At 70.9% G+C, this 57,671-nt stretch carries 52 protein-coding genes and 3 pseudogenes (1 of these 55 cut by a window edge); 37 read left to right on the top strand and 18 right to left on the bottom strand.

Annotation, left to right across the window (positions count from 1 at the left end):
* Nucleotides 1-231 precede the first annotated feature (231 nt).
* The 5 genes from V1460_RS21415 (at nt 232) to V1460_RS21395 (ending at nt 4,935) form a co-directional block, all read left to right on the top strand.
* Nucleotides 232-1,140, top strand: coding sequence for a phosphopantetheine-binding protein (locus tag V1460_RS21415; RefSeq protein WP_338675257.1), 909 nt, complete (start codon nt 232-234; stop codon nt 1,138-1,140).
* 392 nt (nt 1,141-1,532) lie between these two features.
* Nucleotides 1,533-1,784, top strand: a complete 252-nt coding sequence (locus V1460_RS21410) for an acyl carrier protein (protein WP_338675256.1) — start codon at nt 1,533-1,535, stop codon at nt 1,782-1,784.
* A 162-nt stretch (nt 1,785-1,946) separates the two neighbouring features.
* A complete protein-coding gene (locus V1460_RS21405) occupies nt 1,947-3,068 on the top strand; it encodes an acyl-CoA dehydrogenase family protein (protein WP_338675255.1) in 1,122 nt (373 codons plus the stop codon).
* Nucleotides 3,061-4,242 carry an acyl-CoA dehydrogenase gene (locus V1460_RS21400; protein WP_338675254.1) on the top strand — a complete coding sequence of 394 codons (1,182 nt, stop codon included), beginning with the start codon at nt 3,061-3,063 and terminating at the stop codon, nt 4,240-4,242. The genes V1460_RS21405 and V1460_RS21400 overlap by 8 nt, the downstream gene beginning before the upstream one ends.
* 63 nt (nt 4,243-4,305) lie before the next feature.
* On the top strand, nt 4,306-4,935 hold the full coding sequence (locus V1460_RS21395) for a carbamoyltransferase N-terminal domain-containing protein (protein ID WP_338675253.1): 630 nt from the start codon (nt 4,306-4,308) through the stop codon (nt 4,933-4,935).
* Here the strand turns inward: V1460_RS21395 and V1460_RS21390 are convergent.
* Nucleotides 4,826-5,539: pseudogene (locus V1460_RS21390) on the bottom strand (transposase); the annotation flags it as partial. The gene V1460_RS21395 and the pseudogene V1460_RS21390 overlap by 110 nt on opposite strands.
* 245 nt (nt 5,540-5,784) lie before the next feature.
* On the opposite strand from V1460_RS21390, the gene V1460_RS21385 reads away from it, so the two are divergent.
* A complete protein-coding gene (locus V1460_RS21385; RefSeq protein WP_338675252.1) occupies nt 5,785-6,918 on the top strand; it encodes a hypothetical protein in 1,134 nt (377 codons plus the stop codon).
* A 42-nt stretch (nt 6,919-6,960) separates the two neighbouring features.
* On the opposite strand, the gene V1460_RS21380 is transcribed toward V1460_RS21385, so the two are convergent.
* Nucleotides 6,961-7,860, bottom strand: a complete 900-nt coding sequence (locus V1460_RS21380) for a hypothetical protein (RefSeq protein ID WP_338675251.1) — start codon at nt 7,858-7,860, stop codon at nt 6,961-6,963.
* A gap of 165 nt (nt 7,861-8,025) precedes the next feature.
* The gene (locus V1460_RS21375) at nt 8,026-8,415 is read right to left on the bottom strand and encodes a hypothetical protein (RefSeq protein ID WP_338675250.1); all 390 of its coding nucleotides are present in this window, start codon (nt 8,413-8,415) and stop codon (nt 8,026-8,028) included.
* Between the two features lie 362 nt (nt 8,416-8,777).
* Here V1460_RS21375 and V1460_RS21370 point away from each other — a divergent pair.
* The 4 genes and pseudogenes from V1460_RS21370 to V1460_RS36470 all read left to right on the top strand — a co-directional run.
* Nucleotides 8,778-9,352, top strand: a pseudogene (locus tag V1460_RS21370) (transposase family protein); the annotation flags it as partial.
* Nucleotides 9,353-9,591: 239 nt separating this feature from the next.
* Nucleotides 9,592-11,991, top strand: coding sequence for a 2OG-Fe(II) oxygenase (locus V1460_RS21365; protein ID WP_338675249.1), 2,400 nt, complete (start codon nt 9,592-9,594; stop codon nt 11,989-11,991).
* A gap of 231 nt (nt 11,992-12,222) precedes the next feature.
* Entirely contained in the window at nt 12,223-14,865 is a 2,643-nt protein-coding gene (locus V1460_RS21360) for a TOTE conflict system archaeo-eukaryotic primase domain-containing protein (RefSeq protein ID WP_338675248.1), read from the top strand.
* Nucleotides 14,866-14,911: 46 nt separating this feature from the next.
* Nucleotides 14,912-15,367: a hypothetical protein gene (locus V1460_RS36470; RefSeq protein ID WP_407077503.1), complete on the top strand. Its 456-nt coding sequence runs from the start codon at nt 14,912-14,914 to the stop codon at nt 15,365-15,367.
* Nucleotides 15,368-15,421: 54 nt separating this feature from the next.
* Here the strand turns inward: V1460_RS36470 and V1460_RS21350 are convergent, their stop codons facing one another.
* From V1460_RS21350 to V1460_RS21340, 3 genes are all read right to left on the bottom strand, one after another.
* Nucleotides 15,422-15,970, bottom strand: a complete 549-nt coding sequence (locus V1460_RS21350; protein WP_407077630.1) for a Uma2 family endonuclease — start codon at nt 15,968-15,970, stop codon at nt 15,422-15,424.
* A 677-nt stretch (nt 15,971-16,647) separates the two neighbouring features.
* Nucleotides 16,648-17,520 (bottom strand): undecaprenyl-diphosphate phosphatase, encoded by an 873-nt coding sequence (locus V1460_RS21345; protein WP_338675246.1) that lies wholly within the window; start codon nt 17,518-17,520, stop codon nt 16,648-16,650.
* A 229-nt stretch (nt 17,521-17,749) separates the two neighbouring features.
* Nucleotides 17,750-18,211 (bottom strand): helix-turn-helix domain-containing protein, encoded by a 462-nt coding sequence (locus tag V1460_RS21340; protein ID WP_338675245.1) that lies wholly within the window; start codon nt 18,209-18,211, stop codon nt 17,750-17,752.
* A gap of 137 nt (nt 18,212-18,348) precedes the next feature.
* Here V1460_RS21340 and V1460_RS21335 point away from each other — a divergent pair, with 137 nt between their 5' ends.
* On the top strand, nt 18,349-19,518 hold the full coding sequence (locus tag V1460_RS21335; protein WP_338675244.1) for a thiolase family protein: 1,170 nt from the start codon (nt 18,349-18,351) through the stop codon (nt 19,516-19,518).
* A gap of 42 nt (nt 19,519-19,560) precedes the next feature.
* Here V1460_RS21335 and V1460_RS21330 read toward each other — a convergent pair whose 3' ends face one another.
* The gene (locus tag V1460_RS21330; protein ID WP_338675243.1) at nt 19,561-20,265 is read right to left on the bottom strand and encodes a TVP38/TMEM64 family protein; all 705 of its coding nucleotides are present in this window, start codon (nt 20,263-20,265) and stop codon (nt 19,561-19,563) included.
* Between the two features lie 49 nt (nt 20,266-20,314).
* On the opposite strand from V1460_RS21330, the gene V1460_RS21325 reads away from it, so the two are divergent.
* The 5 genes from V1460_RS21325 (at nt 20,315) to V1460_RS21305 (ending at nt 24,704) form a co-directional block, all read left to right on the top strand.
* Complete coding sequence (locus V1460_RS21325) at nt 20,315-20,686, top strand: DNA alkylation repair protein (protein ID WP_407077502.1); 372 nt, start codon at nt 20,315-20,317, stop codon at nt 20,684-20,686.
* A gap of 562 nt (nt 20,687-21,248) precedes the next feature.
* Nucleotides 21,249-21,422, top strand: coding sequence for a hypothetical protein (locus V1460_RS21320; protein WP_338675242.1), 174 nt, complete (start codon nt 21,249-21,251; stop codon nt 21,420-21,422).
* Between the two features lie 122 nt (nt 21,423-21,544).
* The gene (gene tuf / locus V1460_RS21315; protein WP_338675241.1) at nt 21,545-22,747 is read left to right on the top strand and encodes an elongation factor Tu; all 1,203 of its coding nucleotides are present in this window, start codon (nt 21,545-21,547) and stop codon (nt 22,745-22,747) included.
* Between the two features lie 80 nt (nt 22,748-22,827).
* Entirely contained in the window at nt 22,828-23,808 is a 981-nt protein-coding gene (locus V1460_RS21310) for a patatin-like phospholipase family protein (RefSeq protein WP_338675240.1), read from the top strand.
* Nucleotides 23,809-23,858: 50 nt separating this feature from the next.
* Nucleotides 23,859-24,704, top strand: a complete 846-nt coding sequence (locus tag V1460_RS21305) for a fused MFS/spermidine synthase (RefSeq protein ID WP_338675239.1) — start codon at nt 23,859-23,861, stop codon at nt 24,702-24,704.
* Here the strand turns inward: V1460_RS21305 and V1460_RS21300 are convergent.
* Entirely contained in the window at nt 24,666-26,060 is a 1,395-nt protein-coding gene (locus V1460_RS21300) for an MFS transporter (protein ID WP_338675238.1), read from the bottom strand. The two genes, V1460_RS21305 and V1460_RS21300, sit on opposite strands and share 39 nt — an antisense overlap.
* 296 nt (nt 26,061-26,356) lie before the next feature.
* Here V1460_RS21300 and V1460_RS21295 point away from each other — a divergent pair, with 296 nt between their 5' ends.
* The 4 genes from V1460_RS21295 (at nt 26,357) to V1460_RS21280 (ending at nt 28,952) form a co-directional block, all read left to right on the top strand.
* The gene (locus V1460_RS21295; protein WP_338678138.1) at nt 26,357-26,794 is read left to right on the top strand and encodes a DUF4442 domain-containing protein; all 438 of its coding nucleotides are present in this window, start codon (nt 26,357-26,359) and stop codon (nt 26,792-26,794) included.
* A 279-nt stretch (nt 26,795-27,073) separates the two neighbouring features.
* Nucleotides 27,074-27,775 carry a DedA family protein gene (locus V1460_RS21290; RefSeq protein ID WP_338675237.1) on the top strand — a complete coding sequence of 234 codons (702 nt, stop codon included), beginning with the start codon at nt 27,074-27,076 and terminating at the stop codon, nt 27,773-27,775.
* 46 nt (nt 27,776-27,821) lie between these two features.
* Nucleotides 27,822-28,358, top strand: a complete 537-nt coding sequence (locus tag V1460_RS21285) for a gamma carbonic anhydrase family protein (protein ID WP_338675236.1) — start codon at nt 27,822-27,824, stop codon at nt 28,356-28,358.
* 420 nt (nt 28,359-28,778) lie between these two features.
* The gene (locus V1460_RS21280; RefSeq protein WP_338675235.1) at nt 28,779-28,952 is read left to right on the top strand and encodes a CsbD family protein; all 174 of its coding nucleotides are present in this window, start codon (nt 28,779-28,781) and stop codon (nt 28,950-28,952) included.
* 117 nt (nt 28,953-29,069) lie between these two features.
* Here V1460_RS21280 and V1460_RS21275 read toward each other — a convergent pair whose 3' ends face one another.
* A complete protein-coding gene (locus V1460_RS21275) occupies nt 29,070-30,296 on the bottom strand; it encodes an aromatic acid exporter family protein (RefSeq protein ID WP_338675234.1) in 1,227 nt (408 codons plus the stop codon).
* Between the two features lie 109 nt (nt 30,297-30,405).
* Between V1460_RS21275 and V1460_RS21270 the strand changes: the two genes are divergently transcribed.
* The gene (locus tag V1460_RS21270; protein WP_338675233.1) at nt 30,406-31,203 is read left to right on the top strand and encodes an acyltransferase; all 798 of its coding nucleotides are present in this window, start codon (nt 30,406-30,408) and stop codon (nt 31,201-31,203) included.
* 17 nt (nt 31,204-31,220) lie between these two features.
* Here V1460_RS21270 and V1460_RS21265 read toward each other — a convergent pair whose 3' ends face one another.
* Nucleotides 31,221-32,087: a DMT family transporter gene (locus tag V1460_RS21265; RefSeq protein ID WP_338675232.1), complete on the bottom strand. Its 867-nt coding sequence runs from the start codon at nt 32,085-32,087 to the stop codon at nt 31,221-31,223.
* A gap of 95 nt (nt 32,088-32,182) precedes the next feature.
* Between V1460_RS21265 and V1460_RS21260 the strand changes: the two genes are divergently transcribed.
* The gene (locus tag V1460_RS21260) at nt 32,183-32,755 is read left to right on the top strand and encodes an XRE family transcriptional regulator (RefSeq protein ID WP_338675231.1); all 573 of its coding nucleotides are present in this window, start codon (nt 32,183-32,185) and stop codon (nt 32,753-32,755) included.
* A gap of 23 nt (nt 32,756-32,778) precedes the next feature.
* Here V1460_RS21260 and V1460_RS21255 read toward each other — a convergent pair whose 3' ends face one another.
* Nucleotides 32,779-33,186: a CoA-binding protein gene (locus V1460_RS21255; protein WP_338675230.1), complete on the bottom strand. Its 408-nt coding sequence runs from the start codon at nt 33,184-33,186 to the stop codon at nt 32,779-32,781.
* A 95-nt stretch (nt 33,187-33,281) separates the two neighbouring features.
* Between V1460_RS21255 and V1460_RS21250 the strand changes: the two genes are divergently transcribed.
* The 4 genes from V1460_RS21250 (at nt 33,282) to V1460_RS21235 (ending at nt 39,135) form a co-directional block, all read left to right on the top strand.
* Nucleotides 33,282-33,908 (top strand): YigZ family protein, encoded by a 627-nt coding sequence (locus V1460_RS21250; protein WP_338675229.1) that lies wholly within the window; start codon nt 33,282-33,284, stop codon nt 33,906-33,908.
* 154 nt (nt 33,909-34,062) lie between these two features.
* Nucleotides 34,063-35,229, top strand: a complete 1,167-nt coding sequence (locus tag V1460_RS21245) for an exonuclease SbcCD subunit D (protein WP_338675228.1) — start codon at nt 34,063-34,065, stop codon at nt 35,227-35,229.
* A complete protein-coding gene (locus V1460_RS21240; RefSeq protein ID WP_338675227.1) occupies nt 35,226-38,651 on the top strand; it encodes an SMC family ATPase in 3,426 nt (1,141 codons plus the stop codon). Before V1460_RS21245 ends, V1460_RS21240 begins: the two co-directional genes overlap by 4 nt.
* 223 nt (nt 38,652-38,874) lie before the next feature.
* Entirely contained in the window at nt 38,875-39,135 is a 261-nt protein-coding gene (locus V1460_RS21235; protein WP_338675226.1) for a hypothetical protein, read from the top strand.
* Between the two features lie 213 nt (nt 39,136-39,348).
* Here the strand turns inward: V1460_RS21235 and V1460_RS21230 are convergent, their stop codons facing one another.
* Complete coding sequence (locus V1460_RS21230) at nt 39,349-41,061, bottom strand: DUF885 domain-containing protein (RefSeq protein WP_338675225.1); 1,713 nt, start codon at nt 41,059-41,061, stop codon at nt 39,349-39,351.
* 85 nt (nt 41,062-41,146) lie between these two features.
* The gene (locus V1460_RS21225) at nt 41,147-41,629 is read right to left on the bottom strand and encodes an Lrp/AsnC family transcriptional regulator (RefSeq protein WP_338675224.1); all 483 of its coding nucleotides are present in this window, start codon (nt 41,627-41,629) and stop codon (nt 41,147-41,149) included.
* Nucleotides 41,630-41,688: 59 nt separating this feature from the next.
* Here V1460_RS21225 and V1460_RS21220 point away from each other — a divergent pair, with 59 nt between their 5' ends.
* The gene (locus V1460_RS21220; protein WP_338675223.1) at nt 41,689-42,918 is read left to right on the top strand and encodes a PLP-dependent transferase; all 1,230 of its coding nucleotides are present in this window, start codon (nt 41,689-41,691) and stop codon (nt 42,916-42,918) included.
* Here V1460_RS21220 and V1460_RS21215 read toward each other — a convergent pair.
* The gene (locus V1460_RS21215; protein ID WP_338675222.1) at nt 42,818-44,209 is read right to left on the bottom strand and encodes a GNAT family N-acetyltransferase; all 1,392 of its coding nucleotides are present in this window, start codon (nt 44,207-44,209) and stop codon (nt 42,818-42,820) included. The two genes, V1460_RS21220 and V1460_RS21215, sit on opposite strands and share 101 nt — an antisense overlap.
* Nucleotides 44,210-44,467: 258 nt before the next feature.
* On the opposite strand from V1460_RS21215, the gene V1460_RS21210 reads away from it, so the two are divergent.
* Together V1460_RS21210 and V1460_RS21205 are read left to right on the top strand one after the other, a co-directional pair.
* A complete protein-coding gene (locus tag V1460_RS21210) occupies nt 44,468-45,973 on the top strand; it encodes a cytosine permease (protein WP_338675221.1) in 1,506 nt (501 codons plus the stop codon).
* Nucleotides 45,970-46,527 (top strand): isochorismatase family protein, encoded by a 558-nt coding sequence (locus V1460_RS21205; RefSeq protein WP_338675220.1) that lies wholly within the window; start codon nt 45,970-45,972, stop codon nt 46,525-46,527. The genes V1460_RS21210 and V1460_RS21205 overlap by 4 nt, the downstream gene beginning before the upstream one ends.
* Nucleotides 46,528-46,881: 354 nt before the next feature.
* Here V1460_RS21205 and V1460_RS21200 read toward each other — a convergent pair whose 3' ends face one another.
* Nucleotides 46,882-47,712, bottom strand: coding sequence for an alpha/beta hydrolase (locus V1460_RS21200; protein ID WP_338675219.1), 831 nt, complete (start codon nt 47,710-47,712; stop codon nt 46,882-46,884).
* 99 nt (nt 47,713-47,811) lie between these two features.
* Here V1460_RS21200 and V1460_RS21195 point away from each other — a divergent pair, with 99 nt between their 5' ends.
* Both V1460_RS21195 and V1460_RS21190 read left to right on the top strand, forming a co-directional pair.
* On the top strand, nt 47,812-48,720 hold the full coding sequence (locus tag V1460_RS21195) for an RNA polymerase sigma-70 factor (RefSeq protein ID WP_338675218.1): 909 nt from the start codon (nt 47,812-47,814) through the stop codon (nt 48,718-48,720).
* Nucleotides 48,721-48,888: 168 nt separating this feature from the next.
* Nucleotides 48,889-49,605, top strand: coding sequence for a GntR family transcriptional regulator (locus V1460_RS21190; protein WP_338675217.1), 717 nt, complete (start codon nt 48,889-48,891; stop codon nt 49,603-49,605).
* 23 nt (nt 49,606-49,628) lie between these two features.
* On the opposite strand, the gene V1460_RS21185 is transcribed toward V1460_RS21190, so the two are convergent.
* A complete protein-coding gene (locus V1460_RS21185) occupies nt 49,629-50,795 on the bottom strand; it encodes an ROK family transcriptional regulator (protein WP_338675216.1) in 1,167 nt (388 codons plus the stop codon).
* A gap of 102 nt (nt 50,796-50,897) precedes the next feature.
* Here V1460_RS21185 and V1460_RS21180 point away from each other — a divergent pair, with 102 nt between their 5' ends.
* The gene (locus tag V1460_RS21180; protein ID WP_338675215.1) at nt 50,898-51,335 is read left to right on the top strand and encodes a hypothetical protein; all 438 of its coding nucleotides are present in this window, start codon (nt 50,898-50,900) and stop codon (nt 51,333-51,335) included.
* A 9-nt stretch (nt 51,336-51,344) separates the two neighbouring features.
* Here the strand turns inward: V1460_RS21180 and V1460_RS21175 are convergent, their stop codons facing one another.
* Nucleotides 51,345-52,733: a pyridoxal-dependent decarboxylase gene (locus V1460_RS21175; protein WP_338675214.1), complete on the bottom strand. Its 1,389-nt coding sequence runs from the start codon at nt 52,731-52,733 to the stop codon at nt 51,345-51,347.
* A 66-nt stretch (nt 52,734-52,799) separates the two neighbouring features.
* Nucleotides 52,800-53,009: pseudogene (locus tag V1460_RS21170) on the bottom strand (mismatch-specific DNA-glycosylase); the annotation flags it as partial.
* Nucleotides 53,010-53,395: 386 nt separating this feature from the next.
* Between V1460_RS21170 and V1460_RS21165 the strand changes: the two are divergent.
* The 5 genes from V1460_RS21165 to V1460_RS21145 all read left to right on the top strand — a co-directional run.
* Nucleotides 53,396-55,129, top strand: coding sequence for a thiamine pyrophosphate-binding protein (locus tag V1460_RS21165; RefSeq protein ID WP_338675213.1), 1,734 nt, complete (start codon nt 53,396-53,398; stop codon nt 55,127-55,129).
* Between the two features lie 62 nt (nt 55,130-55,191).
* Nucleotides 55,192-55,713, top strand: a complete 522-nt coding sequence (locus V1460_RS21160; protein ID WP_338675212.1) for a carboxymuconolactone decarboxylase family protein — start codon at nt 55,192-55,194, stop codon at nt 55,711-55,713.
* 665 nt (nt 55,714-56,378) lie between these two features.
* Nucleotides 56,379-56,723 (top strand): hypothetical protein, encoded by a 345-nt coding sequence (locus V1460_RS21155; RefSeq protein ID WP_338675211.1) that lies wholly within the window; start codon nt 56,379-56,381, stop codon nt 56,721-56,723.
* Between the two features lie 184 nt (nt 56,724-56,907).
* Nucleotides 56,908-57,492 (top strand): hypothetical protein, encoded by a 585-nt coding sequence (locus V1460_RS21150; protein ID WP_338675210.1) that lies wholly within the window; start codon nt 56,908-56,910, stop codon nt 57,490-57,492.
* 140 nt (nt 57,493-57,632) lie between these two features.
* A protein-coding gene (locus tag V1460_RS21145) for a hypothetical protein (RefSeq protein WP_338675209.1) crosses the window boundary here: on the top strand, nt 57,633-57,671 show its start. Its footprint extends 222 nt past the window's final position; the window shows 39 of its 261 coding nt (coding positions 1-39); the start codon lies at nt 57,633-57,635; its stop codon lies off the right edge, out of view.

The following is a 57,671-nucleotide window of genomic DNA, read 5'->3' as shown; positions in this document are numbered from 1 at the left end:
CGGTCCGGGCGGACCTCCTGGACTGTGTGCAGTCCAACCTGGCCGTGCTGGCCGACCACTTTCACGGTCAGGGCACGCACCTGCACCTCGGCTCCAAGCTGAGCAGCCGGTGGTATCCGGGCGCGGACGGGCTGCCCACCGTCGACCTCCCCGCTCGCGGAACAACTCGCCGAAGCGGAAAGGTGCCTGAACCTGCGTATCACCGGTCAGACGCGGGTCACCGGGGCCGATGTGCACGGTGCCGTCCAGCCGGGGGCACCGTGCTATGCCGTCGCGGACGCCTACGAGATGCCCTGGCTGCCCTACCACCGGCAGCGGCACATGGACCACAGCTTCCTGCTCCTCGCGCCCGAAGGGGCCGACGACGCGTGGACGGTGGTGGATGCCTACGACAACGACACCCCCTGGGGCGCCGTCAAACCCGGCGCCTGGACACTGACCGCGGACCAACTGGCCGGCCTCGGTGAGGTGGAGCTGTTCCGCATCGCGCCCGGGTCCCGGGCCGGTGAGCGCCCCCGGCTCCGTGTGGAACACGCCCGCATGGACGACTACCTCGCCGCGTTCGACCAGGGCGCCGACCGGGAAGGAGTGCTGCACCGGCTGACCGGCGACGCCTGGCTGCTCGCCCGCTCGCGCACCCTGCACGCGCTGTTCGTGGCGGACGCGGAACTCGACGAGGAGACGGTCCGTCACCTGGAGCGGTGGAATCAACTGGTCACCCACACCTACGTGGCCTACCGCAGGGTCGCGCGCGGGCGCCCGGAGCCGCCCGGCCTGGTGGACCGGCTGGCCGAACTCCTCGAAGCCGACCAGAACGTCTTCCCGGCCACCGGTGCTCCTACGGCGCCGCACGCCGCCGCGGGCCTCACCCGTGATGCCGTCACCGACAGCGTGGCCGCGCAGGTCGCCGAAGTGGTGGCCGCCGTACTCGGAGGTGACCCGGGGTCGCTGGACGCCGGCACCGACCTGCGCACCATCGAGGGGTTCAGCTCCTTCCGCATGGTCGACATCATCGAGAGCCTCGAAGCCAGGCTCGGTGTCGAATTCGACTCCGACGACCTGGTTCCGGAGAACCTGCGGAGTGACGAAGGGCTGTGCCGCGTCGTCCGGGGCGCCGCCCCGGAGCCGGCCGAGCCGTGACGGCGACGCCGGGCGGCCGACGACGCCTCACCGGCGCCGCCCGGCCGGTCTCCGGAACCTGCCCGGGACACCCGGCCGAGGCCCCCGGGGCCGACGCCCGCCCACCGCCTGATCCCGGGTTGGGTATGCCTGAACGCACGCTCTCCCTGGGCTGCGGGGGCCCGTTCCCCGGCGTACGGGGCGGACCCATGGAAACGTATTCGGGCACTGTCCCGGTACAACGCCCGGCACTGCACGGGGAGTTCAGGCACGACTCGCACCCCAGCAGCAGGACCCAGCCCCTCCGCCCGCCCCAGCTAGGCATCCCGGGATACGGAGAACTGCACCGCATCGCCCGTCCCCAGCCCCGGCGAGCCCCACCCGCCCGGCGATCCCCCAGAAAGGAGCCCGCTGTGGACAGCGCCTTCATCGACCTTCTGCGCCGGCAGCTCAGAGTCGAGACCACCACCGAGATCACCACCGACACCAGCCTGCGCGACCTTGGCATGGACTCCATGCGGTCCATCGAATTGCTGTTCAGCATCGAGGAGGCATACGACATCACCCTGCCGGACTCCGATCTGAACGAGACCACCTTCGCCACCCCCGGCAACCTGTGGAAAGCCGTCACCGCACAGCTCGCCGACGGATCGGTGGCCCCGTGAGCGCATCCACCCACGCCGGCCCCGCCGACGGCCAAGATCCCGGGCTCGCCGACGCCCGACCCCTCGCCCCCGCGGACGGCAGACGCCCCGAGCCCGTCGACGACCGCCCCCCCCGGACCCGTCGACGACCGGCCCCCCGGCCTCACCGAGGCGTTGGCCCGTGTGACCCGGGTGGCCGAGCAGCACCTGGCCGCCGCCGACCGCGATGCCGCCTTCCCCGTCGACGCCCTCGACGCGATGCGAACGGAAGGGCTCCTCGGCCTGGTCGTGCCCCGTGCTCACGGAGGTATGGGCGGATCCCTGCGCGACGTCGTCGACGCGGGGCTTGCCCTCGGCCGGTGCGACATGTCGATCGCGCTGATCTTCACCATGCACTGCCAACAGGCCGCCGCGGTTGTCGAGTCCGCCGCCGAGCCGCTGCGCTCCCGCCTGCTGCCGGTGCTCGGCGAGGGGCGCCACTACCTGGCTTCCGTCAGCACCGAGAGCGGCAAGGGAGGCCACGTCCACAGTGCGCACGCCGCCCTGCGGGAAGAGGGCGCCGACCTCGTCGTCGACCGCTTCGCCCCGGTCGTCACCGGGGGTGAGCAGGCCGACGGGTTTCTCATCACCATGAAGAATGCGCAGGCCACGCACGACCGGGACGTCGCTCTGGTGTACGCGGCACGCAAGCAGCTGCTGACCGAACTGGCCGGGGACTGGCAGCCCATGGGGATGCGGGCCACGCGCAGCGCGCCGCTGAAGCTCACCGGCACCGTACCGGCACACCAGGTGCTTGCCCCCGACGTGCCCTTCCGTACCATCGCCGACCGCATCCTCGTCCCCTACGCGCATCTGGGCTGGTCGGCGGCCTGGCTCGGCGCCGCCGCCGGTGCCCTCACCCGCGTCCTGAACCTCATCCGCAGCCCGCAGGGGCGCAAACGCTTCGACGTCGGCTCCGAACTGCTCCTCACCCGGCTCTCCCGGACCCGCCAGCGCCTCGACGCGGTCCACGCCCAGCTGATGCACACCCTGCGGATGGTGGAGACCACCCCCGACCTCACCGCGCCGTCCGCCCAACTCCTCCTCAACGGCCTCAAACTGAGCGCTTCCGAGCAGTGCCGCGCCGCCGTTGACGACCTGATCGAGGCGGTCGGCCTGCAGCACGGCTACCTCAGGGACTCGCCGACCCGGCTGGAGCAGACCCTGCGCGACCTGCGCTCGGCGGCCCTGAACTACCACAACGACCGGCTGCACCTGGCGGACGGCCGGCTCACCCTGCTCGACCGGGAGGTGTGCTTTGTCTGACCGGCCACCGCAGCCCACCACCGCAGCCGATGGCGACCGCCTGTCCGGCGGGGACGAGGAGCTGCGGGCCGCCGTCGCCCACCTGCCGCCCCAGGCCACCGGGCGAGACCTGTGGGCCGCCCTGGGTGCCGCCGGACTGATCGCCTGGATGTATCCGGACGGACAGGCCGACCGCGGCGTCGTGCCCGAGCGGCTGGCCCGGGTCCTCGCCGTGGCCGGGGAACAGTTCGGGTTCGGCAGCACCATGTCCCTCTGCGTCCAGGCCGCCACGACCCTGCCCCTGCTCGCCACCGGCGCCCGCACGGGTTCCGGCCCCTGCGTGGACGCGCTGCACGAAGCCCTTGCCGGACGGACGGTGACCGCCCTCGCGGCAACCGACACCACCGCGGGATCCGACCTGGCCTCCCTGCGCACCGAAGCCAGCATCGGTGCGGACCACGTCGTGCTCGACGGCGCAAAACGCTGGATCAACAACGCCGTCCCGGCCGACCACCTGCTGGTCCTCGCCCGGCACCGGCCCGGCCCCCACTTCACCCACTTCACCTGGTTCCTGGTCCCCGCCGGTACCCCCGGCGTGACCGTGCGGCCCGCCGACACCGCCCTCTTCGACGGTTCCGGCACCGGCGACATCGACCTGACGGACGTACGTCTCCCGCTTTCCCACATCGTCGGGCGCGTCGGACGGGGGCTGCCCGCCTTCGTCCGGCACATCGGTCCAGAACGCCTCGCCGGCGCCCTGTGGAGCGTCGAACTGTGCCGCACCGCCCTCGACAGCACCCTGCGGTGGCTCACCGGCAGACCCCACGGCACCGGCACGTTGTGGGACCTCGACAGCGTCCGGCAGCTCTTCGCGGAGAGTCTCGTGCAGGTCCAGCAGCTGCGGGCGCTGGGCGACGGGCTCCGCGACCGTGTCGTGCACGGCCACGACGCCGCCGCGGCGGCCTCGCTCAAGGCGGCGGCCGGCACCACCGTCAACCATGTCCTGCAGACCTGCGGCCAGCTCCAGGGCGCCCACGGATTCTCCAGCGGCGGCATCCAGGAACTGCGCGCCCAGGCAGCCATCTTCGGCATCAGCGGCGGAGCCACCGAAGTGGTCCGGTCCATCGTCGCCGACTCCGCGCGGAGCGAACTCGACCTGCTGCGCCTCACCACCGCGCCGAGCGACACCCGGTGACATCCGACCGGACCCCGGCCGCCGCCGTTTCCTTCGACCCCCACGACCTCTGGAGCGACCCATGTGGATTCTCGGTGTGAACGCGCCCCCACCGGCTGGCACGACACAGCCGCATGTCTCATCGACGGAACCGGCCGGGTGATCGCCTTCTCGGAGGAGGAGCGCTGCAACCGGGTGCGCCATTCCCTCTACCGCAAGCCCCTGCACGCGGCCCGCTTCTGCCTCGATCAGGCCGGCATCACCGCCGCCGACATCGACGTCGTCGCCATCGGCTGGGACACCGAGCAGCTCTACCCGCGGCGCTTCGCCGACGATGCCGAGTTCCTGGACTTCGCCGTGGGCCTCGACTTCGGCGACCGGCTGCCCGAGGTGGTGCGCGTACCGCACCACGCCGCACACGCCGCCTCCGCGTTCTACGCCTCCCCCTTTCCCAAGGCCGGGGTCCTCGTGATCGACGGACACGGCGAGAACGAGTCCACGACCATCTGGACCTTCGAGGACGGCGCCGAGCCGCGACGGGAACGCGCCTGGCCGCGCACCTCCTCGCTCGGCTACGCCTACGACGCGGCCTCCACCTGGCTCGGCTTGTCCGGCGACGGTGCAGGTGTTCGCGGCAGGGGTCGACAAGAGTGGGCCGGCAGGCCGGTGCGATGCGCAGACCGGTGGGCTCGGGCATGCGGGCGTAGCGTTTGACGGTGCTCAACGCGAGGCCGAGGCGGCGGGAGCAGTCCAGCAGGCCGACGCCCTGGCCGGGCAGGGTGTGGACCTTGTTCCAGCGTTCACGGGTGGTCTGTTCACGGATGCCGCCGGGCAGCGGCGGGTTGAGGACGGCGGCCCAGCAGCCGGCGTGGGCGCGGACCTCGAGCTGGACCTTGTCGCACAGGTTGCGCCACAGGTGCCAGCGTTCGCTGACCTGCACCGCGTTGGGCAGAGCGCGGCGGACAGCCTCGGCATAGGTGGCCGAGCCGTCCCGGCATACGACCTCGATGCCGGGATGTTTGCGCAGCCAGGCTTCCAGGGTATCGGCGTCCCGGCCGGGCAGGACCTCGATGCGCCGGCCGGTGACGGCATCGGCAATGATCGTGGGTTAGCGGTGACGGCGCCGCAGCGCGAAATCGTCCACGCCGATCCCCCGCGGGACCGGCGCCTGGGGCACCGGCAGGCGCCACAGCCACCTCAGCACGGTACCGCGGGAGACCGGCATGGCCAGCAGGTTGGCCAGACACGAGCCCTTCATCGCGGCGCAGGCGAAGAACTCTGCCTCGGACGAAACTGCCGGCACCGCAGAGGGCGCTCGGCCCTTGTAGCTCACCCCGCTGAGGCCGCGCTGTGATGGTCGGCGCCCGCGTGACGTCAGCGGGGGCGCGGGCCCGTACCCGCGATCCGACCCGCGGTCGCTGTGTGACTCCGCGCCGTGAGGAGGTCGCGCCCGGCAGAGGCCGCATCTCCCGGCCATGCCAACGGAGTTCGAGGGTCCGGGAAGAGAGCGGTGACTGCGCGGAGGCCCGGCGTCCGGAGGTCCTCGCGGCCTACGATCGGGACATGACGGTCAACCCTCCCGTACGGTCGTCGGGCCGGCGGACACCTCGCGGCCCCCTGGTGAGGTTGCTCCTCGGCCTGGCCGTACTCGCCCTCCTGGCCGGAGCCGTCTTCGCCGGAGGGGCGCTTCGCCGGTGGCAGTCGGGGCCGACGGAGGTCACCCTCCGGATATCCGGCCACTCCGATGTCGCCGTGCTGACCGTGCCCGGAGTGCCCCAGGACGGCTGTGCCTTCACCGACAAGGTCACCACGTGTACGACCACAGTCTCGGCGGGTGAAGGAGGCAGGGCCCAGGTGCGGGCGGGCACGGAGAAACCGCTGCCGCAGTCTGTCAGGTTGCTGTACTGGGGGTGCGGTGAAGAGGGTGGCGTCGCATCCTGCACCATCACCGGGTCCTCACGCGACGCACGGGTGTGTGTGAGCACCTCTGATCCCAAGGACGAGTCGGCGCGGCAGCGCTGCGCCGAGACCGTCGGGGCACCGGATCCGGAGTCGGGTGCGGCAGCCACCCGCAAGGTCACGGTGGTCCCGGTGACCCCCCGCGGGAACCCGCGTCCCGACTACACCGTCGTCGAGATGGACCGCTCCGCGAAGATCTACGGCAGCGCGTGCACGACCCCTCCCGGTGCGCTGGTCCCCGACATCGTGTCCTGCCCGCCCAACGTCGCAGGGGCGGCCATGTGCTGGATCAAGCCGGAGCACCCCCGCGAACTGCTGTGCGGAAGCCCGTGGAGCAAGACGCTCTACCACCACACGACGCTCGACGCCTGGGACATCACTCTGGAAGGGCTGGTGCGCGCCGCGGAGAGGCCCGGGGAGACCGCGCCCACGGCGGAGACCAAACCCTGGGCGCTCGAACTGGCCGACGGCACGCGCTGCCAGCGCAGGCAGGGAGGGCCCGCGCCCCCGCTGCCCGGACAGTTGAGTGACGCCTACGGCTGCGGCAAGCGGGGGATCGTCGTCGAAGGGCCGGGGACGCCACTCCTCGACACCCGGTCGCCGCTGTGGACGGTCCGGCTGTTCGATCCACTGACACCGGCCTCCCCGGGCGAACCGTCCGAGGACATCGGTGAACTTCTGGAGAGTGAGAGCGTCGCCGTGGCCTACTACGCCGGGCGACCGGACGCGTTGCGCTGACCGGCAAGGGGCCGCCGGGTCGCGGGCCCGGTCGGTCTCCGATCAGCTCGGCTGCGTGCACTTGGGCTGCTTCTCGCCGGATTCGACCAGTTTGCCAGTGGGATTCTGCACGTAGACCACGTCGTATGCGGGGACGCCGAGCCACCCCACGGTCTGGAACGGTTTGTTGTCCTTGAGCCGGATCGTCTGGGTCTCTTGCCTTCCGTCGTAGCTGAGTTCCAGCTCCAACTCCCAGGTGTACAACGACGGCTCGGCGGTGCCGCCGATCACGATGAAGTCGAGGGGCTCGCCCTGGGCCGCGTAACGGTTCTGGCCGTCGGCGAAGATCCGCGTCGTGGGAGTGTTGTGCTTGTCGACCTCCATCCCGTCCTTGCGGGAGGAGTCGAGGTCGATGTAGACCGTGTCGGCGGGCCCACCGCCCTGGGGCGGAACGCACACGAACGTCCCGGACGGTGCCGCCTTCTTGGACAGCACCTTGGCCCTGATCGCGTCGATGTGCACGGGTTGCAGGCGGTTCCCGGTCAGGGTGACGTGATAGCGGGAGACGGACGTGCACACCTCGCCGCAGTTCCGGCCGCCGCGTATGCCGCCGAGCGAGGCGTACTGCCGGGACGCTCGCTGGTCCTGGTCCGAGGGGGTATGGAGCGAGCCGGCGGACAGCCGCTCCGGGAAGACCCAGAAGGTGCCGTCCTGCGGGAGGTCCCAGACCTGCCGCACGGCTACGTGGAAAGGCTCCTCCCCGGCCTTCTGGGGATCCTGGGGCTGGTTGTTCTCCCCGGTGTTCTCCCGGGGGAGAAGGTAGTACCCCCCGGTCAGTGCCAGGACAGTGAGGAGGGCGAGCACCACAACCCAGGGCCCCCGCAGCCCGTGGTGGACGTTCTGGATCCCTGTGATGACGGTGTTGTTCTCGCCGACAGCCGTGCCGGTCCCGCTTCTGCTCACCCGGTCACCACGGCTGTCGGGCCGGCCCGGCCGACCGGGTCTGCTGCGGTCCGGTTGCTTCACTTCGTCCCCCTCCGGTCGGTCCGCCCCGCGCTGCCGCGCACGCCCGGAACATGGCTTGCACCAGATTGCCCGCACCAGGAGTATGCTCCGGCAGCCTCGCGGCTACCTCCTCGCACGGAACGGGTTCCAGGAAGGGCGTCCGCCGTGATCGATGCCGCTGACCGCCCTGCTGCCCTGTCCTGTGGCGGTACTCGGGCCGGTGTCCGTGGCCGTAGACGACCCGTCTCCCCTGCCGTTGGGGAGCTTGATCCCCGTTACCGCCTGACCTCCGTCCCGTGCGTTCGCGGAGCCCGTACGCACCACCCGGTTCCTGGAGTCTGAGGCAGGGGCGGCGAGGATCGCGTAGAGCAGAGCGGCGATACTCGCCGCCGCCTGGACGGAAGCCCCGACCAACTGCCCCGTGTCCGGGCCGTCCAACAGCCAGAACAGGGGGGTCGAGACGATCCCCGCCAACGACACCACCATGAGCGCGGTCTTCCACCCTCGTGACACGGCGCTTGCCCCTTCCCCTTCGCGTCCGCCCACACCGGTGACGTCGGCGACGTTCCGCTGTGCGTCCGGTACACCGGGTAACGCAAGGGAGGGTACGGCTGGTTCCACCGGGGTCGGCGGCTCCATGCGCCGGCACTGTCGTGCCACGTGAGCGGGCGCCCGCCACTGACGCCTTGTCCGTCACGACACGGCTGTCGGTCGCGCCGCAATGGGCTGTGTGCATCGTGAAGTTGCAGTTCACGGGGCTGGTGTGCGGGCGTCTTGTCGTGCTCGATGGGCGGTTCACCGCTCGCCGGTAGCTGCACCGGAACGATGATGGGCTGGGCGTAACCGGCGGGCCCCCGGCGGCAGTTGAGTTTGGTGTGAAGAAAAACAACCCTCACGCCGAGGGCCCTGACGGCCTTGTCTACACCGCCCGCCTGCCGCTGTCGAGCGCCACCCTGAACTATCTCGCCACCCTGATACGCGGCCACTGCAAGAAGATCGGCTCACGGTGGCGGCCCTGACTCCGGGAAAGACCGCGGGGATCGTGCTGGCGGTGCTGCGCTGTGACCAGAGGCCGGGCGATCTGGCCGGCGGAAACGGGGTGCACCGCACCACCGTCACCCGCTGGGTCCGCGAGGTCGTCGGCCTGCTGGCCGCCCGCGCCCCGCGCCTGGACCGCGCCTTGAAGAAGATCACCCGAAAGGGCGGTGGAATCGTACTGCTGGACGGCTCGCTGATACGCACCCGGCGGCGCACCGGAACAGCGAACCGGAAGAACTATTCCGGCAAGCGCAAATGCCACGGCCTGCTCGTGATCGCACTCACCGACGACAAGGGCCGTCTGGCATGGGTCTCCGCGGTGCGGCCCGGACGGACATCGGAGATCACCGCCTGCCGGCACGACAAGCTCACCGCCCATCTCCGCGCGGCCGGGCTCGGCGCGATCGCCGACTGGCGAAGGCCACCACATGAGACACCCTCCAAGATCCGGCCGAGGTCGATCTCCACAGGGAACAGAACCGCCCCCTTATCACCCCGCTGAACGCCCCACCGTCCCGGGCCTTCCCTGAACCTGCGCGGGTGCCCCGGATGTCAAGGCCGTTCTGCCATCTGAGAACAGGGACTTCCAGCAGCGCTAGGGTTTCCGGGACAGAGGGAATGGCACGCTGCCGACCGGGGGAACGAAACACCATGGGACACGGAGCACGAAAGCAACTGGCGAAGCTGCTCGATGCCTCGGAGCGATGCGGGGACTTCAGTACCCGCATCGAGATGTCCGCCCGCGCGCTGCGGATCGAGGTCGACGGCGTCGGGGTGCTGCCCCTGCCGTTGCGCGCTCCGGTCACCAAGAAGCTGATCGCGCAGGCCCGGCAGGCCCGCTTCGGCCGCGGTGAGCAGACCCTGGCCGACACCAGCGTGCGCGATACCTGGGAGATCACCCCGGACCGGATCACCCTGGGCGGCCCCGACTGGGACCGCACCCTGAGCGGCGTCCTCGACGGCGTCCGTACCGCGCTCGGTCTGCCGCCCACCACCGTCCTGCGGGCCGAACCGCACGCGCTGCTCGTCTACGGCAAGGGCCAGTTCTTCCTGCCGCACCAGGACTCCGAGAAGGACGACTCCATGGTGGGCACCCTGGTGGTCTCGCTGCCCTCGCACCACACCGGCGGCGAACTCGTCGTCTCGCACGCCGGCCGGAGCGTCGTCCACCAGGCGTCCCGGGAGAAGCTGACCTTCGCTGCCTTCTACGCGGACTGCCTGCACGAGGTCAAGCCCGTCAAGTCCGGCTACCGCGTCACCCTCACCATGAACCTCCTCGCCGAACGCACCCGCCCGGCCGGCGAGGACGGCGGCGGCCCGGCCGCCGACCTGGCCCACTGCCTGACCGAACACTTCACCGAGTCGGCCGAAGAGCGCTACGCCTACGGCCGCCAGAAAACGGCGCCCCCGAACCGCCTCGTGTACCTCCTCGACCACGAGTACACCCAGCGTGGCCTGGACTGGGACCGCCTCAAGGGTGCCGACGCCACGCGTGCCACCCGGCTCCGCCAGGCCGCCGGGCAGGCGGGCTGCGAGGCGGTCCTCGCATTGGCCGAGGTGAAGGAGACTTGGGACGCCGTACCGCCCTACGACCGCTACGACTACTACGGCGATGTCGAGCACTTCGACGGCTGCGAGGACGAGGAGTGCGAGGGTGAGTGCCTCCTCGACCCCGACGGGGAGCCCGGGGCCGAGCGCCGCCGCAGTGGCGACTTCTCCGACTACGAGCTGGGCGACCTGATCGACGACGAGATCACCCTCGACTGGTGGACCCGCCCCGACGGCGCCGGCGGTGAGCAGATCTCCCTGCCCGTCTCTTACGCCGAGGTGTGCGCCACCACCGAGAACAAGGACCTCACGCCCTACCAGTCCGAGTACGAGGGCTACATGGGCAACTACGGCAACACCCTGGACCGCTGGTACCGGCGGGCCGCAGTGGTGCTCTGGCCCCGGCAACACTCGTTCGCGGCACGCGCCGAGGCCGGCTCCGAGGGAGCCCTGCGAGAACTCCAGGGCCACCTGGACACCGGGGAGTTGGAGCTGGCGCGTACGCTCGCCCGGTCGCTCGCCCCGATCTGGAAGCATCGCGGTTCGGGCGAAGCGGCCGCTCCACTCTTCACTGCCGCCCTGCACGTCGCGGTGGGACTGGAGGAAGCGGACGCCGCCGCGATGCTCCTTGCGCCCTTCGGGGTGGAGACCCTGGGCGAGCGACACGCCCCCGATCTCGCGGCAGCGGCCGCACGGTACGGGCGGACGTGGTCGCGCGGGGCCGTCGGCAGCTGGTTCGGCCCGGTCGCCGCGTACTCCGGGGCGGATCGCGCAGCGTGGCTCGAGTCTCTGCCCGGCCTCTGTGCCGCGCTGCGGACCGCTGACGGTGACGGAGACGCGGTGGCGGCACCGCTGGTCGAGGGCGCGTGGCAAGCGGCCGAGCAGCAGCTCACCGGCTGGCTCGACGTGGGCCGCGAGGCGGAGCGCCGCGCGGGCATGGAACGGCTGGGAGCTCCCTTGGCCCGCATCCTGCAGGCGTGCGACCCGAAAACCGCCGGCACGATCGTCACCGCGCTGCGCGGCCTGCCGGACACCGCCCTGGAATGCCTGCTCCCGGCCCTGCGCACCGCGGCCTGCCGACCGACGACCGTACGAGACGGGGCACCCGCGGCCCACGCCTTCCAGACGCTCGCCGACCACTGCGAGGCCCGGCTCGCCGCGGCCGTCACCCGACCCGTACGCGCGGCGGACGACTGGTCACTCACCCCGGCCGGTACCTGCCGGTCCGGCTGCGGCCTCTGCCCCGACCTCGACGCCTTCCTCACCTCCCGCACCCGTCGGGTCATGGATTGGCCGCTCGCGAAGGACCGGCGCCGCCACATCCACAGCCGTATCGATCTGGCCGGCTTGCCCGTGTCCCACACCACCCGGCGTCAGGGACGCCCCTACACCCTGGTCCTGACCAAGACGAACGCGGTGTTCACCCGTGAGCAAGCGGCCCGCATCCGCGCCGAGACCGACCTGGCGTGGCTGCGGGAGAAATGGCCCCGGCCCCGCGGCTGAAAGGGGACAGACAAGCCCCGCGGCTCGCGCGCCTGGAACGGCAGTCCGCACCCGGGACGCGGATGCCGCGTCCCGGCCGGCCGCGCATCGCCACCTGCCGGTACCTCGCGGCCGCGCAAGCCTGGGCTGCCGGCGGACCAGCGCCGGACGGGTAGGCGATCGGCTCGATCACCCCGCGGGAATCTACGCGAAAGCGGCCGCTCGACGGACGTGAATCCGGATCATGGAGGGGTGGAGGACTGGTACGACTGTAACGACCTGGCCGAACTGCGCATCCGCGTCGATGTGGCGCTCGAGGAGAATGCCGAGCTACGCGCGGAGCTCGCAGAGGTGCGAGCCGAGAATCGGCGTCTGCGCTCCCGTCTGGGAGTTCCCGCACCCGACGCGCCACGGGCGCTGGCTCCGGTCCCCGAGCCTCCCTCGCCGGTCATCACGGAAGGCGGACACGGGCTGCCGTACGCGGACGCGGCCTCCGGGACGGAGGCGAAGATCGCCCTGTTCCGGGCGCTGTTCGCCGGCCGCGAGGACGTCTACGCCACCCGGTGGGTCAGCCCCAAGACGGGCCGGACGGGCTGGAGCCCCGCCGAGGACAACCCGTTCGCCAAGAACAAGGCCGATGCCGAGCGGGTGTTCTGGCCGCTGACGGACCGGGCCGTCTACAACCATCCCTCCCGCCCCGAGCCCGGCGCCCGGGAGACCCACCTGGGGCTGTACCCGCTGCTGGCTGATGACACCTGCCGGCTCCTGGCGGTCGACTTCGACGGCAAGGACGGCAGCGACTGGCGCGGCGATGCGGCCGCCTACGCCTCCGCCTGTCACGACGCCGGTGTCCCCGCCCTGGCGGAGGTCTCCCGCTCCGGGGCCGGCGCACACGTGTGGACCTTCTTCACCGCCCCCGTCTCCGCCGTCAGCGCACGCACACTGGGGATGGCGCTGCTGCGCCGAGCGATCGACGTCCGCGGGCAGATGACGCTGTCCAGCTACGACCGGCTCTTCCCCGCCCAAGACCTACTGCCGACGAACGCCAAGGGCAACGCCCGGTTCGGCAACCTGATCGCGCTGCCCCTCCAGGGGGCCTCCCGGCTCAAGGGCACCACGGTGTTCTGCGACCCGCACACCTGGGAGCCGTACCCCGACCAGTTCGCGCGCCTCTCCACGATCGAGCGGCTCTCCCCGGCCCAGGTCGAGGCGCTCGTCGACAAGCTCGGCGAGGTCAAGGCGGGCCCCTCGGCGACCCCGCCGATCCTGCCGGCCCAAGCCCCGGCGGCGCGCTCTGGGCAAGGCCCCCAGGCCGTCCAGGCCCGGTTGTCGGCCATTCTGGCGATCTCCACCAAGGGCCTGCCGGCTGTCCTGCTCGCCGAGCTCAAGCACACGGCGTCGTGCCAGAACCCGGAGTTCTACCGACGCCAGAACCAGCGGTACTCCACCTGGGACACCCCACGCCTGGTCTGCTCCTTCGACGCCACCGACCCGGACTGGCTAAAGCTGCCGCGCGGCCTGCGCGACGAAGCGGCCCAGCTCATCACCGCCGCCGGCGGCACGCTCACAGTCACCAGCGAACGTGCGGAGACCGCGCCGATCAACGCCCGTTTCACCGGCGAGCTGACCGATGTGCAGGCCCGCGCGGTCGACGCGGTCAAGGACCACACCAGCGGAGTGCTCGTGGCGCCGCCGGGCTCGGGCAAGACCGTGATGGCCTGCGCGCTGATCGCCCACCACAAGACGCCCACCGCGATCATCGTCAACCGCTCCGAGCTGCTGTCCCAGTGGCAGGACCGCCTGGCCACGTTTCTCGACCTCGGCGAGGGCCGCGTCGGTTCCTTGGGCGCGGGCAAGGACCGCCGCAGCCACATCGTCGACCTGATCATGCTGCAGACGCTCAGCCACCGCGACGCCCCCGATGGCTTGTTGGACGGCTACGGCCTGGTGGTCGTCGACGAGTGCCACGCCGTGGGCGCGCAGGGCGCCGAGGCCGCGATCCGCAAGGCCCGCGCCCCTCGATGGATCGGCCTGTCGGCCACCCCGTATCGGGCCGATCAGATGGATCCGCTGATCACCATGCAGTGCGGACCCATCCGGCACGAGATCGCCGACACCAGCGCCTTCGCCAAGCACCTCATCGTCCACCCCACCTCGTTCACTACCGACGAGCCGGGCAACGACGGCGCCTCCTTCCAGGCGATCTACACCGAACTCGCCGCGAACTGCGACCGCAACACCCAGATCGCCGCCGACATCGCCGACGCCGCCCGGCGCGGACGGTGCAGCCTGGCCCTGAGCAACCGAGTCGAACACCTCCACCAACTCGCCACGTCCCTCGCCGCGCACGGCATCGAACCGCTGCTCCTGCACGGCGGCATGCGGCCGGCCGAGCGAGCCCGCGTCCGCACCCACCTGGCTGATGAAACGACCACCCCGCTGGTGCCGCTGGCCATCGACAAGCTGGCCGGTGAAGGATTCGACGCCCCCAGGCTCGACACCCTGTTCCTCACCAGCCCGATCTCCTTCAAGGGACGGGTGATTCAGCAGGTCGGACGGATCATGCGCAACACCGAGACGAAGAAGTCCCACGTCGAGGCGCATGACTACCTCGACGCGGACGTGCCCTGGCTGGAACGCATGCATCACAAGCGGCGCCGCATCCTCGAACGCCGCGGCTTCACCGCCACCACCCCCAACAACCTGCCCCAGCCACCCGCCCACCCCGCGCGGCGCCGACCAGAGACCTCAAGAACCGCGACGACACCACCGGTGGCCGAAGTGCGGCGGTGGGCCAAGGACCAGGGCATGGACGTGCCACCGCGAGGCCGACTCCGCAGCGACATCTGGGACGCCTGGCACGAGGCCCATCCCCACGCCCAGCCGGTCAGCTGAGCCGGCGCGCCTGCGGACGTGGGGCGAGGACGTCCCAGGTCAGTCTGTGACGAACGACCTGAACACCCTCGCAACGGCACTCTACGTCCGGATCGACGACACGTTGCAGGCTTCGCCGGAACTTGCCCCGTGGCGCCCGGCGGTCGGGATCGCACCCACGCTCAGTGACTCCGAACTGCTCACCCTCGCCGTAATGTCGGCGCTGCTCGGCTACACCTCCGAGCGGCCCTGGATGCGCCGTGTCGCGGCGCCCTGCCGCTGCCGGGCACGACGGAGGCGGCCCGCTCGAACATCTCCATGTCAATCTGGCGCACCCTCGCTCACTCACCGCGTCTACGCCTGCGAGTCCTCCTTCAGCCCCGACATCGTCTGGACCCGCCTCGACCACGTCGACTTCACCCCCGCCGCCCGCCTCGACCCGACCGCCGACAACCTGGTCGGCGACGCCACCGGCCGGTACGAGCCCCGTGAACCGTTCACCCTTGTCCTCGGGGGGGCGTGAGGCGGCTCACTCTTCCAGCTCGCGAAGCCGTGGCCCGGCGTCCGGGAGGGGCGGTCAGGGCACGAGGCTGTCGAGGTCGATGTCGAGGGGGATGGGGACGGAGACCTTCAACCGGTTGCGGTGGATGCCGGTGGCCACGTAGGTGCTGGTCATGACGTCGAGTTCGTAGGTGTGGACGGTGGGGGCTCCGGTCTCGTCCTCGACGCGCCAGAAGTGGGGGATCTTGGCCTGTGCGTACTTGAAGGGCTTCAGGGAACGGTCGCGGTCCGCCGACTCCTCCGAGACGACCTCGATGACCAGGGCGACGTCCTCGGGCGCGTACCAAGTCCGGTCGGGGTCGTACGGGGCGGTCGTGATCAGGATGTCCGGCTCGGGGCGGCTCTTCTTGTCGAGCCGGACGGTCATCTCACGCTCGGCGTCGAACCCGACGGGGGCGGCCTGGCGCAGGGCGAAGGTCAGGTTCTCCACCAGCCGGGCGTGCCAGGACCGCTGCGGCGACATCATGAAGATCAGGGCTCCGTCGATGAGTTCGGTGTGCCGCGGTGCCTGGGCGAGACCGTCGAGGTCATCGGCTTCCCAGCCGCTGATCCTGGGCGGGATCATCCAGTCGGGGAGTTCGGCGGTCACGGCTTCCTCCAGGCGCCTCGAAGAGGTTCAGGGGCCCTCATCCCGGATCGCGGACACGGGCGCAACGCTGGCGTCAGCATAGTCGAGCGACCGGACCTCTCACTCGGCCCGTGTGGGCCCGACGAGCCGGAGGCCGGTGATCACCTCGGTGTGGATCCGGACGACGTGGTCCATGGACGAACTGCTTCGGCGGAGTGGTGCACGTCAGCTTGAGCGCTGGGTCGAGGTCGGCCGACACCGGGCTTGCGATGTCGTCGAGGTCGCAGCGGAAGCCCCCCGCCCTTGTTCCTCACAGGTCAGGGGGCCCCGCAATTGGTGCCCTGGCGTACGGCGGTGCCGCGGCTGGTTTCCCGGGCCGCCCGCGCCCCCGACTGGCTCGCTCGGGCACCTGGTCGACAGCTCGGAGTTCACCCGGATCGCCCTAGCCGGACATGAACCTCAGCTGACCCGCTCCACCCTCTGTACGTAAGGGCCCGCGCTTCCCGTGCGGGCCCTTACGCGTCATCCCCTGCTTTGCGGATGCACACGCCCTAGTGGGGCGTATCCCGCCTCCCTGGTGGGAGATGAGTGGGAGACAAGTGGGAGATGATCATGGCGTGGTGCTGCAATCAGGCGCTGGAAGTGCTAGATAGCGCTACTTGTGCGGCCTTGGTTCAGCCGCCGGATTCGCCTGCGTGGGGGCTCAGCACACCCATGCTGACCAGCACGAACAGCAGGATGCCGAGGGCGATCCGGTAGATCACGAACGGCATGAAGGACTTCGTGGTGATGAAGCGCATGAACCATGCGATCACGGCGTATCCCACCACGAAGGCGACGATCGTCGCGAAGATCGTCGGCCCCCAGGAGACATGTCCCTCGCCCGCGTCCTTCAGCTCGAAGATCCCGGAAGCCAGCACGGCAGGGATGGCGAGCAGGAACGAGTAGCGCGCCGCGGCCTCACGGGTGTATCCCATCAGCAGACCGCCGCTGATGGTCGCTCCGGAGCGGGAGACGCCGGGGATCAGAGCCATCGCTTGGCAGAGGCCGTAGATCAGGCCGTCCTTGACGGACAGTTCCTGGAGCGACTTGCGGTGCCGCGGGGCACGGTGCTTGCCGCCCTCCTCGTCCCGGGCGGCGAGGCGGTCGGCGATACCGAGCACGATGCCCATGACGATCAGTGTGGTGGCGATCAGGCGGAGGTCGCGGAACGGGCCCTCGATCTGGTCCTTGAGGGTGATGCCGAGGACCCCGATCGGGATCGAGCCGACGATGACGAGCCAACCCATCTGCGCGTCGTGGTCACCGCGCATGGACTTGTCCGTCAGGGAGCGGAACCATGCGGACACGATCCTCGCGATGTCCTTGCGGAAGTAGATCAGTACGGCCGTCTCGGTGCCGATCTGGGTGATCGCGGTGAAGGCCGCACCAGGGTCATGCCATCCGGCGAACGCCGCCGTCAGCCGAAGGTGCGCGCTGGAGGAGATGGGCAGGAACTCCGTCAGCCCCTGGACGAGCCCGAGGATGAATGATTCGAACCACGACATGAAAGCTAAGCCGTCCAAGTGCTGTCAGGGGCGGAAGGTACGGGGTGGTGCGGGCCGCGATCATGCGTCCTCGCGTGGCAGCGTAGCGCCCGGCGGATTCGGCCGAACGGGCGGGCTCCCGGCGGGCGCTGAGCGGCGCCGTGGGAAACCGGGTGCGGGAACCGGTCGACGCGGCCTGGTCGACGCCTGCTGGGCGCGCCCGGCGAGGCGCATCCGTCGTTCGTATCCGTCAGGCGTTGCGCTCGTCCGGGCCGGACACCGTCCAGCCTGGTGCCTCGACCCGTGCCGTCAGACTGTCCGGTGTCGCCGCAGCACCGCAGCCGGCGCACACCACGACCGGCCCGAGTTCCTCGCCGCACTCGTGTACGAGCACGGTCGGCGGGTGCTCCGAGAGATGCCGGTCGCCCCAGTCCATGAGGGCCAGGAGGACGGGCTGGAGCTCAAGACCGGCGTCCGTCGGTACGTACTCATGGCGCAGCGGCCGCTCGCTGTACGGGACCTTCTCCAGGACTCCCGCCTCCACGAGGCGGCGCAGCCGCGCGGTCAGGACGTCGCGTGGCGCCCCCGTGTTCCGGGCGATCCGGTCGAAGCGGCGGACGCCGAGGAGGACCTCGCGCAGCACGAGCAGCGCGTATTTCTCGCCGACGACGGCGAGCGTGGCGGCGATGGAGCAGGGGCGCGGGGTCGTCATGGGGACAGCTTAGGAAAGAATGGGTTGGAAATTCCAACCCTGCTGGTTACTGTTGGGTGCGCTGAGGGTTTGGATTCCAAACTAAATGGCCCGAGCCCATCCGTATCGCCGTGCCCAGAGCGAGGAGGCGCGCTTCCATGCGTGATGCCGTGATCGTTGAAGCAGTCAGGACCCCGGTCGGCAAAGGGAAGCCGGGTGGAGCGCTCGCCGGGATCCACCCGGTGGAACTGCTCTCCCACACCTTCCGCGCGCTCGTGGAGCGCAGCGGAATCGACCCCGAACTGATCGACGACGTGATCGGCGGCACCGTCGACCAGGTGGGCGAGCAGGCCATGAACACCACGCGGTACGCCTGGCTCGGTGCCGGTCTTCCCGAGTCGGTCCCCGCCACCACGGTGGACCGTCAGTGCGGATCGTCGCAGCAGGCTGTCCACTTCGCCGCGCAGGGTGTGATGGCCGGTGCGTACGACGCCGTCGTCGCCTGCGGGGTCGAGTCCATGAGCCGTGTGCCGATGTGGTCCAACGTGCCACCCGGAGCCGACCCCTTCGGTCCCGCGGTCGCGGAGCGCTACCCCGGAGGGCTGGTGCCGCAGGGGATCAGCGCGGAATTGATTGCGGCCAAGTGGGGGATCGGGCGCGAGGCGATGGACACGTACGCCACGACGTCGCATCAGCGCGCCGCCAGGGCCTGGGCGGACGGGCTCTTCGACGCCGAAGTGGTCCCGATCGGAGGGCTCGCCACGGACGAGAGCGTGCGGGCCGGTACGACGCCCGAAGTGCTCGCCGGGCTGCGGCCCTCGTTCGAGGACCCCGCCTTCGCAGAGCGCTTCCCGGGGATCGAGTGGTCGGTCACGGCCGGCAACAGCAGCCCGGTCAACGACGGGGCGTCCGCCGTGCTCATCACCTCGGCGGATCTGGCCGAACGCCGCGGCCTGCGCCCGCTCGCGCGGCTGCACAGCTTCGCCGTCACCGGTTCCGATCCGCTGCTGATGCTCACCGGAGTGCTCCCGGCCACCGAAAAGGTCCTGAAGCGGGTCGGACTGCGCCTCGACGACATCGACCTCTTCGAGGTGAACGAGGCGTTCTCGAGTGTCGTGCTCGCCTGGCTCCAGGAGACGGGCGCCGACCCCGCGAAGCTCAACGTCCACGGCGGAGCCCTCGCGATCGGTCACCCACTCGGCGCAAGCGGCACCCGCCTGATGACGACCCTCGTCCATGCGATGCGCGCCAGAGGAGCCCGTTACGGCCTCCAGACCATGTGCGAGGCAGGCGGACTCGCCAACGCGACCATTGTCGAAGCTCTGTAGACGGGGGCCGTGCCGGGGTGCCTCGCATGGCGCCCCGGCACGTCAGGACGTGCCCAGCCGGTGGCGCTTGCGCCAGGCCACGGCCGCCCCGATCAGCGCCGACACCACGATGAAGCCCGTCGCCGCGAGGAAGATCGGTGAGTCGGGGGAGGTGGCCGTGCTGCCGGCGATCACATACGCGGCGGTGTTCGGCAGGGTCCCGAGCGCCGTGGCGAGCAGGAAGGGGGCGTATCCCATACGGGAGACCGCGGCGCAGTAGTTGACGGCGGCGAACGGAAAGCCGGGAAACAGCCGCAGTGCCAGTACGGTGCGGAAGCCGTGGCGGCTGAGCTGTCCGTCCGCGGCCTCCAGCCATCGCCCGCGCACCAGCGGGCGCAGGGCCCCCTGCCCGAGCACCCGCCCCAGAGCGAACGAGGCACCTGCCCCGATGACCGTGCCCGCTATCGCCGCCGCGAGCCCCCCGGGGGCGCCGAAGAGCACGCCCGCGGCCAGATTAAGCAGTGGACGCGGCACCAGGGCCGCCGTGCACAGCCCGTAGCAGACAGCGAAGAGGAGCACCGCCGCGCCACCGCTGAGCTGCGGTGGCCAGCCCGTGGCCAGCAGCCGGTGCGGCTTGTAGGCCAATACGGCACATACCGCGGACAGCAACAGCAGCGCCAGCAGCACCAGCCGTGCCCAGGGTGACAGAAGTGCCCGGCCACAGCGCAGAGCGAGGCCGTCGTGCGGTCCGGATACGGGGTCGAGCATCCGGGGAGACTATCCGACGAATCCGCCCGATCGCCGTAATCTGTGCCGCATGACGCTCCCGCCCGTACCCGACAGCCCCCTCGCGGACACCGTGCTGGAACGGCTCATGACGGTCTACGCGGCTGCCGCCGACCCCGCGCTCGTGCCCGTGATGGACGAGTGGATCGAGGACGACAACCTCTGGATCGTCCGTACGGCACTGCTGCACCAGCTGCGCTACAAGGACGCCACGGACCGAGAGCGCCTCTTCCGCTACTGCCTCCGCCAGTCGGATCACCCCGACTTCTTCATCCGCAAGGCGATCGGCTGGAGCCTGCGCGAGTACGCGAAGACCGACCCGGACGCGGTACGCGCCTTCGTGGCAGGTGCCCGGGACCGGCTCGCTCCGCTCTCCGTGCGAGAAGCGCTCAAGAACATCTGACCCCGAGCCGTTCCCGTCGACCATCCCGTCGACGGGGCGGTGCTGTGCGCGGCCGCCGCACCGCGGACGCGCACAGGTCCGTGGGACCGGGCAGGGCACGGCGGGTGCTGTGCCGGGCATGCCGTCGGATTCCTCACCGTCGAACTCGGTGAAGAGGGCCGACTGAACGGTGCCGGATGCGTCGAGGCCGGAGTCGAGCGAGTCCGCACGGGTGCGGCTCGGCTCCGCGATCACCTGCGGCTCCCGCAGCGGCAGCTTCGACGTGGCGGCGGCGTCGCCGACCTGGAAGGCGCCCCGTACGTGGCCCGCTGCACGTCGCTCGACCTCGACTTCAACCTCGTCGATGGGGTGGCCCTGCCCGCGTCGAGGGTGCTGACCCGTCCGTCGGGGGAGGTGAACGCGCCGTGCTCGGTGGGTTCGAGTACGTCCCGGTGGAAGTGCGGCGCTGCGTCGTCGTCGGCTGCCGCGACCACCGGGCGAGGCATCCCGGAGGTTTCAGGAGCGAACACGCCCCGCTCGAAAACCAGTCGACGTGGCCCCTGCGGCCACCGACCATGGACACATGTTCCGGCACGCCTTCACCACAGCGCCGTCCGCAGTCGCGGGCGCGCCGAAGGCTGCCGCCTTCCTGGCCGCGGTCGCGGTCGACGCCGCCACGACCGCCGCGGCGGTCGCCGCCGTCGCGGAATTCGCAGCGGCAGTCGCCGCAGCGCCGCTCGACGGCGCACGAAGCTGACTCTCCCCGGATCGTCCGGCGGGCCCCGCAGGGGGAGGGTCGGTCGGGCCAAGGGGTCCCCCTCCGCTGGGAGTTCACGCGGAGCACCACGCGAAGAGTTCCGGGAAGGAACCGCGACAGCCATGCCCAAGACGGCATTCGTGCGCACCAAGCCGCACCTCAACATCGGCACCATGGGCCATGTCGACCACGGCAAGACCACCCTCACCGCCGCCATCACCAAAGTGCTCAGCGAGCGCGGTGCCGACGGTTCGAGCACCACCGGTAGCACCGGAACCACCACGTACATCCCCTTCGACCGCATCGACCGCGCACCTGAGGAGGCCGCTCGCGGCATCACCATCAACATCGCGCACGTCGAGTACGAGACCGACACGCGTCACTACGCCCATGTCGACATGCCCGGCCACGCCGACTACGTCAAGAACATGGTCACCGGTGCCGCGCAACTCGACGGGGCCATCCTGGTGGTCTCGGCGCTCGACGGGATCATGCCCCAGACGGCCGAGCACGTCCTGCTGGCCCGTCAGGTCGGGGTCGACCACATCGTGGTCGCCCTCAACAAGGCGGACGCCGGGGACCCCGAGCTGGCGGAGCTGGTCGAGCTCGAAGTGCGGGAGTTGCTCACCTCGCACGGTTACGGTGGTGACACGGTGCCCGTCGTCCGGGTGTCCGGGTTGCGGGCGCTGGAGGGGGACCCGCGATGGATGGCGTCCATCGAGGCGCTGCTGGACGCCGTCGACACCTATGTGCCCATGCCGGTCCGCTACACCGACGCGCCGTTCCTGCTCCCGGTGGAGAACGTCCTCACCATCACCGGGCGCGGCACGGTCGTCACGGGCGCGATCGAGCGCGGCACCGTACGGGTCGGCGACCAGGTGCAGGTCCTCGGCGCGGAGGTGACCACCGTGGTCACCGGCCTGGAGACCTTCGGCAAGCCGATGGAGTCGGCGGAGGCGGGCGACAACGTCGCGCTGCTGCTGCGCGGAGTGGCGCGCGGCGCCGTGCGTCGCGGGCACGTCGTGGCGGAGCCCGGCAGCATCGTCCCCCGCCGCCGTTTCACCGCGCGGGTGTATGTGCTGTCCGCTCGCGAGGGCGGGCGCAGGACCTCGCTCGGCACCGGATACCGGCCGCAGTTCTACATCCGTACGGCCGATGTCGTCGGGGACGTCGACCTCGGTGAGGCGGCCATCGCGCGCCCCGGTGACACGGTCGCGATGACCGTGGAGCTGGGGCGTGACGTGCCGCTTGAGCCGGGCCTCGGCTTCGCGATCCGCGAAGGCGGCCGCACGGTCGGCGCGGGCACGGTGACCGAGCTGCTCTGACCGGCCGGGAAAGCGGTGAGGGGTCCGCCACCCGCCACACGCGGGGGGCGGACCCGGCCGCCACGCGCCACACTGCTGCCATGGTGGACAAGGACGACGCAGTGGAGCCGGCCCCGGCCGCGGCGCAGCAGGTCCCGGGAGCCGAGCAGGCATCGAACGAGCACCGTACGGCCCTCGTACTGGGCGGCGGCGGACTCGCCGGGATCGGCTGGGAGATCGGCATCCTCAGCGGACTCGCCCGCGAGGGTGTCGATCCGACCAGCGCCGATCTGATCGTCGGAACATCCGCCGGCTCGGTCGTCGGTGCCCAACTCGGTTCCGGACGCCTCACCCTGCCCGAGTTGTACGACCGTCAGCTGGCCGACCTCGACGGCGAGGTGCCCGCGGGCATGGGCGCCGCCGTCCTGGCCCGCTACCTGTGGGGTGTGCTCTGGTCGCGTGACCCCGAGGCCTACGGTGCCCGCATGGGGCGCCTCGCCCTGTCAGCTCGTACCGAACCCGAGGAGGCGCGCCGGGCGGTCTTCCACGAACGGCTCCTGACCCATGAGTGGCCGCGTGCCCGGCGGCTGGTCGTCACCGCGGTCGACGCCGTCAGTGGTGAGTTCCGTGCGTTCGACCGCGAGAGCGGCGTGGAGCTGATCGACGCGGTGGGCGCGAGTTGCGCGGTGCCCGGCGTGTGGCCGCCCGTCACCATCGGAGGACGGCGGTTCATCGACGGCGGGGTCCGCTCGTCCACCAACGCCGATCTGGCGCTGGGATACGGAACCGTCGTGATCGTCGCCCCCATCGCGGTCGGCGGCGGCCCCGTGCTGTCCGCCCGCACCCTGGCCACCCGGCTGTCCGCCTCGGGCGCCCGGGTCAGTCTCATCACCCCGGACCGGGCCTCCCGCAGGGCGTTCGGCCGGAACGTCCTGGACCCCGCCCGCCGCGCCCCGGCGGCGCGTGCCGGTCTCGCACAGGCCGCAGCCCACGTGGACGACGTCGGAGCCGTCTGGCCGTCCCGCACCGACGCCTCCCGCAGCGGGCCGTTCCCCACCAGAACCTCCCGCACCAGGCCCTGAGCCCGGTACCGGCTCACCCGAACGCAGTAGTCCGGGCGCACAATGGACGGGTGAATGAGGCCATCCCCGTCATCCGTCCGGTCGACCACGGCACTGCCAGGCTGATGCCCGACGTGGACCGCGAACGAGCCTGGCTGCTGACCGTGGACGGGGCACCCCAGTCCTATGTCGACCTCGACGACCCGACCCACCTGGAATTCGAGTACGCCCGGCGGCTCGCCCATGTCGTCGACTGCGTGGCGGACGAGGGCGTGCCGCTCGACGTGCTGCACCTCGGCGGGGGTGCGATGACCCTGCCCCGCTATGTCGCCGCCACCAGGCCCGGGTCCCGACAGGTCGTGGTCGAGGCGGACCACGGGCTGCTCGCGCTGGTGACCGAGCACCTGCCGCTCCCGGGCGGCTCGGACATCACGGTGCACGGCACGGATGCCCGCCGCTGGCTGGCTCAGGCGCAGGCGCACAGCGTCGATGTGCTGATCGCCGACGTCTTCGGCGGCTCGCGCGTGCCGGCCCATCTCACCTCACACGAGTACGTGCGTGCCGCGCGGCGGGTACTCCGTCCCGACGGCCTCTACGCGGCGAATCTCGCCGACGGCGCACCCTTCGCCTTCCTCCGCTCCCAACTGGGCACCTTCGCCGAGGAATTCGAGGAAATGGCACTTGTCGCGGAGCCGGCGGTACTGCGTGGCCGCAGGTTCGGCAACGCCGTGCTGCTCGCCTCGCACCGCCCATTGGACCTCGCCGCGCTGGCCCGCCGGACCGCGTCCGACGTCTTCCCCGCCCGGGTCCAGCACGGGCCGGGGTTGCGCCGGTTCATCGGGGACGCCCAGCCGGTGCGCGACGAGAACGCCGTCGACTCACCCGAGCCGCCCGACGGTGCCTTCGGCATCGGCTGAAGGCGCGGCCGGTGCCGATGCCCCGTCCGGGACCGCCGGGCCGGCCGGCGCCACCTCCGGGACCAGGGGCGACGGCACGGACTCGCCCTGGTTCCCGGCGACCCGACGCGTACGCCTGGTCAGGTTTCGTACATCGGGGACCAGCAGGACCAGCGCCGTGACGAGCACGATCAGCCCCGCACATCCCCACAGGGCCTGCCCGCGCCCGACCGCCTGCTCAGCCGGCCCGGCCAGGGCCATGGACAGGGGGAGTACGGCCGTGGAACTGACCCAGTCGTACGCGGAGACGCGGGACAGTTTCTCCTCCGGTACCTCCTGGTGCAGTGCGGTCATCCACACGACGCCGAACACCTCGATCGCGACGCCGCTGACGAACATCACCGCGGCCAGGGCACCGAACGGCACCGGCACGGCGAGCGCCGCCGAAGGCAGTGCCAGCGGGAAGACGCACACGGTGCCCACGAGCAGCATCCGCCGAGGCTTCCACCGGGTCATCAGCAGCGCCCCGCCGATGGTGCCCGCGCCGAACGCCGCCAGGGCCAGGCCCCAAGGCCGCGCGCCGCCCAGTGACTCCTCGGCCACCAGCGGCCCGTACACCGCCTCCGCGGCACCCACGACCGCGTTCACCACGGCGAACTGGATGGTGATCGACCACAGCCAGGTCCGTCCGGCGAACTCCCGCCAGCCGTCGCGCAGATCAGTCAGCAGCCCGCCGCTGTTCCGCGGCCTCGAGGCCTGGCTGACATTCAGGAAGGCCCGCAACGCGCCGGCCACCGCGAAGGCGGCGGCGTCGATCGCCAGCACCCAGCCGGGGCCGAACCCGGCGATCAGCACACCGCCGAGCGCCGCTCCGCCGATGCCCGCCCCGTGCATCGCCAGTCGGAACACAGCGAAGGCCCGGCTCGCCTGCTCCCCGTCCACGCTGGAGATCAGCATGCCTTCGGCCGCCGGATTGAAGAAGGCCTGCCCCGTGCCGCCCAACGCGGTCAGCAGCGTCATCTGCCAGAGCGTCGGCTCACCCATGAGGACCAGGGCGGCGAAGGCCGCCTGGGACACGCAGTTGAGCGCGTTCGCCGCCACCATCACGCGGTGGCGTGGCAGCCGATCCGCGATGGCGCCGCCGATCAGTGTGAACAGCACCAATGGCAGGGTGCGTGCCGCCGCGACGAGTCCCACGTCGCCGCCGTCACCGCCGGACTCCATCACTGCGAACGCCGCCGCGATCAGCGCGCCGTGGCTGCCCAGGTTGGTGACGACCGCCGAAGCGGTCAGCAGGGTGTAGTTGCGGCCGGCCCATTCCGGTCGGCGTGGGCGGTGGGACGTACGGCTCCGAGGAGCCGGGGCGGGAGGTGTCACCCGTGGACTATCGCCCGCTGCGGCTGCTCCTGCCAAACCGCATGCGGTGTGGGGAGCCGGAGCGCGTGGCGGAATCCCCGCGGGGCGTAATGCGCTCGGAATCAGGTGAATTGGAATGGATGCGTTCGTCGGTGTGGACTGGTGGACTGGCCGACGGCGGTCGCCCCGGTCGGGCCCGGGCGTCGGGCGGGGCGTTGCGATACAGGATCGCGCCGGATGCGGCCGTGCGCGTGCCGGGTGGGGATGGTCAAGATGGCTACCCGTCGGTAACATCCGTCGTCATGAGCAACGAGCAGATGTCCGCCGGTGAGATCCTCCTGGCTACGGTCCCCATGGCCGCGACCCTCAACCTGGAGTTCCTGGAGAGCTCCGCCGAGCGCGCCGTCGTCCGGATGCCGGACCAGGCCGCCTACCACAACCACGTCGGCGGGCCGCACGCCGGAGCGATGTTCACCCTTGCCGAGTCCGCGAGTGGCGCCATCGTGATCGCCGCCTTCGGCGAGGTCCTCAACCGAGCCGTGCCGCTCGCCGTCAGCGCGGAGATCAACTACAGGAAGCTGGCCATGGGCGTCGTCACGGCGACCGCAGCGTTGGGCCGCCCGGCCGCCGACGTCATCGCCGAGCTGAACGCGGGCAAGCGGCCCGAGTTCCCCGTCGAGATCGCGATCACCCGCGAGGACGGCGCTGTCACAGGCGAGATGACCGTCCTGTGGACGCTGCGCCCCAACAGCTGATCCGCCGCCGCATGGGCAGCCGCGGCGAGCCGCCCCCGCTGTCCTCCTGGCGGAGGGCGGGGCGGCGGCGCGCTTCGCTCGTCCCGCTGCGGTGGTGTCTGCGGCCCGAGGCGCCCGGCGTGCGGGGGTGCCCGGAGTCGGACAAACGGTGACCAGGTAGGCTGCCCGGCGTGCGCCATCTGGCGCACGCCGGGCAGCACGGGCCCGACGACACCGGCCGCACCCGCGCCACGCCCGGCGATCACGGGCCCGGGCCGAACGACAACGGGAGGACCGGCGGTGCACGTCCAGGAGTGGCTTGAGACCATCCCGGCGGTGAGTATCTACATCCTGGTGGGTGTGGTCATCGGGCTGGAGAGTCTCGGCATCCCGCTGCCGGGTGAGATCGTCCTCGTCAGCTCCGCCCTGCTCGCCTCCCAGCACGGCGAGATCGACCCCTGGGTGCTGGGCATCTGCGCCACCGCGGGTGCCATCGTGGGTGACTCGATCGGCTACGCCATCGGCCGCAAGGGCGGCCGGCCGCTGCTCGCCTGGTGTGGGAGGAGATTCCCCAAGCACTTCAGCGAGGCCAACATCGCGATGGCGGAACGGTCTTTCGAGAAGTGGGGCATGTGGGCGGTCTTCTTCGGCCGCTTCGTGGCCCTGCTGAGGATCTTCGCCGGCCCTCTCGCCGGTGTGCTGCGCATGCCGTACTGGAAGTTCCTGATCGCCAATGTCTTCGGCGGCATCCTCTGGGCCGGCGGCACCACGGCGGTCATCTATTCGGTCGGCGTCGTCGCCGAAGCCTGGCTCAAGCGCTTCTCGTGGCTCGGCCTGGTCCTGGCCGTGCTCTTCGGCGTGGCCTCGATGCTGATCCTCAAGAGCCGCGCCAAGAAGGCGGCGGCACGCACCGAGGCCATGGGCGGTGGCGGAGAACCGGCCGCGCCCCCGGTCGCCGCTACTGCCGCCGCTGCCGTACAGGCCGATTCGGCGCAGAACTGACGATGTGACCAACCGCCGCGGCGGTCGATCCCACGAGGAGTACGTGATGGCACAGGGACAGCGGGCGCTGGTTTCCGGAGTCGGAGGGAAGGAGCCCCGAGTCGACCCCGGAGCGTTCATCGCCCCCACGTCCGTGGTGATCGGAGAAGTCGCCCTCGCAGCGGGTTCCAGTGTCTGGTACCACGCGGTGCTGCGCGCGGACTGCGGACCGATCGTGATCGGAGCGGACAGCAACGTCCAGGACAACTGCACCGTCCATGTCGATCCGGGCTGCCCGGTGACCGTCGGCGAGCGGGTGACCGTCGGTCACAACGCAGTGCTGCACGGCTGCACCGTCGAGGACGACGTCCTGATCGGCATGGGGGCGACCGTGCTCAACGGCGCCCGTATCGGAGCGGGTTCACTCGTCGCGGCGCAGGCGCTGGTGCCGCAGGGGATGCAGGTTCCGCCCGGCTCGCTGGTGGCCGGTGTGCCGGCCAAGGTCAGGCGCGAGTTGACGGACGAGGAGCGCGAGGGCCTCAAGGTCAACGCCTTGATGTACCTGGAGCTGGCCAAGGAGCACCGGGCGGCGACCGAGAGCTGACCGCGGGAGGCAGGTGCAGCCGACTCGCGCGGCGGGTGGCGGTACGTCTGATTCACCGCTTGTCCCCCGGGTAGCCGCAGCGTACGTAGGCAGCGGTCCATGCGGCCGACGCAGTCGATGCGGTCCGTTCCTCCAGCGGTTCGGGCTTCGGAAAGGTGCCCCGATGACCACACCCACCCAACCGCCACCCGATGGCCCTGAGCCGGTGCCCAGTGGCCCGAGGCCGGTGCCTCGCGATCCCCAGCCGTCGCCGTCGGAGCCCGAGCCCGGTCCTCAACCGCACGGCGACCCGGAGCCGGACACCGGCCCGGTGCCGGAGCCGCCCGACTGAGTGCGCGCTCAGCGTCACCGATTGCGGACAGCGAGTGATAGGCGCAAGGTGGATATGCCAGTCCACCCCCCACGTGAAGGGACGCCGTCATGGCAAAGGCAAAGGCGAAGGCGAAGCAGGCCAAGGGCAAGATGAAGGAGACCGCGGGCAAGGCCATGGGCGACCGCTCCATGCAGGCCGAGGGCCGTGGCGAGCAGGCCATGGGCAAGGCGCAGGAGAACGCCGAGCAGGCGGCCGAGCGGATGAAGCGGCCCGGGCGGTAAGCCCCAGGCCGTGGCCATCGGCCATCGGCAGGGCGGTCGTACCCGTGCGGTCGGGTGCGGCCGCCCTCGCGCGCCGGCCGGGGATCGCGGGACAGCCCTCTGCTCTCGTGCGAAGGCTCAGGGGGCGAGTTCCCCACCACCGCGCCGCACGCTGCCCCGCACACGGCGCTTGAGTTCGGCCAGCCAGGCGTGGCTCGCCGACCTGCTCCGCGAATGCCGGTCGAGCTCTTCGATCAGCCGCTCGCTGCGCTTCTCCACATCGAGCTCGTCCAGGATCCGGTCGGCCTCGGCGAGCAGTGCCCCGTGGAGCTGCCAGTGCGCGGACTCGGCCCGGATGCCCAGCAGCAGCAGGGCCAGGTGCTCCCGGCTCCGCCGCCCCGCGGCCAGCTCGGCGGCGAGGCGCTCCTCCGCTTCCTCCGCGTTCTCCGCGACCTGCGTGGTGATCAGGACGACGAAGTCCCCGATGGCCGTGGAGAGGTGCGCGTACAGCTCCTGGAGGGCTCCTGTGACGGGCGGCGGGAAGAGGGTGCCCGACGGCTGAGTCTTGGCGAGATCGGTGAGAGTGCGGCAGGAAACCCGCAGGATCACCGCGCAGATCTCCAGGGCGTCGAGGCCGGTGCGCAGCACCAGACGGGAGAGCACCGGCTCTTTGACCCGGGGGTTCAGGCGCAGGCTCTCCTCCGCCTGACGCAGCGCCGCGTCCACATGGGAGATGTCGTGGTCGAGGCGCCGGGCCTCGTGCAGCTGGGCCGCCGCTCGCTCCACGGGGGTGTGCTCGCCCAGCTGTTCGGACATATGAGCGAGCAGGTTCCGCATCCGGGCGGCGAGCCCGTCGATGGCCTGGCTCGCGTCATTCACCCAGACGGGCGGTACGAAGAGAACGTTGAACGCCAGGCCCACGACCGCGCCGATCAAGGTCTCCAGGACGCGGTCCCAGGCCGTCGCCGTCACCTGGGTCACCCCCAGCACCAGCATGGCGCTGATCGCCACCTCGGGCACGAACTCGCCGACCTTGACAAACCGCCCGATCACCAGGGAGGCCAGGATCACCAGGCCGAGGCTCCACCACGTCAGCCCCACCAACGAGCTGAATCCGATGGCGATGAGCACACCGGCGACGACCGCGTTCACGCGCCGGATCCCGGTGGTGAGCGTGGAGTACAGGGTGACCTGCACGACGAGAAGCGCGGTCAGTGGCGCGGTGAGGGGCAGCGCCTCGTTGCTGAGCTGCAGGGCGACGACGTAGGAGATGACCGCCGCTGCGGTCGACCGCACCGTTTGGACGACGGCCGGTTCACGATGGCGCCGTACGAACTGGCGCAGTGGCTCCGTGGCTTCCGACACTCGACCAGACTGCCGTGTGCATGCGCCGCACGTGGGGCGGCGCGGCCGTGGGGCGAAGATCACAGGCTGCTGTCCGACTGGTCGGCTCAGCGCCGACTACCGTGTCCGGGTGCCCAAGAACCGAAACACGTTCTCATCGCTCTCCGCCTGGCGCCGACGTGTCCTGGCGAACGCCGTGCAGGGCTGCTGGCGCTGGGTGCAGCGGACGGGTGCGGTGACCGCGGAGAGCCCCGGGCGCCTGCGTTTCCGCAGGATCGGAGAGGGCACCCGGCTGGCGTTCCCGCAGGGCACGGTCTTCGGCGAGCCATGGATCGAGCTGGGCGACTACTGCATCATCGGCGAGCAGGTCACCCTGACGGCCGGCATGATGCCGGATCTCGACCTCGGGCCCGACCCGATCCTCACCCTGGGCGACGGCGTGGTCCTCGGCCGCGGCAGTCATGTCATCGCGGACACCCGGGTGTCCATCGGTTCGGACACCTACTGCGGACCGTACGTCTACATCACCTCGACCAACCACAGCTACGACGATCCGCACCAGCCGGTGGGCAAGCAGTGGCCTCGTACCGACCCGGTCGAGATCGGCCCCGGCTGCTGGCTCGGCACCGGCGCGGTGATCCTTCCCGGGGCCCGCATCGGACGCAATGTGGTGGTGGCGGCGGGTTCCGTGGTCCGTGGCGACGTACCGGACCATGCGGTGGTGGCCGGGGCCCCCGCCAAGGTGGTGCGCCACTGGGACGCCGAGCGCGGCTGGCAGCCGCCGCTGCGCACTCCGGCGCCGATGCCGATCCCGGAGGGCGTCACCCCGGACGATCTGCGGGCGCTCGCGGAGCTGGAACTCCAGATGGAAGCGGAGCTCACACGGGAACTCAGGTCGGACGAGGCTGACGGCCCGTCTTCCCGCTGACGCCGCCCCGTCGTGGATCATCCGCTCGCGAGCAGCACGGTGCCGATGAGCGCGAGCCCCGCACCTGCCGCCTGCACGGCGCGCAGCCGCTCCTTGAGCACGCCCCGCGCGGCCAGCGCCGTGACCACCGGGTAGAGCGAGGCGAGTACGGCCGCCACGGTCACGGGGCCGTGCTGCGCGGCGATCGAGTAGGTGCCGTTGGCGGCGACATCCGCGAGCCCGACGAACGCGAGGGCGGGCAACGAGGCCCTGACGGCCGCCGTGCCGCCCTCTTCGGGAAGGGCCCGACCGCCGCGCCTGACCGACACGCACAACGCCGCACCGCCCACCGCGACATTGGTGACCCGTTGGACGAACAGGGCGAGGAAGAGCCCGGTGAGCGTGGTCGAGGCCTCGGAGATCAACGCCATCACCGCGCCGAAGCCGAAGGCCGCGAGCAGGGTGAGCAGGACCGCCTGCCGCTGCACCGGTGCGCCGCGCAGTTCCGGCCCGCCGGCCAGGAGGATGCCCGCCACGGCCACACCGATGCCCGCGAACTGCGCCAGCCCCGGCCGATCCCCGAGCAGCAGTCCCACCGACACCGGTACGACGACTCCGAGCGAGCCGAGCGGGGACACCACGCCCATCGGTCCGAGCGCGAGGGCACGGTAGAAGCTGAGCATCGCGACCGGGCCGGCGGCACCGGCTGCCACGGCGTACCAGAGCTCGGGACCCGCCTCGCGTAGAGCTCCGGTGGCGAGTACGAGGGCGCCGAGCACACCCACCGCGATGGCCTGGGAGACCACGACGACGGTGAGTGCCGGGATGCGACGTGTCAGCAGACCGCCGCCGAAGTCGGCCAGCCCCCACATGAGACTGGTGGCCAGGGCGAACATCGCAGTCACGGGTGAAGCCTCGCAGTACAGTGGGATGAACGATGGGGTGCAGCCCACCGTAGTGCAACCTGTTGAACTCTGACAATCAAAATATTGGATGGAACGTGTCGGACCTCGATCAGCTGACGCAGTCGCTCGCCCGCAACCTGAAGCGCTGGCGCGGTGAGCGCGGCTTCACCCTCGACGCCCTCGCCGCCCGCTCAGGCGTCAGCCGGGGAATGATCATCCAGATTGAGCAGGCACGCACCAATCCGAGCGTCGGCACCACCGTGAAGCTCGCCGACGCCCTCGGGATCAGCATCGCCACCCTTCTCGACTACGAGCAGGGCCCGCAGGTCCGCCTGGTCCCCTCGGAGCAGGCGGTCCGCATGTGGTCGACCCCGGCGGGCAGCTCCACCACGCTGCTGGTGGGTGCGGAAGCCCGGGGGCCGCTGGAGCTGTGGGCCTGGACACTCGTCCCCGGCGATGAGAGCGCGTCCGATCCGCATCCGAGCGGCACGGTCGAACTGATCCATGTCACCACCGGCGAGCTCACCCTCGTCGTCGACGGCAAGCCCCACCTCGTACCGGCCGGCACCTCGGCGAGCTTCGAGGCCGATGTGCCGCACACCTACCGGAACGAGGGCGATGGCACGGTCGAGATGACCATGGCGGTCGCCGTGCCTCCCGCCGGCTGACGCCGGGCAGCGGTTGGGCGCAGTCAGCCCAGGCGCGGAATCTCGATCGCGGGGCAGCGGTCCATCACCATCTCAAGACCCGCGTCCCGGGTCCGCGCGTACGCCTCCTCGTCGATCACGCCGAGCTGGAACCACACCGCCTTCGCGCCCTTGGCCACGGCCTCGTCCGCGACGGCACCGGCCAGTCGGTCGTTGACGAACACATCCACGACGTCGACCGGGAACGGGATCTCGTCGAGCGAGGCGTAGCCCCGTTCCCCGTGCACCGTCTCCGCCTTGGGGTGCACCGGCACGATGCGCTTGCCGAAGCGCTGGAGCACCCGGGCGACGCCGTAGGCCGCGCGGGACTCGTTGTTCGAAAGGCCGACCACGGCCCAGGTGTCCCCGGAGCCGGTCAGGATCTTGCGGATCGTCTCTGCGTCTGCGTACATGCCGGGCACAACCCGTGTGCGGCACGGCCCATTCCCCGTCCGCCCGGGCTCCCGCGGCCACGGCCGCTGTCACCGGCGCCGCATAGGGTGGCCCTATGCAGGAGCAGTACCGGACGGTCGCCCACGAAGGCGCGCACGAGATCGAGATCAACCGATCGCGCTTCATCTGCGCGCTCGCGCCCGCCGCGACCGAGCAGGAGGCCCAGGACTTCATCGCACGCATCCGCAGGGAGCATCCCGCCGCGACCCACAACTGCTACGCCTACGTCATCGGCGCCGACGCCGCCGTCCAGAGGGCCGGCGACGACGGGGAGCCCGGTGGCACGGCCGGCGTGCCGATGCTCCAGATGCTGACGCGACGAGAAGTCCGCTACGCCGTGGCCGTCGTCACCCGCTACTACGGCGGGGTGAAGCTCGGCGCCGGTGGGCTGATCCGCGCGTACGGCGGTGCGGTGGGCGAGGCCCTCGACGCCCTGGGCACCGTCACCCGCCGGCGCTTCCGGCTCGCCACCGTCACGGTCGGCCACCAGCGGGCGGGAAGGCTGGAGAACGACCTGCGGGCGGCCGGGCGTTCGGTGCGGGAGGTGCACTACGGCGAGTCGGTGACCATCGAGGTCGGGCTGCCGGAGTCCGATGTGGACAGCTTCCGGGCCTGGGTCGCGGACAGCACAGCGGGTACGGCGGAGCTGGTGCTCGGCGGGGAGGCCTACGGTCCTGCGTGAGGCGGGCGGAGGGTCGGTGCCGGTCAGGTCCGACCGGCACCGGGTGTAGCGGGCCCGCAGGGAGCGCCAGGGCGGTAGCGTGGTCGCTGCTGATCGTGGGGGTCCGTGGCAGCGGGCGGAAGAGGAATGGAAGCATGCAGGTCGGGGCGGTCTCGTGAGGATTCTGCACACATCGGACTGGCATCTGGGGCGGTCCTTCCACCGTGTGGGTCTGCTGGACGCGCAGGCGGCCTTCCTCGACCACCTGGTGGCGACGGTCCGGGAGCGGGAGGTCGATGCGGTCCTGGTGGCGGGGGACGTGTACGACCGGGCCGTGCCGCCGCTCGCGGCGGTGGAACTCTTCGACGACGTACTGCACCGGCTGGCGGACGCCGGTGTACCGACGCTCATGATCTCCGGCAACCACGACTCCGCGCGGCGGCTCGGCGTCGGGGCCGGGCTGATGGAACGTGCCGGTATCCATCTGCGCACCTCACCGGCGCAGTGCGCCACTCCGGTCGTGCTCGACGATGCTCACGGTGATGTCGCCTTCTACGGACTGCCCTACCTGGAACCCTCCCTGGTGCGGGACGAACTGCGGGCACCGGAGTCCGGGCATGAGGCGGTGCTCGACGCCGCGATGCGGCTGGTGCGGGCTGACCTCGCCCAGCGCCCGCCGGGCACGCGCAGCGTCGTACTCGCGCACGCCTTCGTGGTCGGCGGACTACCGAGTGACAGTGAGCGGGACATCAGCGTGGGCGGGGTGGCGGCCGTCTCCGCAGGAGTGTTCGACGGCGTCGACTACGCGGCCCTCGGACATCTCCACGGCTGCCAGACCATCAACGAACGCGTGCGCTACTCGGGTTCGCCACTCGCCTACTCCTTCTCCGAGACCGGTCACCGCAAGACCATGTGGCTGGTCGATCTCGGGCCCGACGGCGCTGTCACCGCCGAGCGCGTCGACTGCCCCGTACCCCGCCCGCTGGCCCGGATCAGCGGACGGCTGGAGGAACTCCTGCAGGACCCGGCGCTGGCACGCCATGAGCAGTCCTGGACCGAGGCGACACTCACCGACCCGGTGCGCCCCAGCGACCCCATGGCCAGGCTGGCCGAACGGTTCCCGCACGTCCTCAACCTGGTGTTCGCGCCCGAACGCGTCGAGGAAGGGCCGGGCAGCAGCTACGGCCAGCGGCTGCGTGGCCGCGACGACCGGCAGATCGCCGAGGATTTCGTGGCGCATGTGCGCGGCGGGGCCGGGCCCGACGAAGAGGAGCGAGCGGTGTTGCGCCGCGCCTTCGACGACGTACGGGTCGACTCGGCGGCGCGCGAGGTGGCGGTGTGAGGCTCCACCGACTGGCTCTGACCGCCTTCGGACCCTTCGGCGACCGGCAGGAAGTCGACTTCGACACGCTCAGCACGGCGGGACTCTTCCTGCTGCACGGCCCTACCGGCGCGGGCAAGACCTCCGTACTCGACGCCGTCTGCTACGCGCTCTACGGATCGGTACCCGGCGACCGGCAGAACCCCGGTGCATCGCTGCGCAGTGATCACGCCGTACACGGCACGTCCACCGAGGTGTGCCTGGAACTGACGGTGGCCGGGCGCCGACTGGAGATCACCCGGCGGCCCGCGCAGACCCGGCCCAAGTTGAGGGGCACCGGCTTCACCACCGAGAAGGCCCAGAGCGGCCTGCGGGAGTACGACCGCGAGCGGGGTGAGTGGAAGCCGCTCAGCCGCTCTCATCAGGAGATCGGCGAAGAGATCACCCAACTGCTCGGAATGAGCAGGGAGCAGTTCTGCCAGGTCGTCCTGCTGCCGCAGGGCGACTTCGCGCGCTTCCTGCGGGCCGACGCGGAGGCGCGCGGCAGACTGCTCGGGCGGCTCTTCGACACCCGGCGCTTCGCCGCCGTCGAAGAGCGGCTCGCGGAGCTGCGGCGCGGGGCTGAGCAGCAGGTTCGCGAGGGAGACGAGCGGCTGCTGGGCGTAGCGCACCGGATGGCGCAGGCGGCGGGCGGCGCCGGACGGGACCGGTCGGCCCCCGACGGCCGCCCGGGCGATCCCGGCCTCGCCGTCTCCGTCCTGGACTGGGCGGCGGTGGCTCGCACTGACGCGCGGGAGTCCCTCGATATCGCGGTGTGTGCGCTCGACGCCGCCGAGATCCGCCGGCAGGCGGCGGGCCGGGCACTGGACGAAGCGCGCGAGCTGGCACGGCTCCAGGGCCGGCACGCGGAGACCCGCGGGCGGCTGGCCGAACTGAAGGCGGCGGAGCCCGAACGGGACCGGGTCAAGGCCGTTCTCGACGGGGCACGCAAGGCGGAGCTCGTCAGCCCGGCCTTGCGACTTCGGGATGATGCCGAGCGGGAGCACCGGTCGGCGCGTAGTGAGTGGGAGCTGCTGCGGAGGTCGTTGCCCGGCTCGCTCGCCGACGCGGGCGGCGAACGTCTCTCCGCGCTGGAGCGCGAGTTGCGGCAGGAGCTCGGCGGTCTCGACGCGGCTCGGCGAGCCGAAGCCCGCGGCACCGAACTCCGCCGCGAGCGCGCCGAGTCGGACCGGCAGTCCCGGGCCGACGAGGAACTCCTGCGCGATGCGGACACCTGGCTCGCCGGATGGGAAGCGTTGCGCGGGGACCTCCAGACCCGCCTCGACACCGCGCGGGACGCAGCCACCCGCGCCGAGCACCTCGCGGGCCGGCTCGACCGTGCCCTTCGCAGGGAGGCCGCCGGTCGCGAGCGAGACCGGCTCGCCGACCGCGCCACCGCACTCGACACGGCCCTCCGGGCAGCCCGTGACCAGGCCAACGGCGCGCGTGAGCTGTGGCTGGACCTGAAGGAGCGGCGCCTGCTCGGGATCGCGGCCGAGCTGGCCTCCGGCCTGAGGCAGGGAACGCCGTGCGCGGTCTGCGGCTCGTCCGAGCACCCTGCACCGGCCCGCGCCGAGGAGCAGCCCGTCGACCGCGCGCATGAAGGCGAGGCCTATGAGGCGTATACGACGGCCGACGCGAAGCGCGCCGACACGGAACGCGAACTCGCTGTCGTCCACGAGACCCTGGCGGCCACTCGCCGCACCGTCCGTGAGCTGGCACCGGCTCCCTCTGAGCGGACGCAGTCCGGCTCGGCCGGCACCGATGGCGTGACCGGCGTGGTGACCACCACCGGGTGCTCTGCCGTGCCGGCCGCTGCCGCCGACGGGGCGTCCGGTGCTGAGGGGGCTGCGGCCGGGCTGGTTCCGCGCATGCGGCGGCCCGAGTGCACGGAAGAGGCATCGTCCGACGCGCTGCGCGGCCCGGCCGCTGCCGCGATCGGGCGGATCGACGTCCCGTCCGGGCCTGACGTCTTCCGGCCTGGACCGACCGCGCGCGTCTGCGAGGCCGAGACCGAAACCGAAGTGAATGCCGAAACCGGAGTGGATGCCGAAACCGGAGTCGAAGTCGGGGCCCGGGCCGGGGTCTCGGTTCCGGCGGCGACCGGGGCTGAAGGTCCGAGCGGACCCGAGCCTGGCATGGCCGAGTTGGCCGGTGCCGTGGAGCGGCTTGAACGCGAGCACCGCGAGGCGCAGCTGCTGGCGATGGGGATCCATGACGCGCGCGAGGCCCTGCACAGGGCCGAGCGGGAACACGCGGGCAGGCTCGCCGAGCGCCAGGCGGCGGAGCGGCGCGCCGCGTCACGGACATCACGCCGTGAGGCACTCGACGGCGAACTGGCCGCCATCGACGCGGAGGTGGACCGCGCCACCGCGGGCGCGGGAAGCGTCGCCGAGCAGGTGGCACTGCTTGAACGGCGGATCAGCCTGCTTGCCGCCGCCGCCGATGCGGCTCGGGTCGCCGAGGACACCGCGCAGCGGCTGAAGGCGGCCGACGACCGGCTTTCCGACGCCGCTTACCGCGCCGGCTACCGCACGCCCGCCGATGCCGCTTCGGCGCTGCTGGGCGACGCCGAGCAGCATGAGTTGCAGCGGCGGCTCGACGCGTGGCAGCGGGAAGCCGCCGCGGTCGCCGACCGGCTCGCCGAGGCCGGTACACGGGCCGCGGCCGAGCGCCCGCCCGCGGACCTGGAGGCCGCGCAACGGGTGCACACCGCCGCCGAACGGGCGCTGCACGAAGCGGCGTCGGCGCTCGCGTCGGCCCGGGAGCGCGGTACGGAGGTAGACCGGCTCTCCGGACAGGCGGCCGCCGAAGTGCGCCGCCTCGGACCGTTGCGGGAGGAGTACGACCGTCTCGCCCGCCTGGCCGCTCTCGCCACGGGCACATCCGGTGAGAACGAGCGCAGGATGCGGTTGGAGTCGTACGTACTCGCTGCCCGCCTCGAACAGGTCGCCGCCGCGGCCACCTCCCGACTCCAGCGGATGTCCGCGGGGCGCTACTCCCTGGTCCACTCGGACGCACGAGCCGGTGGCAAGCGCGCCGGTCTCGGACTGCACGTGGTCGACGCCTGGACCGGCAGGGAGCGGGACACCGCGACCCTCTCCGGAGGAGAGACGTTCTTCGCCTCACTGGCCCTCGCGCTCGGGCTCGCCGATGTGGTGACCGACGAGGCCGGTGGTGTGCGCCTGGACACCCTCTTCATCGACGAAGGCTTCGGCAGCCTGGACGATCAGACGCTCGACGAGGTGCTCGACGTGCTCGACTCGCTGCGCGAACGCGACCGCAGCGTGGGGATCGTCAGCCATGTCGCCGATCTGCGCCGCCGTGTGCCGGTTCAGCTGGAAGTCCTCAAAGAACGGCATGGTTCCCGGGTGCGGTTGCGCATGACGCCGCTGAGGGGCTGACGCGCTGCCCCGTCGGCCGGGGCGAGTACACGACGCTGGTGGTCACCGGATCAGATCTGCGGCCCGTCACGTGCCGGTCGGGCGTGCCGGCGCGCGATAGGGGTCGGTGTATCCGCCGTGGCGCGCTTGTGTGCCGCCCCGGTCCGGACCGGTTCGCCCGCCGTCGGTACCGCCGGATCGCGGCGTACGCCGACGACGGTGGGGCGGGCTGCCGTGATCGCTTGTGGCCGCTCTGGCCCTGCCCGTGGTGGCTTCGCAGCCCGCTCACGCCGTCCCGCCCGGCACCTGCGCCTACGTCGTCAACGGCGGTGACCGCACGTTGTCAGTGATCGCCACGGCGACGAAGACGGTCGTGGACACGGTCGCCGTCGGCGATGCCCCGTTCACGGTGGCGGTCGGGGTGGCCACGCCAAGCCGGGTCATGGCAAACCCGGGTATGCCCAACCCTGGCCACGGCCCGCGTCCCGGGCCTCGTGTCGTGTGACCACACGCCGGGTATGACGTACGCCCCGACCCATGGTCGGGGCGTACGTCCGTCGGAGACGTCCGAGCAGCGCGAACCGTCGTCTCGTTCCGGGGCCTGGGAGGGCTCCGGCCCTCGGGCGCCCGGCGGTCTGGGGAGGCCCACGGGCCCAGGGAGCCGTAGGTCCCGCCCTCTGGACGGACGGCACCGGGCGGGGCTGCGTCGGGTACCCGGTCAGAGCCTGGAGAGCTCGTCCACCAGATCGTCCAGACCCAGCGAGCCTTGGGAGAGGGCCGCCATGTGCCAGGCCTTGGCGTCGAACTCCGCGCCCCGTGCGGCCCGCGCCGCTCGGGCGTTCTCGCGGCCCTGGAGCCATGCGCGCTCGCCGAGCTTGTAGCCGATGGCCTGGCCCGGTACGGAGAGGTAGCGGGTCAGTTCGCTCTCCACGTACTCCGCTGGATGGCCGGTGTTGAGACCGAAGAACTCCTGGGCCAGGGCCGGTGTCCAGGGCTCACCGGGGTGGAACGGGGAGTCTGCCGGGATGTCGAGTCCCAGGTGCATGCCGATGTCGATGATCACCCGGCAGGCCCTCATCATCTGTGCGTTCAGATAGCCGAGTCGGCGCTCCGGGTCGCCCAGGAAGCCCAGTTCGTCCATCAGCCGCTCCGCGTACAGCGCCCACCCCTCGCAGTTCGCACTGACCGCGCCGACGGTCGCCTGGTAGCGCGAGAGCTGGTCGGCGACGTGCACCCACTGCGCGAGCTGGAGGTGGTGTCCGGGCACGCCCTCGTGGTACCACGTCGACACCAGGTCGTAGACCGGAAATCGTGTCTCGCCCCTTGTGGGCAGCCAGGTCTGGCCCGGGCGCGAGAAGTCCTCCGACGGACCTGTGTAGTAAGGGGCCGCCGCGCTGCCCACCGGGGCGATGCGGGACTCCACCTTCCGTACCCGCTCGGCCAGCTCGAAGTGCGTGCCGTCGAGTGCCTCGACCGCCTCGTCCATCAGCTTCTGGAGCCACACCCGTACCTTTTCGACACCCTCGATGTGCGTACCGTGCGCTTCGAGGTGGGCGATGGCGACGCCGGGATCGGCGCCCGGCAGGATCTTGTCGGCCTCGGCCCTCATCTCGCCGAGCAGCCGGTGGTACTCGGACCAGCCGTAGGCGTAGGCCTCGTCCGGGTCCAGGTCGATCCCCAGGAAGTAGCGGCTCCAAAGGGTGTACCGCTCGCGGCCCACCGTGTCGGGGGCTCCCGCGATGGCCGGAGCGTAGACATCGCGCATCCAGTCATGCAGGCCGGTGAACGCCGCCGTGGCCATCCGGGCGGCGTCGTCCAGTTCGGCGCGCAGATCGTCCGGGCCCGCCGAGACGAAGTCCTCGAACCAACTGCGCACGCCGTCAGCCGGCGGCTCCGCGCAACCCGCCCACTTCGCCAACTGCTTGATCACCTCGGCGGTGGCGCGCGGTCCGGCCGGGAGCCCGCGTTCGAGACCGAGGGCCAGCGCGGACCGGTAGCCGTCGAGTGCCTCAGGTACCGCCCGCAACCTCTCGGCCACCGCGGCCCAGTCGGCCTTCGACTCGGTCGGCATCATCGTGAAGACGCCGCGCACCGAGTGGATGGGGGAGCGCAGATTGCTGACCGCGCGCAGCCCTTCGCCGGCCTCGTGCACTGCCAGCGCGGCCGTGAGCCGCTCCCTCAGCAGCCGGGCGCAGCGCCGTTCCTGATCCGCGTCGGCCCCGGGCAGTGCCTCTGCCGGGTCGAGCCGGGCCAGTGTCGCCCGTGCGAGCGCGGCAACGGACTCCTGGCCCGCCGGAGAGAAATCGGGGAGACGGCCCGAGCTCTCCGGGACCCCCAGGTAGGTTCCGATGACCGGGTCGAGATCGATGAGGGCGTCGACATAGGCGTCTGCGATCTGGCGGGGCAGTGCGCTGCTCGGTGTCTCTGGCATGCGGTCATCCTGATGCCCCGGGACTGCGCCGTCATCATCGTTCGATCTCGGTCGGCTGACAAACGAGCCTGCCATCGGACCCGTCTCAGGCGTCGGGACCGGGTGGCAGCAGCGGTCCGCAGTCCCAGTGCTGGAAGATCAACCGGGTTTCCACCCGGGCCACTTCGGGACGCGAGGTGAACTCGTCCAGCACCAGGCGCTGGAGATCGGCCGTGTCAGCAACGGCCACGTGCACCAGATAGTCGTCCGGGCCCGTCAGATGGAACAGCGCGCGCGACTCCGGCAGTGCCCGGATCCGGTCGACGAACGGGCCGATCAGTTCGCGCCGGTGCGGGCGTACCTGAACGGAGAGCAGCGCTTCAAGCCCGCGCCCAAGTTTGGCTGGATCGATTCGGAGCTGGTGGCCGAGGATCACTCCGCTGCGTCTCAGCCGAGCCACCCGGTCAAGGCAGGTCGAAGGGGCGACACCCACTTCGGCGGCCACCTCCCGGTAGGTGGTCCGGGCGTCGTTCTGGAGAACGCGCAGTATGTGCAGATCGACCGTGTCCAGTACGACGGATTCACCCATGGCCCGAACGTAACACGGAGTGAGAGCCCTACTCGCCGGTAATTGTTCACAGTTCACGCATGGACCACGTCGCCTCGAACGTCCCCACCCCGGGCATCCGAGCCCTCGCCACCGAAGCCGTGCACGCCGGCCGCGAGGACCTCGTGTCGCTCGGTCTGCACGCCGCACCCATCGATCTGTCCACCACCTACCCCTCGCATGATGTGGCGGAGGAGGCGGCACGGATCGACGCCTTCGCGTCGACCGGCGTCCGGCTCGACGGACCGCCCGTCTACGCCCGGCTCGACAACCCCACCACGGCCCGCTTCGAAACGGCACTCGCCCGGCTCGAAGGGGCGGCGGACGCGGTGGCCTTCGCCAGCGGAATGGCCGCGCTGACCGCCGTACTGCTGGTCAGGGCCTCGATGGGGCTGCGCCACGTGGTCGCCGTGCGGCCGCTGTACGGATGCAGCGACCACCTGCTCGACGGCGGGCTGCTCGGCACCGAGGTCACCTGGACCGACCCGGCGGGCGTCGCCGCGGCGATCAGGCCGGACACCGGACTGGTGATGGTCGAGACACCGGCCAACCCGACGCTCTCCGAGACCGACGTCAGGGCGCTCGCCCATGCCTGCGGTTCGGTGCCGCTGCTGGTCGACAACACCTTCGCCACCCCGGTGCTCCAGCGCCCAGTGAAGCAGGGCGCACGGATCGTGCTGCACAGCGCGACCAAGTACCTCGGCGGCCACGGCGACGTCATGGGAGGCGTCGTCGCCTGCGACGCGGAATTCGCCGCCGCGCTGCGCCAGGTGCGGTTCGCCACCGGAGGTGTGCTGCACCCGTTGGCCGGCTACCTCCTGCTGAGGGGGCTCTCCACCCTTCCGGTCCGGGTCCGGGCGGCATCGGCGAGCGCTGCCGAGCTGGCCAGGCGTCTCGCCGGCGATCCGCGCGTGTCCCGCGTGCACTACCCGGCGGTCGGCGGCGCCATGGTCTCCTTCGAGGTCCACGGAGATCCGCGCGAGGTGATCGCCGGTGTCAGGCTGATCACGCCCGCGGTGAGTCTCGGCAGCGTCGACACACTGATCCAGCACCCGGCCTCCATCAGTCACCGCATCGTGGCCGAGGGAGACCGGCATGCCGCGGGTGTCAGCGACCGGCTGCTCCGGATGTCGGTCGGACTCGAGGACGTGGACGACCTCTGGTCCGACCTCAGCGAGGCGCTGGGAGCCGGCTCCGAGCGGTCCGGCCGTGTGGGAGCGGCGTCTGCTGCCCATTGCCAGGCTGGGGAGCCGCAGTCAGCCGTGCGCTGATCACGAGGGTGCCCTCCTCGATTTGGTAGTCGAGCGGCAGACCGAGACCGCGCATGGCGGCCACCATGCCGGTGTTGGAGGCCTGGGTCACGGCGTACACGCTCTCGCACCCTGCTTCGCCGGCCATGGCGATCAGGCGAGCGAGCAGTTCGGAGCCGATGCCTCGGCGCTGCCAGTCGTCCTCGACGAGGAGGGCCACTTCGGTCTCATCGCCGTCCCAGAGCAGATGGCCGAGGGCGATGAGTCGCCCGGACGCCGTTTCGACGGCCAGGCTGCGGCCGAAGCTCGGGCTGAGCAGATGGTTCAGATAGCGGTCCGTGTCACCGACAGGACCGTGGTAGCGCAGCGCCAGGGTGCGCGCGGAGCAGCGGTCGTGCATCGCGCGGGCCGCGGGGACATCGCCTCGGTCGGCGCGGTGCACGGTGATCTCGCCCGCCTCCGGCAGTGTCAGCACCTCCTGGCCGCGCGGGACGCGCGGCCCGAGCCGTGCGTCGAGTTCCACCAGGGCGCGAGCACGGGCGAACTCGGTGGGAGTGAACGGAAGATAAGGCCGTTCCACGGTGATTGTTCCGCCGTTCGGATCACGCAGCCGCAGTCTGGTCTCTTCCAGAACGCCTTCGACGGGAACGGGTTCGCCGACCGGACGGCCCCCGAGGGTGATCGCGGGCTGTGCGTGGATGGTGCACCTGCCGAGCAGTTGGCGAAGCGCGAGGGGGAGTTCGGCGGCGTCGAGGGCGGTGCGGGTGGCGAGGCCCAGCAGCCGGGTGGGGATGTCCACCAGGTCATGCGCGTCGGCACGCTCGATCCAGGTGCTGGTACCGCCGGCGGACGACACTTCGCGGGTGATCCGCTGGGCGGGCAGTGCGGCGGGGGCGCGCAGCAGGAACTCGTCGGCTGTGCCGTCGGCCAGCGGATGGGTCTGGAGCGTGAGGATGTCCACCCGGTGGCGGGCCAGCGCCGTGCACAGCGCGGCCAGGCTGCCCGGCTGGTCCTGCACCGTGGTCCGCATCCGCCACAGCACGGGCTCGCCTTCGGGTGTTCCGGGACCGCCGGTATCCACGGCCGGGGGTGCATGGCTGCGGCGGCGTGCCCACCAGATGTGGAACACGGCCGTGGCGATGAGTGCGACGGCCGAGATGATCAGAAGCCGTGAGCCGCCGGGGTTGTGGGCGACTGTGTTCGCGACGGCGTCGGCCACGGCGACGGCGGTGAAGAGGGCAGCCAGTTCGACGAGGTCACGCCGCCAGTGGTGATGACGGTGGGGGCGCTTCGCGGAGTCGATATCGGTCATGTCACCACTGTGTCGGAGCGTTGTTGCGTGATCACGAACGATTTGTGACTGCCTGGTTAAGCATGCTTTCCATCGTTTATCAGCCGTTCTGGCCCGCATCTCACATGACGTACGGCGTGGTGAGCTCCAAGGTGACGGCCTCCACCACCACCTACCGTCATGATGATCCCGGGGTAACCCGCTGCTCGTGACCCGTCCGGCGAAACGCCCCGGCATCGGCATGGACGCGTCGGGACAGGCGAGACAGATTGATCGACGATGACCTATCCGCAGGGCACCCCCGACCACAAACGCGACGGCCGTCAGATCCGGCTGGAGACGCACGGACTCGACGTGATCGGGGATGCCGAGCGCAAGGGCACCCCGCGCACGCTGTTCTGGCCCTGGTTCGCGGCGAACATCTCCGTCCTCGGCATGAGCTACGGCGCCTTCGCCCTGGACTTCGGCATTTCCTTCGCCCAGGCCCTTGCCGCTGGCGTGCTCGGTATCACCGTCTCCTTCCTGCTCTGCGGCTTCGTCGCGGTGGCGGGCAAGCGCGGCTCGGCGCCGACGATGGTGCTCAGCCGCGCCGCGTTCGGAGTGCGCGGCAACCGGCTGCCGTCGGTGGTCGCCTGGATGCTCACCCTCGGCTGGGAGACCGTGCTCATCGTGCTCGCCACCCTGGCCACCGCCACCGTCTTCAGCGAGCTCGGCTGGGGTGGCGGAACGCAGACGAAGCTGATCGCCCTGATGGTGGTGGCCTTGCTGACCGTGGTCGGCGGGGTCATGGGTTTTGACCTGATCATGCGGCTGCAGACCTGGATCACCGTGATCACCGGCTCGCTCACCGTCGCCTACATAGGCATGGCCGCCACCCACATCCACTGGAGCGCGGTAAGCGCGGTCCCGTCGGGTTCCGTCCAGGAGTTCACCGGCGCGCTGGTGTTCATGATGACCGGCTTCGGCCTCGGCTGGGTCAACGCCGCTGCCGACTACTCACGCTATCTGCCGCGCAGTTCGTCCAGCCGGGGTGTGGTCGGCTGGACCGCGTTCAGCGCCTCCGTCGCTCCCCTGTTCCTGCTGTTCTTCGGCCTCCTCCTCGCCGGATCATCCGGCCATCTGCGCCAGGCGGTCGCGGCCGACCCGATCGGTGCTCTGACCACGATCCTGCCGACCTGGTTCCTGGTGCCGTTCGCGGTGGTCGCCGTCCTCGGCCTGGTGGGCGGCGCGGTCCTCGACATCTACTCCTCCGGGCTGGCGCTGCTGTCCGCAGGCGTACGCGTGCCGCGCTACCTCGCCGCGCTCGTCGATGGCCTTCTGATGATCGCGGGCTCCGTGTACATCATCTTCGTCACGGGCGGTTTCCTCACCCAGTTCACGGGGTTCCTCACCACGCTCGGCGTGCCCATCGCCGCTTGGTGCGGGATCATGCTCGCCGACATCGCGTCACGCCGGCGCGACTACGACGAGGGCGACCTGTACCACCCCCTCGGACGTTACGGCGACGTACCCATGCGGCCGCTGTTGCTGACCCTGGGGGCCTCCGCCATCGGCTGGGGCCTGGTCACCAACACCGCCGCCGGCTGGCTCACCTGGCAGGGCTATCTACTCGAACCCTTCGGACTCGGCGGCAAGACGGGGGCGTGGGCCCCCGCCAACCTCGGCGTTCTGGCCGCCCTGGCGATCACGTTCCTCGGCACTCTGCTGTCGGGGCGGGGCCGCGTACGCGCACAGGAGGCCCAGCCCCCGAGCCCGGAGCCTCACACAGAGCGGTACGGCTCGTGACCCCGTCCCCCTTCCTCCTGGCCGTCATCGACATGCAACGCGTCTTCGCTGACCTTGCCAGTCCCTGGGCCACGCCTCGCTTCGCAGACGCGACCGCAGGAGTACGCCGGCTGTTGCCCGCATTCGCCGGCCACGTCGTCTTCACCCGGTTCGTGGCACCCGAGCATCCCACCGGAGCCTGGCGCGCCTACTTCGACCGGTGGCCCTTCGCCCTCCAGCCGCCGGACTCCGAAATCTGGCGGCTGACAGATGAGTTCAGTACCTGCGTCGTCGACACGCTGGACACCGCCACGTTCGGCAAGTGGACTCCCGAGCTTGCCGAACGTGTCAGACCGGACGGCACCCTCGTCCTCGCCGGTGTCAGCACCGACTGCTGTGTGCTGTCCACCGCGCTCGCTGCAGCCGACGCGGGAATCGAGGTACTGGTGGCAGCTGACGCGTGCGCGGGAGCGGACGACCGCTCCCACGCCGGAGCCCTTCAGCTGATGGATCTGTACCGGCCGCTGATCCGCGTCACGACCGTCAGCGACCTGCTGGCTCGACGCTCGCCGTGATCGCAGACCCCTTGGCGCTCCAGCGGCACTGTGACGTTTTCCCTGTTTAGGGGCGGTTTGAAGGGCGCCACCTCGGCCGGCGTGCAACGGCAATGCTCCGGGGTGGCCGATCTGCACCCGGCCGACAGCGAACCGCGCAGCAGGGCGCGGCGGTCGTAGGGCATCGGAAGCCTCCAGGAGGACGGGGAGCAGAGCTTGCCGTGTCCATGCCTAGCGGCTGAGGACGGCTTCCACACGAACCCCGCGTGAACAACCGCGGGTCACTCCCGCGCGCCCACCGCTTCCGCGGTCCGTCCTCCTCGCAGGGCGAGCCCGGTGGGCGCCGTTGCCGCGCGGCTTCCGTCGCCCGCCGACTCAGCGACTGCCGTCGAGGATCACCCTCGCCACCAGTGCGGGGTCGTCGTTCATCGGCACATGGCCGCAGCCGGGCAGCCGCACCAGCCGGGCGCCGGGGATGGTGTGCTTGGCTCGGATTCCCTGGCGGCGCAGCAGCAGGCGGTCTCGGCTTCCCCAGGCGACCGTGACCGGGAGCCCGGGGACGTCGTCGGTGAACCGGACACCGCCGCCGGCGCGCAGGGTTCGGTGGAATCCGGTCGCCTCGCGGAGCGCGAGGGTCTCGGCGACCACCGCCTCGGGTGAGCGGCGGCCCGGGCGGGCGTAGATGGAGCCGGTGAGCACCGCGCGGCCGGCGGAGCTGCGCGCAAGGCCGTCCATCACCGGCCGGGGCAGAGCCAGGGCTGCGCGGCGCAGGGCGAGCAGCGTTCCGAACGCGTAGCGGCGTTCGGCCTCCGTCCAGAACCCGGCGGGGGAGAGCGCGGTCACCGAGCGGACGAGCCTTCCGCGGCCGAGTTCGAGGGCGAGCAGCCCTCCGAGCGAGTTGCCCGCGACATGGGGGCGTTCGACGCCCAGCGCCTCACAGAGGGCGCCGAGCACCGGCACCACGGTGTGCAGGTCGTACGCCATACCGTCGGGCAGCCCGGGGGAGGTGCCGAAACCGGGCAGGTCGATGGCGATCACATCGCGTTCCGGCGCGAGCAGCGGGATGACCGGCTCCCAGGCCTGCCAGTGGTGGCCTATGCCGTGCAGCAGCAGGAGCGGCTCACCCGAGCCCGTGCGCTCGTATGCCACCGTCAGGGTGTGCCGCACACCGGCCGAATCGACGTCGAACGAGACCTTCGAGGTCATGCTGCTACTCCTGGAACTTGGCGGCCACGCCCGCTGATACGGTTGCCAGCACAGGATTACCGCTCAGTAGCCTTCAGTTCAAGGGGATGCGCGCCACACGTGCCTGCCGAATCCGCCACCGACGCGACCGCTGTCTTCGAGGCCCACCGCCCGGTGCTGACCGGTGTGGCCTACCGCATGCTGGGTCGGTTCGCCGACGCCGAGGACGTGGTGCAGGACGCCTGGCTCCGCTGGTCTGCCGAGGGACGCGCGGACGTCCGGGAGCCCCGCGGTTACCTCGTCACCATCACCACCCGGCTGGCCATCGACCGGCTGCGGCAGGCCCAGACCCGGCACGAGACCTATGTCGGGCCCTGGCTGCCCGAGCCCATCGCGACCCGGTTCGGCCCGTCGTCGCCGGACGCCGCCGAGCGCGCCGAGCTCCAGGAGTCCGTATCGCTGGCGGTACTGATCGTCCTCGAGTCGCTGTCGCCCCTGGAGCGGGCCGTGTTCGTGCTCAGGGAGGCGTTCGGATTCCCGTACGCGGACATCGCGGCCACCCTTGAACGCAGTGAGACCGCGGTGCGGCAACTGGCCGGGCGAGCGCGCCGCCACGTCGATGAGCGCAAGCCGCGGTACGACGTCGACGTGGCGCAGCGCCGTGAGCTCACCGAGCGGTTCATGGTCGCGGCGGGCGGCGGGGACCTCGACGCCCTGCTCGGGCTGCTCGCCCCCGATGTGCGGCTGGTCAGCGACAGCGGCGGCAAGAGCAAGGCGCCACGGCGGGTCATCGAGACCGCCGACAAGGTGGGCCGCTTCCTGTTCGCGGTCGCCGGGGAATCCGTGCCGGGGGTGGAATACCGCTTCACGGAGATCAACGGCGCTCCCGCCCTGCTGGTGCTCGTCGACGGGCTGCCGGACACCGTCGTGCAGGTAGAGCTCAGGGACGGCCGGATTCAGTGCGTCTATCTGGTGCGCAACCCCGACAAACTCGCGAACGTACTCCGGGTGCTCCAGCTGCCCGAGTGAACCGAGTGGCTCCGAGCGACTCCTCGGGGCTGTGCACGGGCCACGGCCGGGGTCCGGATTGGTCTTGACCAGCTGACGGAGCCGTCCTATGGTCGCAGACATAGTGCAGGAACCTTTAATAAACAAGGCATCGGAAAACCACCAGGACGGGCACGCGCGGAGGACAAGGTGGGGACCACGCGGTTGGAGGCCGTACAGGAGCCGAAACACCGGCATCTCAAGACGGTGATCGGTGAGGCCCTGGACTCCGAGTTCGCGGTGGGCCAGATCCTGCCCAACGAGCGCGAGCTGGCCGCCCGCTTCGGCGTGGCGCGCGCCACCCTCCGGCAAGCCCTTGAACAGCTCACGCTGGAGGGACGGTTGCAGCGGCGCCGGGGCGTGGGCACCACCGTGGCGCCACCCCGCATGGGCGTCGATGTCTCCACCTCCTCCCAGGACTGGCCCGGCGGACCGGGGGACGCCTGGGAATCCGCCGGCTGCCTGCTCACAGCCCCGCCGACGGCGGTTTCCATCGCCCTCGGTACGGATTCCGACGGTGACGAGCAAGTCCACACCGTGCGCCGGACACTGGTCCGGCACGGTCAACCTGTCGCCGCCGAACTGCTCTACGTCCCTCAGGTGTTCGCCCCTGAGGGCACCGACGTGCCCTCGGCAACCGCCGGAGCGGTCGAGGTTCTGCGCGCGCTGCGGCGACTGCCCCTCGACGGACAGGACCGCGCCGTGGAGCTGGGCTCCGCAGGAGCCGACGACGCCAAACAGCTCGACCGGCTACCGGGCGCGCCCGTGCTGGTCGTGACCACGCGCTATGTCAGCGCGGACCGCACCGCGGCAGTTTCCGTGGCCACGTATCGCGCGGACACCTGCCGGCTCACCTTCGGCGACTGAAACGTCCCCGCGGAGCGGGGCATTCAGCGCCGCTCCGGCAACGGCCTCTCCACGGTGAACAGCCGTTCCTCGACATGGCCAAGCGCGAGCCGCAACGCCCCTGTCGCCACCGCGGTCTCACCCAGCGCCGAGAGGGCCACTCTGGGCGGGCGCAGGCAGTAGCGCGACAGCTCGGCGCGCAGCGGATCGAGGACACCCTCCAGCCCGGCGGCCCAGCCGCCGACCACGACCAACTCGGGGTCCAGCGCCAGCACCAGTGCCGCCACATCGTGTACCAGCCGCTGGAGGAACCGGTCGACCGCCGCAGAAGCCCGTGCATCGCCGCCTCGGGCATCGGCGAAGACCTTCGCGACGGCCTGCTCGTCGAGCGGGGGCAGCGGCTCGTCCGTCGTCGACAGCAGCGCCTCCGGGGTGGCCTCACGGCCGAGCAGATGCAGTGCGCCGATCTCCCCGGCCGCGCCGCCGTGGCCCCGATGCAGCCGTCCTCCGATCAGCGAACCGGCGCCCGGACTCAGCCCGGCGAGTACGAAGACCAGATCGTCGGATCCAGTGGCGGCGCCCTCCCAGTGCTCGGCGACGGCCGCCGCGTTGGCGTCGTTCTCCACCAGAACGGGGCAGCGGAACGACCGCCGCAACCGCTCGCCCAGTGGCAGCCCCGTCCAGCCGGGCAGCGCGGTGCACAACCGCACACTGCCGTCGGCCGCCACGATCCCCGGAGTGCCGACGCCCACTGCGCGTAGCGAGCTCCGGGGAACCCCGGAGCGGCGCAGCACCTGAGCGACGAGCGTACGTACCTGCTCCAGGCGCTCATCGGCGGACGCGGTGTGCGCCACCTCCCGTGAGCCGGTGCCCGTGACCCGGCCGTCAAGACCGGACAGCAGCACGGCCACCCGGTGCGGGCCGATCTCCACGCCGAGCAGATGTCCCGCCTCGGCGCGGAACCGGAAGTGCCGGGCGGGCCGGCCCTGCCGCCTGGTCTCGCCCCGCTCGGGTTCCTCAGGTGCGGCCTCGGCGACCAGGCCCTCACTGATCAGCCCCTCGACCACACCCTCGACCGTCGGCCGGGACAGGCCGGTGGCGCGGGTCAGATCGGTGAGCGTCGCCGCCCCGGCGCCCCGCAGCGCGTCCAATACCACCGCGGAGTTGATGCGCCGCAGCAGCGACGGGTCTCCGCCGGTCAGCCGCCCCACGGTGGGTCCTTCCTGGTCGTGCGGGTGTCTGGCGGATCGTACTCGCTGCCGGGGCGCCTGACGTCACGCCAGATGTCAGTGGGGGCGTATTTACTGGCATACATGACCCTCGCGCGGCATCTGGCGACCATCGACCTGCTGTGCTCCCGTCCCTTCCCCGCCGAGTCCGGCCGGTCGGACGTGGGCCACAGCGGCCCCGGCTTCCACACCGCCGAACTGAGCACCAGCGAGGAGTTCTGGGAGGACCGCTCCCGGATGGAGCCCGTCGGGGAACAGTTCGAGGCGGAGCGCGAGGCCCTGGCGTTGCTGCTGGGGGAACGCTGGGGCGAGCCGCAGGTGTTCAGCCTGCGTTCGCTCCTCATCCGCTCCATGGAGGACGGTGAGGAGATACCCGAGCCCTGGCAGGCGCTCGGCAACTCGGTGCCGGACCTGCATCTGTGGCGTGTGGACGGCCGGTGGGTGGCGCTCGGCATAGCCAAATGGGACACCGAGCTCCCGTACCAGCTGCTGGCCGTCGTCACCGAGACGGATCCCCCTTGACCGGCCCGGTCAGGAAGCCGCCACCGCACGGCGGATCGCGTCCAGTGCCCGGTCCACATCGTCGTCGGTGGTGGACCAGTTGCTCACCGAGATCCGCATCACCCGCCGACCGTGCCAGGTGGAGCCGCTGATCCAGACCGTGCCGTCCGCGAGCAGCCCGTCCAGCACCCGATCCGTGCGCGCGTCGTCACCGAAGTCCGCGACCACCTGGGTGAACACCACGTCGTTCAGCACGCGCACCCCCTCGATCGCGGCGATGCCGCGGGCGAACGCCGACGCATGGCGACACAGCCGCTCGACGAGGGCGGCGACACCTGACCGGCCCAGCGAGCGCAGCGCGGCCCACACGGTGAAAGCCCGGCCGCGCCGGGAGAGTTCGGGCACCTTGTCGAAGGGATCACCGTGCTCGTGGTGCATCAGGTACTCGCCGCGCCGGCCCATCGCCGCCCGCAGGGCCGGGGCGTCCCGTACGACCGCGAGACCGCAGTCGTAGGGCACGTTCAGAGTCTTGTGTGCGTCGGTGGCCCAGGAGTCGGCGCGTCCACACCCGGCGGTGAGCCGGGCGTACGCGGGGGACGCCGCGGCCCACAGGCCGAAGGCGCCGTCGACGTGCACCCACGCGCCCGAGGCGTGTGCGGCCTCGATCGCCTCCTCGAACGGGTCGAAGGCGCCGGTGTGGATCTCCCCGGCCTGGAGTGACACGATCGTCGGCTCGTCCGGGCTGCCCGTGGTAAGGGCGTCCAGCAGCGCGGAGGGAACGATGCGCCCCTGGCGGTCCGTCGCCACCAGCCACGGCTCCCCCAACCCGAGATAGCGGAGCGCCAGATCCATCGTCATATGCCGGCTCTCACCGGCGAGCACCCGGACCCTCGGACCGCCGCTGAGACCGTCGCGTGCGGTGTTCCAGCCCACCTGCCGCAGCACGGTGTCGCGGGCGGCGGCGAGACAGGTGAAGTTGGCCATGGTGGCCCCTGTGGTGAAGCCGACGGCGCTGTCCGGTGGCAGGCCCAGGAGGTCCAGCAGCCATGCCTCGGCGATGTCCTCCACCGCCGTGTGCGCCGGTGAGACCAGACGCAGCGCGGAGTTCTGGTCCCATGCGCTCACCAGCCAGTCGGCGGCCAGTGCCGCGGGTTCGCTGCCCCCTATCACAAAGCCGTAGAAGCGTCCGCTGGGGAAGGCCGTGAGACCCGGCTCGCAGGCGGTGGCCAGCAGGTCGATGACCTCCTCGGCCGGGCACGGCCCATCCGGGAGCTCGGTGCCGAGCGCACGCGTCACCTCGGCGACCGTGGCACGGGCCGGGACCGGCCGCTCGGCGAGGCTTGCGAGCCAGCGAACGGCATGGTCGTGCGCCCGGCGCAGCGCCGCCTCTCGCGGGTCCGCCGCCCCTGCGGGGTCCATGCTTCGGACTATGGACCGCGCGCGGGGACCCCGCAACACCGCGGTCCCGCAGGTCCACCTCCCGGCTCAGGCGGAGGGCTCGGCCATACCCGCGGCCAGCCGCAGCCGACGGTACTCGTCAGCCATGGACCGTGCGGTCCAGTGCGCGTTCAGACCGCTGGGATTGGGCAGCGCCCGGATCCGAGTCCCACCGATCGTCCGCTCCTGCGGGCCGATCCGCGCACTGCGCTCCCCGAAGGCCGTGCGGTACGCGGTGACCCCGGCGACCGCGAGCCAGTGGATCTTCCGGAAGCTGCTGGTCGGGGTCCTGCGGGGCGGTGGTGTAGTTCGACTCGTCGCGCTCGACCCGCCGCTCGACGCTCTTGCGCTCGGCCCGGGTGACGTGCGCGGCCGGTGGGGTACGCGTTCTCGTCCAGCACGTCCTGGACGGTCGATCCGGTGGTGGTGGGGTGGCTGAGACGGTCTGCTGCAGTACCTCGCGGCTGGTCAACGGCTGTCCGCACAGGCTCTGGGTGATCCGGGAGAACGGTCGGCGGTCCAACACCGGGCCCGGTGCCAGCCAACCCTGCAGTGGTCTCCTGAGGCGACGTCAGCCACGAGCTCAGGGCGCGCGGCGGCGCGGGTACACCAGATGATCGACGCCACGCGTTAGATTCCCCGGCATGACAATGGACGGAGCCACCTGCGTCGTCAGCTCCCTCGCAGCCGAAGGCGTCGATCACCTCTTCATGGTCCCGGGAGGGCTGAACGATCCCTTCATGCCGCCGATGACCGAGACTGAGGGCGTGCGTACCGTCGTGGCTGCCCATGAAGCCGGTGCAGCCTACATGGCCGATGGCTACGCCCGTGCTTCTGGTCGCCTCGGAGTCGCCTTCGGTATCGGCGGACCCGGTGTCACAAACATGGTGACCGCGCTTGCCGCGGCACGAGCCGACCGCTCCGCGCTTCTCGCCATCAGCGGCGAGGTCGCGACCGGTACGGAGGGGCGCGGTGCCTTCCAGGACGCCAGCGGCGCCGCACTGGATGACGTTTCCGTCCTCAGGCCGGTCACGGCCCGTAGCCTCAGCGTGAACTCGCCTGCCAACCTCCAGCCCTACCTGAGGGTTGCGGCACTCACCGCGCTGCGCGAGCGGGCGCCCGTACATCTGTCAATCCCGCTGGACGTTCAGCGTAGTGAACAGCCTGTGGACTGGACGCCACTGCCCGAGGCGGCATATCGACCGTTGGCGATCGACCGGGAAGCGACCGACGCCGCTCTGTCCGTCTTCTCCATGGATGCCAATGGGCGGCCTGCTGCGAATGTCATCATTCTCGCGGGACCGGGGGTACGCCACGCGAGAGCGGAAGCGGCTCTGATCGCCGCGGCGGAGCGCTTCGACATCCCCATTGCGACCACCCTCAGCGGGAAGGGGCTGGTGCCCGAAGACCACCCCCTCTCACTGGGTGTCTTCGGCTACGGCGGCTCGCGCTGGGCCAGCGAAGCGATTCTCGATCCCGCCGTCGAAGTACTCGTCGTCATTGGTTCGGGGCTGTCCCAGAGGGATACGTTGAACTGGAATCCGAAGATGCTGCCGGCGAGAGAACTCGTCCATGTCGAAGCTGATCCGGCACTCATCGGACGGACCTGGCCCTCGAGCCGGCCGGTCACCGCCAGCCCGCGGGCCTTCCTCGAACTGCTCGCCAGCGTCGACGGGTCGATCGCCGCCGGATTCGAGGACGGCCGTTCGGCCCGGCAAGCGTTCCTGGGCGATGTGCGCGGCCGTGGGCCGCACGCCTACGAAGCGGAAGACACCACCCGAGACGCCGAACCCATGCACCCGGCCCGTTTCGTCACGGAGGCTCGCGCTGCCTGCCCGCGCGAGACCGTGCTATCAGTGGACTCCGGCGCTCATCGTGCCTGGTGCTCGCAGTACTGGCCCAGCTACGGCAACGGGGACTATGTGTCGCTGGCGAACCTGGCCCCGATGGGCGGCGCAATCCCGCTGGGTATCGGCGCCAAGCTCGCCAGGCCCGAGCGTCCGATAGTGGTTGCCACGGGCGACGGCTGCATGCTGATGCATGGTATGGAGCTCCATACGGCCGCCCGCTACAGCATCCCTCTCGTGATTCTCGTCTTCGACAACCACGCATATGGAAACATCTGGTATCGGGCAAAGGGGATGGGCGCCGGACCTGAGGCGCTTACTGATATCCCCGGCCTCTCATGGCCGGAGTTCGCGCGCGCCATGGGCGCCGACGGCGTGGCGGTCTCCCACCCCGGCGAGGTGGGAGAGGCAGTGGCCCACGGGCTCGCACAGAACAAACCGTTCCTTGTATCGGCCCGGATCGACAAGCACTATCCCACGCCCATCGCCCCGTGGCGTCAGGCCGTGGCGGAATGGGAGGACAGTCACTGATGGCCCGGCTTCCAGACCCTGCCTCGCAAGCGAACCGCGAAGACCGCGCTGAAATAGAGCGAATGGCAGCTGTGCGCAGCCACGCAGACGGCCGACGGCAGCTCGCCGAGATCTATGTCGCCATGTTCAACAACCCGAAGGTCGCAAGGGCTGTCGGTGAGCTCGGTGAGCGGTTGCGGTTCCAGGGGATTCTTCCGGACGACCTCCGCGAGACGGTGATCCTGCGCTTCTCCGCTCGCCGAGGCGCGGACTACGAGTGGGCGCACCATGTACGCCCGGCAACCCAGGCAGGTCTTACTGCGGCACAGATCGAAGCGCTGGCCGGTGACGCCGTGCCCGCAAACACAACCCCTGCCCAGCGCGCTGTCGTGCAGGCGGTCGACCACGTCGTCGCCGACGACGAGATCCCTGCCGAGGTCCAAGACGCACTGGTCAAGGTCGTCGGGAATGCAGGGGTTGTGGAAATCGTGGCCCTCTGTGGACTTTATGCTCTCATGGGCTATATGGCTACCGCATTCGGTATTTCGATTGAACCCGGATTGCCGACCCCTCCTTGGCGGAAAGAGGATCACGAGACACCTTGAGGGAGAGCGCGTGATCCGCCGATCGTTGATCTGAGGTGCGGCCGTGTTCCCCGCGAGAGCGGGCTGTCCCATCCGCTTCGTTGCAGGCGATCGTCAGACCGGGGTTGATGCCGCAGAACAGCATGCCGAGCTGGGATACGGCTGGTCAGGGCGGTGTCGATCCACTGACCTGCAACGCAGCATGCGTGTTCGGGTAGTTTGCTGCGTCTTCGTGTAGTTCGGCGCAGGTATTTGCATGATCGTCTTCCCATCGGTTTCCCGGTTTCCCGCGTGATCGAACTTGGGGCGGAGAGTGCGAGCGAGGTGCCACAGGGGGTGGAGGCCAGCAATGGCCTCCGCCTCTCCGGTCTCACTACCGTGCCAAGACCGTGTCCTACGCGGTGAGGCGGATGAGTCGTTCGTAGCAGCAGAGGGCGGCGAGAGCCCGGACGTGGTGCACTTGCACGTTGCCCTTGGTTCCGCAGATCTCGCAAGTATCCGCCAGGAGCCTCGCGATGAGTTCCTTCTGCGGATAGTTCCACCCGGACCGGCTCACGGTCGGCCAGGTCCGCCGCCCGCTGCCGTTGCAGGGGAATGAAGACCGACGGTCGGAAGCCGCGCAGCGCGTAGAGGAGCGGCCGGGGTGTCCGCCCGGCCGGAGAATCGAACGCGCGTATCATTGTGCCGTGGCCGACAGCTTCCCACCCGACTTGATCGACGCGCAGCGTCGCCTGCACGAGACCCGCACCGCGTACGAGGCGCTGTGCCGCACCCTCCCGTGGTCCGTCGAGCCCCTGCCCGGCTGGCCCGGCACCGAACACCCCCACACCGGCGAGGTCACCGGAGGCCGTGACGACAGCCCCGGCTACACCGACGAGCAGCGCACCGAGGAAGCACGGCTCCGCGGTCTGCTCGTCGAGCTATCCGAAGAGGTGGTGACCCATCCGCACTGGGCCACCTACGAGCGGGAAGCTGTCGTCAAAGCGCGCATGGCGCTGAAGGAGCCCCCGAGCGCCGTGGCCGAGGCGTAGACCCCAGCCCGTGCCGATGGCAGGGCCCGAACCGTTGATGCGGACGGTGAGCTGAAGCATCAGGCCCTGTGGCGCGCCGATCATGGGGTGTTCTGGTCGCAGGAATGCGGTCACGACCAGGGCCGGCGCCTCGTTGAGTGGCTGCTGGATGGGTATCCCCTAGAGAACGGACATCCTCACGATCATGAATGGACGGCTGCCCGTGACCATGGCGCACAGCGAACACACCACCGACCGCGCCCCGGGCCGGTCCTGGACTATCCGGCTGACCGGCCACAGCGACAAGACCGCCACCGTCACTTGTTCCACCGACGCCTGCCGGATGCCGGCCCGCTCCAGGAACATCACCGAGCTGCGTGCCTTCGCCGCAGCGCATGCCACAGCCCACGCCCGCGCGGCCACCGTCCGCTCTCGCGCGGCCTGCCACTGCCGCATCCAGCAGTGCGCCGGACACCCGGAGCAGAAGGTCCGCTGCGCCGGAGACGTCGTGCTCGTCATGCGCCACGATCCAACCGTGAGCCGGGTCTGGACGATCGCCGAGGTGTGCGAGTCCTGCGCACCGCTGCTACCCCACGCCCGTGTCGTCGCCCGCGCGGCACGCCCTGCAGCCGAAACAACCCGGCCCACCCTCCCACCGGCCCGGTCTACGGTGCCGCAGGGCTTCTCCGCGCCATCCCCGCAGGGCACAGAGGAAACCCTTGCACCTGCCCGTCCCCGCCGAGCGAGAGCACAGCGCCCTGACCGGAGCCGCGGGAGCCGTCCCCGATAGCGCCGCACGGCAGTCGCTGCTGCCGACGGGCGCCGCGGGCCGGCACAGGCGTTGGGGGATCAGCCCCCGCCATGGTCCGGGGTACCGATATCGTGGGGCTCTGATGACCGTCTTTGCATGATCTGGCAGGAGAGCACCACGTGCCCGAAGATCCCATCGCCCACGGCGAGCTCGCTGCT

This window comes from Streptomyces sp. SCSIO 30461 (assembly GCF_037023745.1).
GTDB lineage: Bacteria > Actinomycetota > Actinomycetes > Streptomycetales > Streptomycetaceae > Streptomyces.
Note: the sequence above shows the minus strand (reverse complement) of the source record. Positions and strands in the feature narration are given on the sequence as shown.

Bases quoted from the DNA above. Each gene is read 5' to 3' on its own strand.
- V1460_RS21340 (WP_338675245.1), bottom strand. From the start codon at position 18,211: ATGACGACCCCGCGCCCCTGCTCCATCGCCGCCACGCTCGCCGTCGTC.
- V1460_RS21330 (WP_338675243.1), bottom strand. From the start codon at position 20,265: ATGCTCGACCCCGTATCCGGACCGCACGACGGCCTCGCTCTGCGCTGT.
- V1460_RS21255 (WP_338675230.1), bottom strand. From the start codon at position 33,186: ATGTACGCAGACGCAGAGACGATCCGCAAGATCCTGACCGGCTCCGGG.
- V1460_RS21325 (WP_407077502.1), top strand. From the start codon at position 20,315: ATGACGCTCCCGCCCGTACCCGACAGCCCCCTCGCGGACACCGTGCTG.
- V1460_RS21335 (WP_338675244.1), top strand. From the start codon at position 18,349: ATGCGTGATGCCGTGATCGTTGAAGCAGTCAGGACCCCGGTCGGCAAA.
- V1460_RS21225 (WP_338675224.1), bottom strand. From the start codon at position 41,629: ATGGGTGAATCCGTCGTACTGGACACGGTCGATCTGCACATACTGCGC.
- V1460_RS21285 (WP_338675236.1), top strand. From the start codon at position 27,822: ATGGCACAGGGACAGCGGGCGCTGGTTTCCGGAGTCGGAGGGAAGGAG.
- V1460_RS21250 (WP_338675229.1), top strand. From the start codon at position 33,282: ATGCAGGAGCAGTACCGGACGGTCGCCCACGAAGGCGCGCACGAGATC.
- V1460_RS21320 (WP_338675242.1), top strand. From the start codon at position 21,249: ATGTTCCGGCACGCCTTCACCACAGCGCCGTCCGCAGTCGCGGGCGCG.
- V1460_RS21150 (WP_338675210.1), top strand. From the start codon at position 56,908: ATGAATGGACGGCTGCCCGTGACCATGGCGCACAGCGAACACACCACC.
- V1460_RS21180 (WP_338675215.1), top strand. From the start codon at position 50,898: ATGACCCTCGCGCGGCATCTGGCGACCATCGACCTGCTGTGCTCCCGT.
- V1460_RS21215 (WP_338675222.1), bottom strand. From the start codon at position 44,209: ATGACCGATATCGACTCCGCGAAGCGCCCCCACCGTCATCACCACTGG.
- V1460_RS21385 (WP_338675252.1), top strand. From the start codon at position 5,785: ATGACGGTCAACCCTCCCGTACGGTCGTCGGGCCGGCGGACACCTCGC.
- V1460_RS21230 (WP_338675225.1), bottom strand. From the start codon at position 41,061: ATGCCAGAGACACCGAGCAGCGCACTGCCCCGCCAGATCGCAGACGCC.
- V1460_RS21365 (WP_338675249.1), top strand. From the start codon at position 9,592: ATGGGACACGGAGCACGAAAGCAACTGGCGAAGCTGCTCGATGCCTCG.
- V1460_RS21295 (WP_338678138.1), top strand. From the start codon at position 26,357: ATGTCCGCCGGTGAGATCCTCCTGGCTACGGTCCCCATGGCCGCGACC.
- V1460_RS21220 (WP_338675223.1), top strand. From the start codon at position 41,689: ATGGACCACGTCGCCTCGAACGTCCCCACCCCGGGCATCCGAGCCCTC.
- V1460_RS21160 (WP_338675212.1), top strand. From the start codon at position 55,192: ATGGCAGCTGTGCGCAGCCACGCAGACGGCCGACGGCAGCTCGCCGAG.
- V1460_RS21280 (WP_338675235.1), top strand. From the start codon at position 28,779: ATGGCAAAGGCAAAGGCGAAGGCGAAGCAGGCCAAGGGCAAGATGAAG.
- V1460_RS21350 (WP_407077630.1), bottom strand. From the start codon at position 15,970: ATGATCCCGCCCAGGATCAGCGGCTGGGAAGCCGATGACCTCGACGGT.
- V1460_RS21210 (WP_338675221.1), top strand. From the start codon at position 44,468: ATGACCTATCCGCAGGGCACCCCCGACCACAAACGCGACGGCCGTCAG.
- V1460_RS21200 (WP_338675219.1), bottom strand. From the start codon at position 47,712: ATGACCTCGAAGGTCTCGTTCGACGTCGATTCGGCCGGTGTGCGGCAC.
- V1460_RS21310 (WP_338675240.1), top strand. From the start codon at position 22,828: ATGGTGGACAAGGACGACGCAGTGGAGCCGGCCCCGGCCGCGGCGCAG.
- V1460_RS21165 (WP_338675213.1), top strand. From the start codon at position 53,396: ATGACAATGGACGGAGCCACCTGCGTCGTCAGCTCCCTCGCAGCCGAA.
- tuf (WP_338675241.1), top strand. From the start codon at position 21,545: ATGCCCAAGACGGCATTCGTGCGCACCAAGCCGCACCTCAACATCGGC.
- V1460_RS21345 (WP_338675246.1), bottom strand. From the start codon at position 17,520: ATGTCGTGGTTCGAATCATTCATCCTCGGGCTCGTCCAGGGGCTGACG.
- V1460_RS21175 (WP_338675214.1), bottom strand. From the start codon at position 52,733: ATGGACCCCGCAGGGGCGGCGGACCCGCGAGAGGCGGCGCTGCGCCGG.